The organism is Streptomyces sp. NPDC101234, from assembly GCF_044767525.1.
Taxonomy (GTDB): domain Bacteria; phylum Actinomycetota; class Actinomycetes; order Streptomycetales; family Streptomycetaceae; genus Streptomyces; species Streptomyces sasae.
Genome location: NZ_JBIWOA010000031.1, coordinates 55,628 through 110,698 on the forward strand (window position 1 = coordinate 55,628; position 55,071 = coordinate 110,698).

A 55,071-nucleotide genomic window follows, 5' to 3' on the forward strand; every position below is an offset into this window, starting at 1 on the left:
GGCGCTGGTGGAGGCCGGTGCCGAGCTGGTCCAGGACGCACGGGACGTCGGCAACGGCCGTCTTGTCGCCTCGGTGAAGGACGCCGACGGCAACATGGTGGGCCTGCTCCAGGACCCGGTGGCCTGACCGTCGTACGACTGCTTGCACCCGCACTAGTTGCACACTCAACAGTTGGCTGAAACGGTGCTACGGTGCGGGTATGGCAGTCAAGACGGCCGAAGCCCGGCTCGAGGAACAGTGGCGGGACATCCTGTCGGTGCACGCGCGCACGATGTGCGAGATCGACCGGGCGCTGCATCCGCACGGGCTGGGCGCGAGCGATTTCGAGGTGCTCGATCTGCTGGCCACCGAGTCTCCCGCCGAGGGCGACCACTGCCGGGTGCAGAACCTGGTGGGACGGGTCCATCTGAGCCAGAGCGCGCTGTCGCGGCTGATCGGGCGGCTGGAGAAGGACGGCCTGGTGGAGCGGTCGGTGTGTGTCGAGGACCGGCGGGGCGTGTGGGTGGCGCTCACCGCGAAGGGGCGCGCGCTGCACGCCGAGGTACGGCCGATGCAGCGGGCGGTGCTGGAGCGGATGCTGGCGGGTCCGGTCGGCTGACGTGCGCTGACATGACGTCCGCCGGCGTGGCGGGCAGCTTACGTGGCGGACGGCTAGAGCAGGAACTCGATGCCGTCCGGGAGGACTTCCACCCCCTCCTCGGCCACCTGGGCACGGGCCCGGGAGGCCGGGTCGACCAGGGGGTTCGTGTTGTTGAGGTGGGTGTAGATCCGGCGGGTGCGCGGGTGCCTGGCCAGCGCGGCCAGGCTGCCGTGCGGGCCGGAGACCGGTAGACGGCCCATCGTCGCCTGCCCGGGACCGGAGCGGACCGCGGTGCCCATCTCGTCGGCGGTGAAGAAGGTGCCGTCCAGCAGGACGCAGTCGGCCTCCGCGCACAGGTCGTCGAGCACGTCGCTCCAGGCACCGACGCAGGGTGCGTAGAGCAGGACTCCCCCGGTGGCCAGGTCCTCGACCCGGTACGCCGTGACCCAGCGGCCGTCGGCTCCGGCAAGCGCCGCCGGTACGTACTTCGGGGCCTTGGCGCTCACCGGATGGGCGGTGACGACCAGCCCGCCGGCCAGCACGAACCCGCCGTCGGCCAGGCTGTCGGCCCACTGCCAGGGGGTGTAGCGGTCGAGGGCGCCCCGGGCCGGGGCCAGGATCTCCAGCACCGGCGGGGCCGCGTAGACCTTGAGGTCCGGTGCCCCGTGCAGCACGGTCAGGCCGGTGACGTGGTCGGCCTCGGCGTCGGTGAGCAGCACTCCGCGCAACGGGGTCTCCCTCGGGCCCGGTCCGGGCCACAGCGCGGCGGTGGCGGTGAGCTGGGCTCGGATGTCCGGGGAGGCGTTGAGCAGCCACCAGTCCCGGCCGTTGCCGGTCAGGGCCACACACTCCTGGGTACGGGAGGGCAGCTTGCCGTCCCGGGCGGCGGCGCACAGCGCGCAGGCGCAGTTCCACTGCGGGAACCCGCCACCGGCTGCGGTGCCCAGCAGGACGACCCTCACGACGATCCGCCCCTCTCGGTCTCCCCGACCCCTGATGGGATCTTCCCTCAGGATGCGCCGCGCTACCCGCGAGTGGGGGGAACTTCCGGCCGTCCTGCGGGAGGCTGCCGGTCCGTCGGGCGCAGCGGTGGGATCGGCTCCGACGGGAAGTCGCGGGGGCCGGTCCACAGCGCCGGTACGGCGTCGCAGCGGCGGCACAGCTCGTAGGCGACGGCCTCGTAGTTGACCCGCCAGCCGTGGAAGTGCGGCCAGGCCTCCTCGGTACTGCGTTCGGCCCGGAAGCCCGTCTTCTCCAGCATGGCCACGGCCGCCTCGAACTCCGCGTAGGTCAGGTCGATGGGGGCGTCCGGGGCCGGGTCGGTGTCGACGGTCGCCCGTACGGAGGCGGCGATGTCGCGCAGCGCGGTGAAGCCGGCCCGCAGCATCAGACGGGCCGCCGGCGGCGCGGTGGCCGGGGTGAGGGCGAGCTGCATGGCCGCCGCGTCCATGACGGCGATCAGGCCGACCAGCCAGCTGCGGTAGGGGCGGGGCGAGCGGAACGCCAGCAGGACGGGATAGGTGGCGTGGCTCTCCCCCATGTCCGCGGCCAGCCGCTCCCAGGCCCGGTACAGCTCGGGCAGCGCGGTCTCGGTGTCGACCAGCCACTGCCGGGCGAGGATCTCCGGGCCCCAGGCGGGCTCGCCGGCCCGGGACTGGAGGAGGGTGACCTCCAGTTCGCGGCGGTTGTAGGCGGCGTACAGCGTGGGCAGGTAGGCGATCTGCAGGGCGATGACGACGGGGCCGGTGGCGGCGGCCACGAAGTCGAGCGCGGACAGCCGCAGCCGGGCGCCGCTGGCGAAGCCGAGGGTGAACAGGCTGGAGCCCGCCTCCCGGAACGCGGTGCTCCAGGACAGCGGGGAGAAGGCGTACAGCACCAGCCCGAAGCCGAGGAACGCCCCGCCCAGCCAGGCGGCGAGCATGCCGATCAGCATCAGCGGGGCGAGCCAGGTCTGGGCGCGGTCGATGGACCGGTAGCCGCCCCGGTGCGCGAAGAGGCAGAGCACCCGGCGCAGGCCCCACCAGAGCCGGTACACCAGCAGGGAGTACAGGCCCCGGGGGACCACGAGTGTGCGCAGGATGCTGCGCAGGACCAGGACGAGTACCAGTCCTCCGGCCACCCCGGAGATCCATTCCATGGCGCCATTCTGGCCCGCCCGGCGCTCTCGCGGTGACCGGAACCCTTCGTCAGCCCGCCGGCCGGGCCAGCAGCGTGCGCACGCCCTCCGAGGTGAGGGTGAGCGCGTGCGCCGAACTGCCGTCGATGGCGAGGGAGAGGTTCTCGTCGGGCCACTGCGAGGCGAGTGCGCCGAGCGGCACCATGCGGTAGCGGGAGACCGTCGGCAGCAGGCCGGTCAGCTCTCCCTCCGAGGTGAACACCGGGACGACCGGATCGCCGTCGGGCCGTTCCAGGACGGGCAGGGCGATCATCGAGGGGTCGGCCGTCTCCGCGGCGTCGTCGGGCACCGGCACCAGCACGTCGCTGTGTGCGAGGGTGTCCAGCGCGGTACGGTCCTCGGCGTTCACGGCCAGCGTGTCGAGCGCCCGCTGGGCCGGCGTCGGGAAGTCGTCGTGTGCGGGTGTCTCCATGGCGGGTCCCCAGGTAGCGGTGGCGGTACCGGCCGGAACCGGCAGGGTGCCGGACGGCCACGGCACGCGTACCCGGTCGTGGCCGGGGCATGCGCCCGATCACCGGGGCTTTCAGGGGATCAGCGGGATGTCGTCCGAGGGCAGGCCCAGGCGGTCGCGGCCGACGCGGTGCGCAAGGGGTTCGGCCATGCTCGGGCCGACATGGGTCCAGTACGTCGCCGCGTCCCGGAAGTAGCGCTGCATCCGCTCGCCGTCGCGGGCGTGCCGGGAGCCCGCGGTGCGGAAGAGGATGCGCTGGAGGACGTCCCAGGCCAGGCGGCCGGCGTTCAGGAAGGTGAGGGCGAGCCGGTTGTCCTCGGCGGTGGTGAAGGGGGCGTCGCCGACGGCGTTGCGACGGCAGGTCTCCATCCAGTCCTCGGCGGTGCGCCTGAGGGCGGCCTCCGCGGTGCCGATCACGCCGAGTGCCTCGCCGAGGTGGCGCTGGTAGTCGTCGAGTCCGGCGCGGGTGCGGCCGGGGTCCAGGGTCAGCGGGCGGCTGGGGAGGATCCGGGCGTACTCGTCGGCGGCCGCGTACGCGATGCCGATCATGACGGCGGCCAGTTCGGAGTGGAAGAAGCTCGGCGCGCGCCCGGCGTACATCGGGTTGCCGTGCAGCGCGGAGCCGGTCGAGCCGCCCTCGACGGGCAGGTCCAGCAGGGTCGCCCGGAGCGTGAGGTACTCGGGGATGCGGGCCCGGTCGAGGCGGACGCTGTTGGAGCCGCTGCCGCGCAGGCCGAGTACGCCGTGCCAGTCGTCGAGGACCGTCCAGGCCGGGCGCGGGGCGACGAACAGCACCGGCGGGCCGGGTGGGTCGCCGGGTTTCTCCGGGGCGCTCAGGGTCTGGCCGACGTAGTGCGTGGAGTAGGGGGCGCCCGAGGAGCACGGCCAGGTGCCGTCGAGGACGACATGTCCGGTGCCGTCCGGGCGGGCGATGCCGACCGGGGCGACCGTGGAGGCGGCCCGGAAGTCGCCGTCGGGGCCGAAGATCTCGTCCTGTGCCCGTTCCCCGAAGACACTGGCGACCTGGAGGACATGGGCGGCGGTGAGGGACAGCGCCCAGCCGGTGGAGGGGCAGCCGCGGGCGGTCTCGGTGACCACGCGCAGGAACACCGGCAGGCCGAACTCGTAGCCGCCGTAGCGGCGCGGCTGGAGGATCCGGTAGAAGCCGGCCCGCAGGAAGTCCTCATGGGTGGTCTTCGGGTAGTGCGTCAACTGTTCGGTCTCCGCCTGGCGTTCGCGCAGGACGGGCCGCAGCGCCACGGCCCGTTCGACGATGTCGCGTGCGCTGAGACCGGGTTCGGGAGTTGCGATCACGGTGCCTCTTGACGGCCAGGGCCATGTTTGCCGGGTTTGCCGACGCGATAGGGCGATTGAACACGGCGCGCACGGCGGACGTCCCGACCGGAAACCGCCAACCGGGTGGCGATGGCGGAACCAGGGGTGGTGCGGGGGCAGTTCCCCGTGGCACGTGCCTCGCGCTCCGTCCCGTGGCATCACTCGCCGCGCGAGGACAGGGGTAGGGGTAGCCGCGGAAGGTGACGGTCCGCATTTGCCCCGTCACCCGTGCGACACGAGAGAAGGAAAGCGATGTCGGTCGAGACCGGTACGGCGCCCGCGGCGGGCGCCGAGGAGCGGGAGCAGCAGAGCCTCGGTACCGCCGCGGCACGGAACCTCACGACGACCACCAAGTCCGAACCCCAGATGCAGGAGATCAGCTCACGATGGCTGACCCGCACACTGCCGTGGGTGAACGTGCCGGGCGGCACGTATCGCGTCAACCGTCGGCTGTCGTATCTGGTCGGCGACGGCCGGGTGACCTTCGTGCGGACCGGGGCGCAGGTCAGCGTGGTCCCCGCCGAGCTGGGTGAACTGCCGCTGCTGCGCGGCTTCGAGGACGGCACCGCGCTGCAGGCGCTGGCGGCGCGGTTCGAGCAGCGGGACTACGCGCCGGGGCAGGTGATCGTCTCGGCCGGGCGTCCGGCCGACCATGTGTATCTGATCGCGCACGGCAAGGTGGAGCAGATCGGCGAGGGCCCGTACGGCGACGAGGCGGTCGTCGGGCTGCTCGCGGACGGTGACACGTTCGGCGGTCAGGTGCTCGCCGGTCTCGACGGCGCCTGGGACTTCACGGCGCGTGCGGCGACGGCCACCACCGTGCTGGCGCTGCCGCACACGGCGTACCAGGAGGTCGCGGACCGGCACGCCGACCTGCGGGCGCATGTGGAACTGGCCGGGCTGGACGGGCACCGCGGGACGAACGACTTCGGCGAGGCCGAGATCGAGCTCAGCGCGGGCCATGTCGGCGAGCCGGACATCCCGCACACCTTCGTGGACTACGAAATCGATCCACGCGAGTACGAACTGAGCGTCGCCCAGACCGTGTTGCGGGTCCACTCCCGGGTGGCCGATCTCTACAACAAGCCGATGAACCAGACCGAGCAGCAACTCAGGCTCACCGTGCAGGCGTTGCGGGAACGCCAGGAGCACGAACTGGTCAACAACCGGGACTTCGGGCTCCTCCACAACGCCGACTACGACCAGCGGATCTCCACCCACGCGGGCCCGCCGACCCCGGACGACCTGGACGAACTCCTCAGCATGCGGCGGGACACCACGCATCTGTTCGCCCATCCCCGGGCGATCGCCGCGTTCGGCCGGGAGTGCAACAAACGGGGTCTGTACTTCGGCGGTATCGAGGTCAACGGTCACCACCTCCCGGCCTGGCGCGGGGTCCCGCTGCTTCCCTGCGGCAAGATCCCGGTCAGCGAGGCCCGCACCTCCTCGATCATCGCGATGCGGGCCGGCGAGGAGAACCAGGGCGTGGTCGGCCTCTTCCAGACAGGCCTGCCGGACGAGGTGGAGCCGGGCCTGAACGTCCGCTTCATGGGGATCAACGAGCAGGCGGTCATCTCCTACCTGGTCAGCACCTACTACTCGGCCGCCGTCCTGGTCCCCGACGCCCTCGGCATCCTGGAGAACGTGGAGGTGTCCCGCCGGGACTAGGGGGACCTCAGCCCAGCAGTTCGGTCACGGTCGTCACCCGGATCAGGGGGCGGTACAGGTCCAGCAGGTGCAGTGCCTTCGCGTGGGAGTCGTCGTCGGCGCCCGCGCAGGCGTCGGCGACGACCAGGACCTCGATTCCGGCGTCGGCCGCCGGCAGTGCGGTGGACAGGACACAGCAGTCGGTGCTGACGCCGGCCAGGACCAGGCGGCCGTGCGGGGCGGTGCGGGCGGCGAGTTCGGGGGTCCACTTGCCGAACGTCGGGGCGTCCAGGACGACTTCGGCCCGGTCGGCGAACTCGTCGGTCAGCCGCCAGAGTCCGGCGTCCGGGGGCCGGCGCGCGAAGGGCCAGCGGTCGTAGTAGGCCTGCCAGGCTCCGGTGGGGTGGGCCGGGGCGACGAAGCGGGTGAAGACCGTGCGGTGCGCGAAGGCCGGGAGCAGCCGTCGTACGCCTGCCGCCGCCTCGGGGTAGCGCGGGGCCGCCCAGGGGCCGCCGGGGTCGGCGAAGACGTGCTGCATGTCGATGACGGCCAGGAGGCCGGGCGGGGTGGTCATGCGAGCGTCGCCGGGGCGCCGGAAGTCTCGGTTTCCTGGGCGTGGACCCGGCCGCGGGCCAGGACCAGGGTGCCGAGGAAGCCGAGCGCCAGGGCGGCCAGGACGCCGAGGTTGGCGTACGCCCAGGCGCCGGACTTGCCGCCGAGGCCGAGCGGGCCGAGGAGATAGCCCTGCCAGGTGAGCCAGCTCGCGGCGGTGTTGGTGACCAGGCCCCAGCCGAGGGCGGTGGCGGCGAGGGTGAGGAGCAGGGGCAGCGGCGGTACGTCGCCGTAGCGGCCGACGGGGCGGTAGAGGTCGGCCTCGTCGTAGTCGCGGCGGCGCAGCGCCAGGTCGGCGAGCATGATGCCGCACCAGGCGGCGATGGGGACGCCGAGCGTGGTGAGGAAGCCCATGAACTGGCCGAGGAAGTCGTCGGCGAAGAAGACGATGTAGATCGAGCCCGCGATCATCAGGACGCCGTCCACCAGGGCGGCGAGGTAGCGGGGCACGGGCAGACCCGCGGAGAGCAGGGCGAGGCCCGAGGAGTAGATGTCCAGGACCGCGCCGCCGACCAGGCCGAGGACGGCGACGACGGCGAAGGGGACCAGGAACCAGGTGGGGAGGATCGTGGTCAACGCGCCGATGGGGTCCGCGGCGACGGCCTTGTTCAGGGTTGCGGAGGAGCCCGCCAGCAGGAGGCCGAAGACCAGCAGGAGCAGCGGGGCGACCGAGCCGCCGAAGGTGGTCCAGCCGATCACGCCCCGGCCGGCGGAGGTGCGGGGCAGGTAGCGGGAGTAGTCGGCGGCCGCGTTGACCCAGCCGAGGCCGAAGCCGGTCATCATGAAGACCAGCGCGCCGATGAACTCCTGGGCGGAGCCGGACGGGATCGCGCTCACCGTGGCCCAGTGGATGTGGTCGGCGACCAGCACGACGTAGACGACCGTGAGGACGCCGGTCACCACCGTGATCACGGTCTGCAGCCGCATGATCAGGTCGAAGCCCATCACACCGCCGGCCACGGTCAGGGCGCAGACCACGACCAGGGCGACCACCTTGGTCTCCGTACCGCCGCCCCAGCCGAGCCGGGTGAAGACGGTCGCGGTGGCCATCGTCGCGAGGGCGATGAGGACGGTCTCCCAGCCGACGGTGAGCACCCAGGAGACGACCGACGGCAGCCGGTTGCCCCGCACACCGTACGCGGCGCGGCTGAGCACCATCGTGGGTGCCGAGCCGCGCTTCCCGGCGACCGCGATGAAGCCGCAGAGGAGGAACGAGGCGATGATGCCGATGACTCCGGCGGCCAGGGCCTGCCAGAAGGAGATTCCGAAGCCGAGCGCGAAGGCGCCGTAGCTCAGGCCCAGCACCGAGACGTTCGCGCCGAACCAGGGCCAGAACAGGGTGCGCGGGGTGCCCTTGCGCTCGGCGTCGCCGATCACGTCGAGCCCGTGCGTCTCGACCTGGAGCTGTCTGCCGGGTTCCCGTGTGTCCGCCATCGTCGGCCCATCTGTCCAGGTGTGTTGGCTGGAGGCTAGGTCGGCGCGGGTCGGGGGTCAAGGCGAATTGATCAGGCGGGAGCCGGGCGGCGACCCGGCCGGCCCAACAGGATTTGACACCGCTGCCACCCCCCCTCCAATCTATGATCATGAAATCCATTTTCAAAAGGAGGGACGGCTGACGATGCGTGTGGCTTTCGTCGGCAAGGGCGGCAGCGGCAAGACGACCCTGTCGGCCCTCTTCGCCCGCCGTCTGGCACGCTCCGGCGCGCCGGTCGTCGCGATCGACGGCGACATCAACCAGCACCTGGCCCACGCCCTCGGCCTGGCCGAGGACGAACTGTTCACCGCGCCCGCGCTGAGCTCGCGGACCGGTGAGATCAAGGACTACCTGCGCGGCACGAACCCCCGGATCGCGTCCCGGGCGGCCATGGTCAAGACGACCCCGCCGGGGCGCGGCTCACGGCTGCTGCGCCTGCTCGGGGACGACGAGGTGCACTCCCACCACGTCCAGGAGGTCGGCGGGGTGCCCATGATGGTCACCGGGGCGTTCGCGGAGAGCGACCTCGGGGTGGCCTGCTACCACTCCAAGCTCGGCGCGGTGGAGCTCTACCTCAACCATCTGGTGGACGGCCCCGGCGAGTACGTCGTCGTCGACATGACGGCGGGCGCCGACGCCTTCGCCTCCGGTCTGTTCACCCGCTTCGACATGACGTTCCTGGTGGTCGAGCCGACCCGTAAGAGCCTGTCCGTGTACCGGCAGTACCGGGACCACGCGGCCGAGTTCGGGATCCCGGTCGCCGTGGTCGGCAACAAGGTCAACGGCGAGGACGACCTCGCCTTCCTGCGTGAGCGGGTGGGCGAGGACCTGCTGACGCACTGTGAGCTGTCGTCGTACGTCCGCGCCCAGGAACAGGGCCGGGGCGACGGCGAGCTGGAGGCGCACAACTCCCGGGCCCTGGACAGGCTGCGGACGGCCGTGGACGCGCGGGGCAAGGACTGGGACGCCTTCCAGCGGCATGCCGTGGAGTTCCATCTGCGCAACGCCACCGCCTGGGCCGACGCGGCCACGGGCCAGGACCTGGCCGCCCAGGTCGACCCGGACTTCCGGCACGGACCGGTGGCCCTGCCCGCCTTCGCCTGAGCCCCCGGTCCCCTCGCATGCACATCGCACCACCCCCTTCCGACAGAACAGGACACCCAGACATGTCGCTCGACGTCTCCCCGCAGCTGCTCGCCGAAGCCGAGAACGGCGCGGTGCGGGAGGAGGACTTCGTGGAAACCGTGCGTACGTCACTGCCGTACGCATACGGCCTCATCGCCCGGCTGGCCGCCGAACTGCGCCACGGGACAGCCGAGTTCGCCGACAACCAGACCCCGCCGGCATCGGAGAGGGAGCGCGGGCAGCTGCTGCGGGCGCTGTCCTCCGACGCGATCCGGAGCAGCCTGGAACGGCACTTCGGGGTCGCCCTCGCGTTCCAGAACTGCCACCGGGTCGCGGTGTTCCCGCCCGAGGCCCGGGGCGGGGCGACGCACACCCGCTTCACCTCGGCACGCTCGCAGATCCTCAACCAGTCGCCGGAGTTCCGTGACTGCTGAGTTCGACGGCCGGCAGGAGGGCGCGTCCGGCGGCCTCCTGCCGCCTCGCCTCGGCCCGTCAGCCGGCGACGATCTCGGCGAACCGCTCCGCGCCCACGTTGCCGCCGGACAGGATGACCCCGATCCGGCGCGGCAGCGGCGTCACACGGTGGGCGAGCAGTGCGGCCAGTCCGCTGGCGCCGCTCGGCTCCACGACGGTCTTCATCCGCTCGAAGGCGAACCGCATGGCGTCCCGGATCTGGTCGTCGGTGACCAGCGAGATGTCGTCCACCAGGCGCTGGTTGACGGAGAAGGTGAGCTCGCCGGGGATGTCGGCCGCCTGGCCGTCGGCGATGGTGCGGGGCACCTCGACGGACACCCGGCGGCCCGCCGCCAGGGACCGCCTGGTGTCGTCCCCGGCCTCCGGCTCGACCCCGACGACCCGGATCCCGGGCAGCAGCCCCTTCGCGGCCGTGGCGCTGCCCGCGATCAGACCGCCGCCCCCGACCGGCACCACCAGGGCGTCCAACTCGCCGACTTCCTCGATGAGTTCGAGGGCGGCTGTGCCCTGTCCCGCGATCACGTGCGGATGCTCGTACGGCGGCACGAGGGCGAGTCCGCGGTCCGCCGCGAGGGCCTTGCCGATCGCCTCCCGGTCGCCGGTGTAGCGGTCGTACGTCACGATCTCCGCGCCGTATCCGGCCGTCGCCTCCAGCTTGGAGCGCGGGGTGTCCTCGGGCATCAGGATCACGGCGGTGGTGCCGAGTTCGCGGGCGGCGAGGGCGACGGCCTGGGCGTGGTTGCCGGAGGAGTAGGCCGCGACACCCTTGGCCAGTTGCTCCGCCGACAGCCGGGACACGGCGTTGTAGGCGCCCCGGAACTTGAAGGCGCCGATGCGCTGGAGGTTCTCGCACTTCAAGAAGACCTCGGCGCCCACCAGTTCGTCCAGGGTGCGCGAGCGCAGCACGGGAGTGCGGTGGGCGACCCCCTTGATCCGTGCGGCCGCGTCGTGCACGTCCTGGAGGGTCACGGGCGGGGTGTCGGTCATGTTCGTCCTCCGTTCTGGGCGCCGTCGGCGCCGGATGCGCGTCGGCCACGGCGGCGCGGCTTCGGCCGTGCACCGTCGACCGTCTGGACTTATTGTCTACCACCTGGACTCAATGTCCAGATATGGCCTCGGAGTCGATCGGAGCCGCCGTGGCCGTTCAGCCGAGCTCGACCACCCTCGCGCACGCCGGCGGTGCGTCCGGTACGTAGTCGGGGTCGTTCTCGTGCCACGAGGTGCCCGAGTACCGCCGGGGGAACAGTCCCACCACCGTCCGGCAGGACGGCTGCGTCTCGGGCCAGGGTGTCTGGCCGTCGGTCAGGACCACCACGACGTCCGGTGCCGGGCTCGCCCGCAGCGCCCGGGCGAAGCCCGCCCGCAGATCCGTACCGCCGCCGCCCATCAGCGCGATGCCCTCCGCGCGGCACAGCGGCTGCACGGTCCGGGCGGCCACGTCGCAGGACAGGACGCTGACCAGGTCCCGGCGGCCGCCGACGGCCCGGGCGATGGCGGCCACCTCCAGCAGGGCCGTGCCCAGTTCGGCGTCGCTGACCGAGCCGGAGGTGTCGACGACGACGCAGACCCGGGGCGGGCGGCGGCGCAGGCTCGGCAGGACCACGCCGGGCAGACCGGCCGAGCGGCGCGACGGACGGCCGTAGGTGTAGTCGTCGCCGGCGCCCGCGGCCGAGGTCGCCGAGCGGACCGCCGCGCCCAGCAGCTCCCGCCACGGCTGGGGCGGATGGAAGGCCTCCTCCGCCCAGCGCCGCCAGCCCGCCGGGGAGTCGCCCGGCCGGCCGGTGATGGCCTGCGCCACCCGGAACCGGACGCCGTCCCGCTCCTGATCGCTGAGGCCGTGGGCACCGTCCGGGCCCAGGTTCCACTCCCGGTCGCGGCCGTCGGCACCGCTGCCGCAGTCGAGCCAGGTGAGGCTCTGCGTCAGCGGTCCGAGCCGGAACAGGCGCAGGTAGTCCTCCATCAGCTCGCCTTCGGGCAGTTGCAGCATGATCGGCCGGACGGCGCCTCGGGGCGTGACCAGCCCGTCGCCGTACACGTCGTCGTTGATCTCCAGGTCCGCCGCGATGTTCATGCGCAGCCGCTCGCCGGGGCCGGTCAGCCCGCGTTCCCCGGCGACCCGGTCGCTGCGCGCGTGGTGGTCGCGCAACAGGTGCGACACCTCGTGGACCCACACCCCGGCCAGGTCCTCCTCCGGCATCAGGTCCACGAACGCGGGCGAGACGTAGCACCGCCAGTGCCGGTCGACAGCCATCGTCGGCACCTGCCGGGACTCCACGACGTGCAGGGCGAACAGGGCCGTGGCGAGGTACGGCCGGGCCCGGGCGGCCTGCAGCCGGGCGGCGTAGAGCTTGTCGAGGTCCAGCGCCCCGGTCGGTTCCGCGTTCATGGTCCCGGTCGGTTCCGCGTTCGTCCGCCCAGCCGCTTCCGCCTTCATCGGCCTGCCTTCGCGGCGGCGCGCTCGGCCGCCCGGTCGGCCCTGCGGGACACGGTCACGACTCCGGCGAGGCGTTCCACGGCGGCCGGGACCTCCCAGTCGTCCCGGCGGAGCGAGGCCAGGGTGGTGGCCGGGACCACCACCAGGTCGGGGGCTCCGGTGTCCAGTGCCCGTACCAGCAGCGCCCAGGCCGCTTCCCAGCGGGACCGGTCCGGACGTTCGCGAACCGCGGCGACCACACCGTCGAGCACGGCCTGGCGCAGATCGCCGCGCTCGGGCAGGTCGGCCGTGTCCGGGGCGGCGAGCAGTGTCTCGGGGTCCGGGAGCTCCATCAGGTCCACGCTCGCCAGCAGTTCGAGCCCCGGCCCGTCGCCGACCGTGCCCCGGACCAGCAGGGAGAGCACGTCCCGGGAGGAGCCCGCGGCCTGCGCGAAGGCGACCAGACGCAGCGTCATGTCCCAGCTGCGGGGCGACGGCCAGGCGCCGCCGCGCCGCATCTCGCCGCTGGGCAACCGGTGCACGAGGGTGGGGCGGGTGGCGAGCAGGCCGCACACCGCGCGGCGCGCGAAGTCCACGGCGGCGGGCAGCCGGTCCGGATCGAGCCGGGGCAGGGTGGCCCGGGGCCAGGTGCCGCCGAGGCCGCGTACGACGACCTCGTGGTCATGGGCCCACTGGAGGTGCACGAAGCGGTTGGCCAGCGGTGGGCTCAGCTCCCAGCCGTCGGCCGCCGACGAGCGCGGGTTGGCGGCGGCCACGATCCGTACGCCGGGCGGCAGCCTGAGGGCGCCCACGCGACGCTCCAGGACCAGCCGGAGGAGGGCGGCCTGCACGGCCGGTGGCGCGGTGGACAGTTCGTCGAGGAACAGCAGGCCCCGGCCGGCCTTCACCAGCCGCACGGCCCAGTCCGGCGGGGCCATCGGGACACCCTGGACGGCCGGGTCGTCCCCTACGACGGGCAGCCCGGAGAAGTCGGACGGCTCGTGCACGCTGGCGATCACCGTGGTCAGCGGCAGGTCGAGCGCCTCGGACAGTCGGGTCAGCGCCGCGGTCTTGCCGATCCCGGGCTCGCCCCACAGCAGGACGGGCAGGTCGGCGGCGACGGCGAGGGTGAGCGCCTCCAGCTGGGTGTCGGGGCGGGGTTCGGTGGTGGAGTCGCCGAGCAGGGTCAACAGTTCGTCGGCGACATCGAGTTGGGCAGCGGTACGCAGGGGCATGTCTGATCACCTTGGTGTGGGAGGGCAGGCGGGCGGGCGTCGGCACCGGGTGGCGGCCGCGAGCGAGGTACGGCAGCGGAGGATGCGGGTCGGCAGCGGATGTGAGTCAGGAGCGGATGCGCGTCGGCAGCGGGCGGCTTCAGGAGTGGGCGGGCTTCAGGAGTGGATGTGCGTCAGCCGCAGATGCGTGTCGGCAGCGAGCGGACTTCAGCAGCAGATGTGCGTCAGCAGTGTCGGCAGTGGAGGTACGTCAGCAGCAGATCCGTGTCAGCGCCAGGTGGCGGGGCGTGGGCCCGGGCGTGGGTCGCGGAGGCGGCGGCTGCGCCGCTGTCGCCGGGCCCGGACGGGCCCGTTGCGGGATCCGGCGAGACCCGCCCGGTAGAGGCCGTAGGCGACACGCCGTCGCGCCGCCGCCTCCAGTTCGTCCCGCAACGGGCCGTCGCGCAGCACGGCTTCGGGCCCCAGCAGTTCTTCGACGACGGCGAGCGCGCCGGCCGTGTCCCCGTGGTCGAGGCGTTCCCGGACTCCGGTGAGGCAGTCGGGACGGCGGTGTGCCTCGTCGATGACCCGCAGGCAGGGCAGCGGCGGGCCGCCGAGCGCCACCAGCAGTTCCTCGCGCCGCAGTTGGTCCGCGGAGTGGTCCAGCGGGGACAGCACCCCGTCGACCATCCCGATCCGGTGCCGGGCGCCCCGGCAGTCCACCAGGCGTGCCTGCCCGGCCGGGTCTGGGCGCACCGCCCGATCGGACGGGAGATAGCCGGGGACGAGCGCGGCGGCGACCAGCGGATGCAGCCGGTCCGCGTCGATCAGCCCGGCGCGCAGCAGCTCCAGGTCGGGGAGGGTCCAGGTGGCTGCGTCGGGCAGGACGGGCAGGGCGCCGGTGTCCGTGTCCCGGCCGGTGCTCGTCGTTCCGTCGGCCGCGAGGTGCAGCGCGATCCGCTGCCGGCCGCCCAGCCGCACGGTGACCGTTCCGCTGTCCCGCCCTTCGGCGCGCAGCACGATCCGGGCCTCGTCCGCCCATCGGCCCGTGGCGCACAACGACGGTTCGCCGCCCGGTTGTCGGTCGGCGCCCGAACGGGTCCGCAGTTCACCGGCGGCGCCCGCGTCCCAGAGATGGCGGTGCAGGTCGAACCGGAACCGGCGGCTGGGGTGTGGATGCGGATGCTCCCGGGCGGCGGGCTCGCCCAGTGTGCCGTCCCAGAGCGCGAGGCTGATTCGCTGTCCGGCGTCCGCCCAGGCCGGCGGTGTCCGCACCACGAGGTGCAGGGCGCCTTTCCCTGCGTCGTAACGGGTCCCGGCGTCGTAACGGGCGAGCGGCATGGTCAGTCCGGGGCGCAGCAGCCCGTCGGGGGCGATCCTCGGCAGGTGCCAGCGCAGCAGGTCGGGGGCGAGCCGGCGCAGGTCGGCACGGATCCGGTCCCTCATGTCCCGGCCCCGGGTGCGGGTCAGGGCGCCGAGGTCGAGATCGACGTCGACATGGGCGGCGGCACAGGCCCCGGCCCAGTCCCCGGCGTTCCGGCGGGCGGTCGCGGTCTCGATCATGGCGGGCGGCACGGCGAACTCGCGCACGCGCTGCCAACGGGAGAGGCGGGTGTCCTCGTTCGCGGTATGAGTGCCCATCAGCACTCACCTTGCGCGGACGGGACCCCCGATCTGTCATCGGAGTGAGTGGTCATCGCAGGGAGCGTACGGCGCGCCCGCCGTGGTCCGCCACGCAATTACGGCCCCGGCCCGCACGTGACGCGGATCACCTTGATCAGGTGCAGCGTTCTGCGGGTCCCAGAGTCTTTTCCCAGGTGTAGGCAGCCGGGGAGAGCGGGGACCGTGGGAATGGAGCAGGCTCGGGCCGGTGAGTACGACGAGTTCGTGGCGGCCCGTTGGTCGGGGTTGTGCCATCTTGCCCGTCTGCTCACCGGTGGCGATCGGCATCGGGCCGAGGACTTGTTGCAGGAGTCCCTGGTCAAGTTGTGGTTCGTCTGGCCGAAGATCGCCGACGAGGCGCCGGAGGCGTACGTCCGCAAGGTCCTCGCCCGCGCGGCCGCCCGCTCGGCCCGGCGGCGCTGGTGGGGCGAGCGTCCCGTGGAGGAGCTGCCGGAGGTCGCGGCGGCCGGCGACATGTCGGCGATCGTCGCCGAGCGGTCGCGCCTGGAGGCGGCACTCGCCCTGCTGACCCCGCGCCAGCGGGCCGCGGTCGTCCTGCGCTACTACCAGGACCTGCCCGACCGGCAGGTCGCGGAGGTGCTGGGGTGCCCGGTGGGCACCGCCCGGTCGCACGCGGCGCGCGGTGTGGCCCGGCTGCGTGAGCTGTTGTCCGACGCCATCGAGCCGGTGAGGTGAGGGAGAAGCCATGGATCACTTCGAGCGGCAGTTGACGCAGTTGATGCACGACGACCGGGAGTCGACGGCTTTCGAGCCCCGGCACCGGGACCGGCTGCGGGCCGGTGTGCTGGCGCGGCGGCGCGTCCGGGCGGCACAGCGGGCGGCCGGCGGTGTTCTCGCGGTGGCGGGACTGGGCCTCGGTCTCCTCCTGTGGCCCCATTCCGACACCCGTGACGAACCCAGCGCGCCACACCCGTGGCCCGCGACCAGCCCCGGCCCGAGCACGAGTACGACCCCGGGGCCGGGCCCCTCCCCCACCGTCCCGTCCTCCGGGGCCACGACCTCGGCGCCACCGCCCACCGACACCACCGCGCCGCCCGCCACGCCGACGGCCACGAGCAGCGATTCGGCTTCCTCCTCGGCACCCCCGTCCGCGACGTCGACCCCCGACACCGGTACGACGAAGGGCACGTCGAGAGGCGCGTCCGGGAGCCCCTCCGGGGGTTCGAGCGCCACCACCTCGCCGCCGTCGGCGCCCGTGACCGAGGGGGCCGACCCGTCGGGCGGCGCGTCGGCAGCGGCCGGCTCGGCCGGCTCGGCCGGCTAGCGAGCGGTTCCCCCGCCACCCCCCCCATCGCCGGGTGCGCCTTCGGCGCGCCTCGGGAACGAGTACGAATGCGAAAAAACGCCATGAAACCTCCGCAGGCCACGCTTCCGGCCCCGGCTCCCCAGCCGCCCCCGGCGCGGCACGACGACGAACCGGTCCTGGACCTGGCCGTCCCGGTGTTCAACGAGGAGACGGACCTCGAACCGAGCGTTCGACGGCTCCACGCCCATCTGCGGGAGTCGTTCCCGTACCCCTTCCGGATCACCGTCGCCGACAACGCCAGCACCGACACCACTCCCCTCATCGCCGCCCGGCTGGCCGACGAACTGCCCGAGGTGGAGTGGATACGGCTGGCCGAGAAGGGGCGCGGCCGGGCGCTGCGGGCCGCCTGGTCCAGATCGTCGGCGCCCGTCGTCGCCTATCTCGACGTGGACCTGTCGACCGGGCTCACGGCGCTGCTGCCGCTCGTCGCCCCGCTGCTCTCGGGCCACTCCGACCTCGCCATCGGCACCCGGCTGGCGCCCGGCTCCCGGGTGGTGCGCGGCCCCAGACGGGAGATCGTCTCCCGCTGCTACAACATCCTGCTGCGCTGCACCCTCTCGGTGGGTTTCTCGGACGCGCAGTGCGGGTTCAAGGCCGTACGACGGGAGGCCGCCGGACAACTGCTGCCGCTGGTGCGGGACTCCGAGTGGTTCTTCGACACCGAGTTGCTGGTGGTCGCGGAGCGGGCCGGGCTGCGGATCCACGAAGTGCCGGTCGACTGGGTGGACGACCCGGACAGCCGGGTCGCGCTCGTCTCCACGGCCCTCGCCGACCTGCGCGGCATCGCGCGGCTCGGACGGGCGCTGGCCCGGGGCGTGCTGCCGCGGCGACCGGGTAGGTCGGCGGTTCCGGCGGCCGTCATGGCTCTCACGCATCTCCTGCTGTACGCGGCACTGCGCCCGGCCGCCGCCGCGCAGGTGGCCAACGTGCTTGCCCTGCTCGCCTGTTGGGTGGCCGGGCAGACGGTCTTCGGTCTGCTTCCGCTGCCCGCCCTGGCCACCCGGCTGGCCCTCACCGCCGGTTCGCTCGCCGCCCTGCGGCACACGGTGCCCGGCGCCGGGCTCCGCGCCGAACTCGCCGTACTGGCCGCCGCCCGGCTCTCCCTCGTACTGGCGCGGTCGGCGTCCGGGCGGAACCGGACGGAGTCCGCGGCCTGATGACCACACCCTTGAGGATCACACTCCCGGCCGCGCTGCCGGCCGTCCCCGAGTCCGGGCCTCCGCAGGCGCCCGGCTTCCGGCGGCGCGTCCGCCGCTACGTCCCGGCCCTCGCGATGTACGGCGTCCTGAAGCTGATCGGCTTCGGCTCCTTCATGTATCTGCTGGACTCGGCCGGGGACTTCCGCAAGAAGCATCCGCGCTTCGGGGGCGGCGCGCACACCTGGGACGTGCTGGGCACCTGGGACGGCTGGTGGTACCAGCAGATCGCGCTGCACGGCTACCACCCGCAACTGGTTCCGGTACCCGGCGCCACCGGCATGATCGACCTGCAGGGCAATTCGGCCGCGTTCTTCCCGCTCTACCCGGCGCTGATGCGGCTGGCGATGGAGGTCACGGGGCTCGGTCCGTTCGGTGCCGGGCTGCTGGTGTCGGTCGTGGCCTCGTTCGCGGCGGCGCTGGGCGTCTTCGCCGTCGCCGCCTGGTTCGCGGGCCGGCGGGCGGGGCTGGCGGCGGCCGGGCTGTGGGCCGTGTGGCCGGGCTCCGGCGTGGAGTGGGCGGTGTACTCCGACTCGCTGTACGTGGCCCTCGCCGCCTGGGCCCTGTACGCCGTGCTGACCCGCCGCTGGCTCACCGCCGGTGTACTGACCTTCGCGGCCGGTCTCAACCGCCCCACCGCCGGCGCGTTGATCGCCGCGCTGGCCCTGGCCGCGCTGCTCGCGCTGCGCCGCCGCGAGGACGGTGTCGCGCGTCCGCTGACCGCCATGCTCGTGGCCCCGCTGGGCCTGCTCGGCTATCTGGGCTGGGTGGGCCACCGCATGGGTGACTACGGCGGCTACTTCAAGCTCCAGTCGGGCGCGTGGGGGCACGAGTTCGACTACGGCAGGCAGACCCTGGACGTCCTGACGTCCGTCCCCGTGGGCCACTTCTCGTATCTCTTCGCGCTCCCCTTCGCGGACGTCATCGGGGTCGGTGTCGTCCTGCTGGACCTGGCGCTGCTGCCGCTGCTGTTCCGGCTGCGGCCGCCGGCGGTGCTGGTCGTCCACACGGTGCTCACCCTGGCCCTGGTGCTGGGCAGCCAGCAGTACTTCGCGAACGTCTCCCGCTATCTGCTGCCGGCGTTCCCGCTGTTCGTCCCCCTGGCGGTCGCACTGCGCCGTGTCAGCCTGCCCTACCAGTGCGTCCTGCTGGGCATCGCAGCACTGGCCTCCGGCTCGTACGCGGGCTATGCACTGTTCGAACTCGGGGTGCCCTAGCCGGACTTGGGCACCCCGGCGGTCAGCTCTTCTTGACTGCCACTCCGCAGTAGAAGCCGAGCTCCTCGGATCCGGCCGGCGGGGTGGCGTCCGGGCGCCAGAACGGCACCTGGAGCACGCCCGGTTCGACCAGGTCGAACCCCTCGAAGAACCGCTCGACCCGGTCCCGGGAGCGCAGGTTCATGGTGGCGGTCGCGTTGTTGTAGACGGCCTGGGCCTCGGTGCGGTCGCCGACGAAGTCGCTCGTCGCGTGCGAGAGCACCAGGAAGCTGCCGTCCGGGAGCGCGTCGCGCAGGGTGGCCACGATCCGCTCGGGCTCGTCCGTGTCGGGGATGAAGTGGAGGATGGCGACGAGGAACAGCGCGACCGGCCGGCCGAAGTCGATGACGCGGCGGACCTCGGGATGGTCCAGGATCGACTGCGGATCGCGCAGGTCGGCGAGAATGATGCTGGTCGTGCCCGCCCGGTTGAGCAGCGCGTCCGCGTGCGCCTTCACGATCGGGTCGTTGTCGACGTACGCGACGCGCACGTCCGGCGCCACGGCCTGGGCGACCTCGTGCACGTTCGGCGAGGTGGGCAGCCCGGTGCCGACGTCGAGGATCTGGCGGACGCCGTTCTCGACGACGAATCGGACCGCGCGGTGCAGGAACGCACGGTTGGCCTTCACGGAGGCGTACACCTCGGGCGCGAGGGTGCCGAGCTGGTCGCCGGCCTTGCGGTCCACCTCGTAGTTGTCCTTGCCACCCAGCAGGTAGTCGTAGATCCGCGCGGGATGCGGCTTGCTGGTGTCGATCTCCACGGACCCGGTGCCGTCCTGCGTCACGTGCACTCCCATCTCGACGACCGCTCCGGCACCCCTTGGCACACCGACGGCCGGCGACAACTTTACAGATCAACTTCCGTGCCCGCGCACCGAGTTCCCCGGGCGAGAAGGACGTGCCGGCGGCCGGTGTCGCCCGTCCGGGACCGCCTTGGCTACCATCTGGTCCAGGTGTCCGGGCAGGTGGCCCGGTTTGGTTGGGGGTTTCACATGGTTACCGGTCGTGTGGTGCGGTTCGACAGCTCGCGCGGGTACGGGTTCGTCGCCCCGGACGGTGGCGGAGAGGACGTCTTCCTGCATGTGAACGACATGCAGATGTCGGAGTCGTACGTCCGCCCCGGTGTCGCGGTGGAGTTCGAGATCGAGAGCGGTGAGCGCGGCCCGAAGGCGTCCGGCGTCCGGCTCGCCCGGGGCGCCGACGTACGGACGCTCGGCCCGGACGACGACTCGCTGTGCGACCTGCTCAGCGCGGACGAGTTCACCCGCGAGGTCACCGAGACGCTGCTGGCGTCGGCGCCCACGCTCACCGCCGAGGAGATCGTGCGGGTCCGGGGCGCACTGGCCCAGTTCGCGAAGAACCACGGGTGGATCGAGGGCTGACCCGACCGCCGCGGGCGGCCGTTCCGATCGCGTGATGCGATCGCAACGGCCGCCCGTCTGCCGTCAGGACGGCGTGGCGAGGCAGGGCTGCCCCGCGCCCGAGACGATGAACACGGCCCAGGCACAGGGCCGTTGCGCGACCACCGAAACCCAGATGTGACGAGGGCCACACCTCGATCCTCGAACTTTGGCGCGCTCCGTGCATCTGGTCCGCGTCGGTTCACCGAACGGTCGCGGAGCAACGGAGCAACCCCCTCCGAGGCCGTCCAATCCATTCAGCAAGGAACACTCAATGGGTTTTGTGGCTTATCTGCGCGGCTTCGTCCCCTGGATCGTCGCCGGTGTCGTGTCGGGCTTCGTCGACTGGCGCTGGGGTGCGGTCAGCGGTGTCGTCTCGGGTCTGCTGCTCCTGCTCCAGGACCGCCGTCGGGGCGTCGACCTCGACGCGCTGGTCCTGGAGGCCAGCACCGTCGTGTACTTCGTCGTGATCGGCGCCGTCTCCGTCGCGGACCCGGAGTCGTCCCTCCAGCACCACTCCGACGTCGTCTCGTTCGTCTGGCTGGCCGCCACCGCCTGGGGCTCGCTGGCGATCCGCCGCCCCTTCACGCTGGGCATCGCCGAGCGCCAGACCCCACGAAGGAGCAAGGACATCATGAGCACCGTCCCCGAAGCACAGAACGTCGTCCTCGTCCACGGCGGATTCGTCGACGGATCGGGCTGGAAGGGCGTGTACGACGTGCAGCGCGCCGACGGCTACCGCGTGACCGTCGTGCAGAACCCCACGCTCTCGCTGGCCGGCGACGTCGCCGCGACCAGGATGGCCCTCGACGCGCAGGACGGCCCGACCGTGCTGGTCGGCCACTCCTACGGTGGCGCGGTGATCTCCGAGGCGGGCAACCACGACAACGTGAGCGCGCTCGTGTACATCGCGGCGTTCGCGCCCGACAAGGACGAGTCCGTGAACACCCTGATCGCCGACCCCGCGCCCGGCGCTCCGGTGCCGCCGATCCTGCCCCCGCGGGAGGGGTTCCTCTTCCTGGACCGGGAGAAGTTCGGCGCGTCCTTCGCCGGGGACCTGCCGGACGAGGAGGCCCGGTTCCTGGCCGACTCCCAGGTGCCGTGGGGTCTGGACGCCCTCGGCGGGACGGTCACCCAGCCCGCGTGGCGCACCAGGCCCAGCTTCTACCTGGTCGCCACCGACGACCGTATGATCCCGCCGCCGGTCCAGCGCACCATGGCCGAGCGGGCCGGCGCGACGGTGACCGAGACCGGCGGCAGCCACGCCGTCTACGTCTCCAAGCCGGCCGAGGTGGCCGCCCTCATCCGGCGGGCCGCCGGCGCGGCCACCGCCTGACCGTCCGGGCGCTCCGCAGGCGGTCGCGGAACCGACCACCGCGACCGCCCCGGCGTGATCCGGAACGCGTCCCGAGCCTCCGTGGCGGCCCCGGCAGGGCGGCTTCGCCGTCACCGGGCACCGAATCGTCCGGACGGACCTCGTGGCCGTCTGCGACGCACACCTCGCCCGTCCCGGCGGTGTGCGATACCGCCGGGACGGGACGAGGGTACGGCGCGCGACTCCGCATCCTGTCCCGCACGCCGGGCAGCACCGATGTGCGCCGGTGCGACATCGGTCCCCGCCCCGTCAGCCACACCGGTGGGGGAACCGTCGTACGCCGTTCCGGCCGGTTTCCACGGCAGCCGACGGCCGGGGTTCACCGGCGCGGCCTGGAAGGTAGTTCCTTCGGACATGGTGTTTCTCGAGGACGCGGCGCTCACGCGGGCCGCGCAGGCGGGTGAGGTGACCGCCCTCGGTCTGCTGCTCGAACGCCGCCGCGCGGGCATGCGTGCGGTGGCGCTGAGCATTCTGGGCCCGGGACCGGACGCCGACGACGTGCTGCAGGACGCGGCCCTGACCGCGCTGCGGCGGATCGGCGACGTCCGCGATCCGGGGGCGGTGGGCGCCTGGCCTCCGCCGGGCACGAGCGCGCGGCACTGGGCCGCGAGCAGGCCAGGGAGACGAGCCGCTGGATCGAGGAGCTGCTCGGCCCCGAGCGCCTCGCCACGCTGACCCTGCGGATGAGCACCCTCGCGGAGGAGACCAACTCGTAGCCGTCCCCGGTCTGCTGTCGGACCGCCGGGATCGCCGTCATGTTCAAGTCGTCGTGATGCGCTCAGCGCACCGGCGAGTCGACGCGCTGAAGGATGCGCTCGGCGTCCTGGCCGAGCCGGCGGAGCCGTTCGGGAGACAGGTTGTCCACGACGAGGTGACGGACGTTTGCCACATGCGCGGGCGCGGCCGACTCCAGTTTCCGCATGCCCTCGGGCAGCAGGATGGCGTTGGTGAACCGCCCGTCGGCCGGGTCCGGTTCACGCCGGACGTAACCGCGCTTCTCCAACCGCTTCACCAGGTGCGACAACCGGGACAGCGACGAGTTGGTCTCCTCCGCGAGGGTGCTCATCCGCAGGGTCCACTCGGGCGCCTCGGCCAGCATGGCCATGGCCATGTACTCGACCATGCTGAGGTCCGCGTCCCGCTGCAACTGGGCGTCCAGGGCCCAGGGAAGCCGGGTGATCAGCCGTACCACCGACATCCATGAGGCCAGTTCGGCCGGCATGAGCCACAGGTCGGCATGCTCGTCGGCCGGCCGCGATGTGTCGGGGGTGGTCATTTCGGGAGCGTACCAGCCGGGACACGGTGGGCGGCGGGCCGGAACCGCTGGTCCGGGCACCGGGTCGCGTGCCGCCCGGTCCCCCTCGGATCACTTGTCCCTTCATGTGATCCGCCCCGGGTGGTTCGTCAGTCCGGCCGGTGTCGCGGTCCGGGCCGGCGAGGCGGGCCGTTGGGAACTGTCCGGCTCTGTCCAGCGCGGCGCCCGCTTCGTCGAGGGGCGGTTGGTAGACCTGGAAGACATGCGGCACCCCGGGCGTGATGTCGAGGGTGACCTCGACGTCGTCGGCGGCGGCCCGCTGCGCGAGGCGGACGTCGTCGAGAAGGACCTCGTGCGACCCGGCCTGGATGATCAGCGACGGGCACCCCGCCCAGCTCGGCCGCGGTCACGGTCACCTCGGCGGGGAGCGGTTGCGCCGAGGTCGACTCGCGCAGCAGACGACGTTGTTCACTGACGCCGCTGTCGACGGGGAAGGCCGACTGAGGCGGGATCGCGTCGAGTCTCTCGCGCTGCTCGGCGTTCACGGAGGATCTCCCTTCGGTCGGGCTCGAACGCCGGGAATGCCGTCGGCAGGGTGGGGCCGAGGCGGCCGTCGACCCGGATCCGGTACAGAACCCGGTCATCACCCATGACCTCATCGCGGGAAGCCGTCAGGTTACCCGGCGTCACCGGGATCCGGTGATCGTACGGCGGTCGGACGGGACCGGTGCGTGCGTACGACGGCCGAGCCGGACGTGTAGCGTGCGTACGGCGCTCGGACCCGGCCGGTGGACAGCGGCCGCTGCTCACGGCCGCGCTGCACCGTCGCGGAGCGGTCGCCGGAAGGCCTCGATCGGTCCGGCCGGCGCCTGCCGCCCGGCTCACCGCCGGCCGAGGCCGGACGGCGGCACGATCTCCGTCTTGAGGATCTTGCCGGTGGGCCCCTTGGGCAGGGAGTCCGCGATCCACACCTTCCGCGGGTATTTGTAGGCGGCGACCTGGCCCTTGACGTACTCGCGGAGTTCCTCGGCCGTCGTCCGGGCCCCCGGCCGGAGCACCACCGCCGCGCCGACCTCCTCGCCGAGATCGGGGTCGGGAATGCCGATGACCGCGGCGTCGGCCACCGCCGGGTGCTCGTACAGCACTTCCTCGACCTCGCGGGGGTACACGTTGTACCCGCCCCGGATGATCACGTCCTTCTTCCGTCCGACGATCCAGAGGTAGCCGTCCCGGTCCAGCCGGCCGAGGTCGCCGGTGTGGAACCAGCCGTCCCGGATGGCGGCGGCGGTCTCCTCGGGGCGCTTCCAGTAGCGCTTCATCACGTTGTGCCCGCGGACCGTGATCTCGCCGGTCTCCCCCTGCGGCACCTCCGCGCCGTTGTCGACCAGCCGCACCTGGACACCGGGGATCGGGGTGCCGACCGAACCGGGCCTGGGCCCGGCCTGCAGGGTGTTGACCGAGACGACGGGCGAGGTCTCCGAGAGTCCGTAGCCTTCGAGTACGGCGCAGCCGAACGCGGTCCGGAAGTCCTGCTGCACCTGGACCGGCATCGCCGCGCCGCCGGCGAGGCACGCGCGCAGCCGGGAGACGTCGTAGGCCTCCTTGCCGGGCTGGCGCACGAGCCTGCTGTACACCGTCGGCACTCCGGCGAAGACGGTCACCCCGTGTTTCTCGACGACGGCGAGCGCCTTGGCCGCGTCGAAGCGCGGCAGCAGTGTGAGGCACGCGCCGGAGGTCACGGCGGCGTTGAGGGTGCAGGTCTGCCCGAAGGCGTGGAACAGGGGCAGTCCGCCGAAGATCACGTCGTCGGGGGTGAGCCGGAACACTTCGGTGGCCGCGATGTGGCAGTTCTGGGCGAGGTTGGCGTGGGTCAGTTCGGCGCCCTTGGGCCGACCGGTGGTACCCGAGGTGTAGAGCACGACCGCGGTGTCGTCCGGCCGGCGCACCGTCGGTTCGTCCAACGGCGTTGCGGGCTTCAGCAGTTCGTCGAAGGCGCCGGGACCGACGACGACCGCCTCCGCGTCCGCCCGCCGTGCGCCTTCGTGTGCCTCGTCGGCGAAGTCGTGCCAGGCGAACAGCAGCCGGGCCCCCGAGTCGTCGAGGTAGTAGTCGATCTCGCGGGCCTTCAGCAGGGGGTTCATCGGGACGACGACGCCACCGGCCCGGAGGGCGCCGTAGTACACGAGGGCGAACTCCGGCACGTTGGGCAGCATGAGCGCGACCCGGTCGCCGGGCCGCACACCGCGCTCCCGGAGCAGTCCCGCCGTGCGGGCGCTGAGCTCGTCGAGCTGCCGGTAGGAGACGGCGGCGTCCCCCAGGCGGAGCGCGAGGCGGTCCGGATACGTCCGGGCGCTGCTCCCCAGGTGGGATGCGAGGTTCATGTCGGCTCCTTTCCGTCGTGCCCGGGTAAGAGGCTAGGCCTGGACCGCGGAACGGCCACTGGACGCTCAATACGACCTTCCCCCGGGAATTGGTGCCACCGGACCAAAGCACAGGGATTGCGGGGCACACTGTAGGATTCCCCCTATGGCTGCGGAGCGTCCCGATGCCGTGAAGCAACTTTCCGTGGTCGCGGAGAACGTAGGGTCACGCCTCCCGGACGTCAGCCGTGACATCGGTGAGTATGTTCTTGCCGAGATCCCAGAGCTGCGGGGCGACTCGACCGTCGTGAAAATCCTGCAGGCCAGCATCGCGGAAAACGTCGCCACATTGCTGCACGTATTCGAGAACGACATTCCGCTGGAGAAGATCGAGGGGCCGGCGGCGGCTCTGGAATACGCCAGGAGGCTGGCTCAGCGGGGTATCCCCCTCAGCGCGATGGTCAGGGCCTACCGGCTGGGGCACTGGCGTTTTCTGCAGTGGTGTCTGGACGAGCTCAACCGCGAGAACGCCGACGACGACCTGCACACCGCGACCAGTCGGCGCATGCTGAGGGTGAGCTTCGGTTACATCGACCGGGTCACCGAGCACGCCATCCTGGTCTACCAGCACGAACGCGACAACTGGCTGCTCAGCCAGACCGCGGCGCGTGCCGCGCGGGTGCGGGACGTGCTCGCCGAGGACGATGTCGACCTCAACCGGGTCGAGCCGTCGCTCGGTTACCGTCTGCGTCAGCACCACCTGGGGCTGGTGGCCTGGTTGCCCACGCTGACGGACGGAGGCGAGGGAATCGCCCGGCTGCACCGGATCGCGGACGAGCTGGCCCATCGCATCTCCTGCTCCGCGAGGCCTCTTTTCGTTCCCCGGGACGCGATTCTGTCCTGGATCTGGCTGCCGCTCGGCTCACACACCGACGCGCCCCTGGAACAACTGTCGAACGCCCTTGAGAACAGCGATTCCTCGGTACATGTGTGCGCCGGGGACGTGGGGTACGGAATCGAGGGATTCCGCTCCAGTCACCGGCAGGCACTGCGCACACAGGAACTCGCCGCGGCGGCGGATCCCGTTCCCCGATTCACCGACTTCTCCACTGTCGCCCCCATAGCCCTGATGGCCACGAACATCGACGACATGCGGTCGTGGGTCTGGAGCGCCCTGGGTCCGCTGGCGGTCGACGACGAGAACAGCGCGCGGCTGCGGGAGACGGCCCTGACATTCCTCGACCACGGCTGCAGTTACACCGCGACCGCCAGCGCCCAGATCCTGCACAAGAACACCGTCCAATACCGCATCCGGAAAGCCGAGGAGATCATGGGCCGCCCGGTCCAGGCAGGCCACACCGATCTCGAGATAGCGCTGCGGGCCGTCCGGTACCTCGGCTCGACCCTCCTGCGCACCGAGCCGGCCTGACGCCGTCAGTTGCCCTGCCAGTGTGGCTGGCGGTGCTCCGCGAAGGCGTGGGCGCCCTCCTGGGCGTCGTGGGACGCCAGTACCGGTTCGGCGATCCGGTCCTGGTCGGTGAAGGCGTCCTGGTCGCTGAAGGCCCGCCGCTCGTTGAGGACACGCTTCACGGCCTCGACGGCCAGGGGTGCGTTGAGCGCGATGCTGCTGGCCAGTTCCAGGGCCCTCGTCAGCGCCTGACCCGGTTCCGTCAGCTCGTTGACCAGGCCGAACCGTTCGGCGCGCTCGGCGGGCAGCTTCCCGCCGGTGAGGAGGAGTTCGAGCGCGATGTTGTGCGGGATGCGTTCCGGCAGCCGTACCATGCCGCCTTCGGGCGGCACGATGCCGTAGCGGACCTCGGTCTGCCCGAAGGTGGCGTCGCGTGCAGCCACGATCATGTCGCAGGCGAGCGCCATCTCGGTGCCGCCGCCCAGCGCGTAGCCCTCGACGGCCGCGATGAGCGGGGTCGTGATCCGGGCGCGGGTGATACCGGCGAAGCCCCGTGCGCCGACGATCGGCTTGTCCCCGGCCGCGAAGGCCTTCAGGTCCATGCCGGCGCTGAAGACGCCGCCGGCACCGGTGAGGATGCCGACCCTGAGGTCGTCACGGGCCTCCAGTGTGTCGATGGCGGCCGCGAGGGCCCGTGCGGTGGCCCCGTCTATGGCGTTGCGGGCGGCAGGCCGGTCGATGGTGATGACGAAGATGCCGTCGATCTCCTCGGTCCGTACCGTCGGTGTGTTCATGCCCGTGGTCATGACGTGTTTCCCTTCACTGTGGCTTCGGACGACTTCAGGCGACGGCGCCGGCGCTGCGCAGTTCCTCGACCCCGGCGGCGTCGAACCCGAGGTCACGGAGCACGGCCTCGGTGTGTTCGCCCAGGTCGGGGGCGGGGCGCGGGGGAACCTTCGACTCCTGGTCGAGCCGCACGGGGCTGTCGATCGTCAGGTGCGGCTCCGCGCTGCCGTCGTCGATCGGCACGAGGATCTTGTTGGCCACGAGCTGGGGGTCGTGGGCGAACTCCTCGATCGTCTGAGCGACTCCGTAGGTGAGGCCCGCGGCGTCGAGCACCTGACGCCACTCGGCCAGCGGACGGGCCGCGAAGGTCTTGTCCAGCAGACCGGCGATCTCCGCGGCATGGGCACGGCGGCTCTGCGAGTCGGCGTAGCGCGGGTTCTGGGCGGCCTCGGGGTGGCCGATGGCCTCAAGGAACAGCGGGACCTGCTTGTCCTCGTTGGCGAAGGCCAGCAGCAGCCAGCGGTCGTCCGCGGTGCGGTAGGTGTTGGCCAGTGCGTTCGGCGGATCGGTCCGGTCGGCCGGGCGGGGCGCCTTGCCCCCGACCAGCACGGCCTGCAGCCACATGCCCGCCGCCCAGGCGCCCTCCGCCACCAGTGACGCGGTCACGCATGAGCCTTCGCCGGTCTTCTCCCGCCGGTACAGCGCGGTCATGATCCCGGCGAACAGGGTGATCGCCGTCGGGTGGTCGCCCGAACCGAACGCGTTGATCGCCGGCGGCGCGTCGTGCTGGCGTGTCACGTCCATCAGGCCGCTGCGGGCCCAGAAGGCGGTCACGTCGAACCCGGGCAGGTTCGCGTCCGGTCCCTCCTCGCCGAAGCCGGTGACATCGGCGTAGACCAGCCGGGGGTTGAGGGCGGCCAGGTCGTCGTAGTCCAGGCCCAGCTTGGCGCGGGTGCGCGGCGGGAAGTTGGTCACCAGCACGTCCGCCCAGGTCACCAGTCGTTCGACCACGGTGCGGGCGCCGGGCGACTTCAGGTTGAGTGCGATGCTGCGCTTGTTGCGGTTGTCCAGCTGCCAGGGGTAGTTGACCCCCTCGACCCGGGGGTTCGGTGGCATGCGGCTGAGCGAACGGTAGGCGTCGCCCACGCCCGGTGGTTCCACCTTGACGACGTCGGCGCCGAAGTCACCGAGGACGGTGGCCGCGGCGGGGCCCGCGATGAAGCTCGCGAGATCGACGACGTGCAGTCCCTGCAGGAGGGGCGTGTTGCTCATGACGGCTCCTCGTCCTGCGGTCAGTGCTGGCTGGGCGCCATGGGCACGAAGGCGTTGAAGCCGGTGATGTCACGGCCGACGATCAGTGCCTGCACGGTGTCGGTGCCCTCGTAGGTGTCGATGGCCTCGATGTCGCAGAGGTGCCGGGCCACGTGGTAGTCGAGAACGATCCCGTTGCCGCCGAGCATGTCTCGGGCGTCGGCGAGGATGGCCCGGGCCCGTTCGGTGTAGTGCATCTTGGCGAGTGCGACCCGGGGCATCGAGTAGTCGCCCTCGTCCAGGAGCTGGCTGAGCCGGTACTGCATGCACAGCATGTCGGTGATGTCCGCGAGCATCCGGGAGAGCCGGTACTGGATGAGCTGGAAGGCGGCCAGCGGCATCCCGAACTGCCTGCGCTGCTTGGCGTGGGCCAGGGCGGTCTCGTAACCGGCGATGGCGGCGCCGAGCGACTCCCAGGCGACGCAGAACCGCGAGGCCAGCAGGACCTTCTCGGTGTCGCGGAAGGTCTGGGCGTTCGCCAGCCGGTTCTCGGCGGGCACCCGGACGTCGGTGAGGGAGATCTGAGCGTTCTGCACACAGCGCAGCGCCGTCTTGCCCTTGATGACCGTGCATTCGAACCCGGGCATGCCCTTCTCGACGACATAGCCGCCCACGTGCCCGTCGTCGCCGCGGGCCCAGATGATCGTGTAGTCGGCGAAGGAGGCGTTGCCGATCCACCTCTTGTAACCGTTGATGACGTAGGAGTCGCCGTCCTTGCGCGCGGTCGTCTCCAGCTTGACCACGTCCGAGCCGTGCGTGGGCTCGGTCAGGCCGAAGGCGCCGATCTTCTCCAGCCGTGCCATCGGCGGGAGGAAGCGCTGCTTCTGCTCCTCCGAGCCATTCACGGCGATCGACATCATGGCCAGCGCCGACTGCACGCCGGTGAACGTCGAGACGCTCAGATCGCCCCGGGCCAGTTCGAGGATCACCAGGCCGGCCGTCACATTGCTCATCCCCGGGCAGCCGTACCCCTCGATCTGGAGGCCCGCGATGTTCAGCTGCGCCAGTTTGGGCACCAGCTCGAAGGGGAACTCCGCCCGCTCCCAGTACGGGTTGATGATCGGGATGACCTCCTGGTCCATGAACTCGCGGACCTTCTTCTTGAGCGCGCGCTGTTCGTCGGTGAGCAGGTTGTCCAGAAGGAAGTAGTCCGAGAACTCCGGTCCGCCCAGAACAGGCGGCTCCACCCCGGACGAGTTCCCGTCGGGGCTCGCGACAGCGTGGTCCCGGCCGACCGCTGCGCCGTGTGTCGCCTTCATGTGCCGTTCCTTCCGATCGGGGATCCGATGGGGTCGGTACGAACGACGCTAGGAGGGTGCAGGGGCGGAGCCACTGGGCGCGGAACACCACATCGGCCGCCGATTTGGTGCCCTTGTACCAATTGGCCGGTGAGACGCTCTCCGAGCCGGCCGACACGGGGCTGCGCCGAGCGGGGTGCCCCGCAGTGCCGGGCCGGGGGCCCTGTACCGCGGCACCAAGGACACGCTCGAATCCTGGGCGCGCAGCCCGATGCGCCGGTTTCCCCGTCGGCCGAGGCTTGGCCTGTGGCCGTCGTCCCCTCCCCCGCCACCCGTGTCCGACTTCAGGAGCAGTGATCAGCCATGACATCGCACAGGCCCGTCCACCGCGTGGCGATCGTCGGGACCGGCACCATCGGTGCCAGCTGGGCGACGCACTATCTCGTCCGTGGCTTCGACGTCACGGCGACCGATCCCTCGCCCACCGCGGAAGCGGCCCTGCGGTCGTACGTGGCGGCGGCATGGGACGCGGCCGCCTCCATCGGGCTGGCTCCCGGCGCTTCGCAGGAGCGCCTGGGCTTCACCGCCGACCTGCTTCAGGCCGTCGCGAACGCCGACTTCGTGCAGGAGAACGCGCCCGAACGCCCCGAGCTGAAGGTCAGGTTGTTCGCCGACCTCGACGACGCGACACCGCCGGACTCGATCATCGCGTCGAGTTCGTCGGGCATCACGATGAGCGAGATCCAGGCCGGGTGCCGGCGCCCGGAGCGGACCGTCATCGGCCACCCCTTCAACCCGCCGCACATCGTCCCCCTGGTCGAGGTCGTCGGCGGCACGAAGACGGCCCCGGAGACGGTCCGGGACGCCATGGCGTTCTACGCGTCGATCGGGAAGAAGCCGATCCATCTGAAGAAGGAGCTGCCCGGACACGTCGCCAACCGGATCCAGGCCGCGCTGTACCGCGAGGTCGTGTACCTGGTCAAGGAGGGCGTGCTGGACGTGGCGGACTCCGATGACGCGGTGTCCTGGGGGCCCGGGCTGCGCTGGGGTGTCATGGGCCCCCATCTGCTGTGGCATCTGGGCGGCGGCGAGGGCGGCATCCAGCACTTCATGGACACCCTGATGCCGCGGATGGTCGACTTCTGGAAGGACCTGGGGACCCCCGAGTTCACGCCCGAACTCGCGGAGACGATCGTCAGCGGTGTCCTCCAGGAGGCGAACGGCCGCTCGGTCGACGAGCTGGCCGCCGGGCGCGACGCGATGCTCTCGGCCCTGCTGGACGTCCGCGCCCGGCACGACACGGCCGGCTCCGCGAGCGCCGTGACCGTGCCCCACGACCAGGAAAGGCTGTTCGTGCTGGAGGCCAGCGGCGGTGGCCGGCTCTTCTCCGTGAACTCCGACGGCTCCGACAAGAACGTCCTCGTCACCGACTGCCGGATCCCCGACGGGGTCGCCGTCGACGTCGCCGCCGGGCACGTCTACTGGACGAACATGGGGATTCCCCCGGAGAACGACGGCTCGATCGAGCGCGTGGACCTGGACGGCGGCAACCGGACGACCATCGTCCCGGACGGCGTCACGCACACCCCGAAGCAGCTCCATTTCGAGGCCACCGACCGGAAGCTGTACTGGTGCGACCGCGAGGGCATGCGTGTGATGCGCTGCGACCTCGACGGCTCCGGCGTCGAGACCCTCGTACAGACCGGGGAGGGGGACGACGACCGCCGCGACGAGACGAAGTGGTGCGTGGGCGTCGCCGTCGATCCCGTCGGCGGCCACCTCTACTGGACCCAGAAGGGCCCCAGCGACGCGGGCCTCGGCAGGATCCTGCGGGCCGGGATCGATCTGCCCGCCGGGCAGACAGCGGCCGGGCGCGACGACATCGAGGTGCTCTTCGACGGGCTGCCGGAACCGATCGACCTGGAGCTCGACCTCGACGGGCACATGCTGTACTGGACGGACCGCGGGGACCCGCCGCGGGGCAACACCGTGAACCGCTCGCCGATGGACCCACCGGGCGGACAGTGGACGTCCGAGATCCTCCTGACCCACCTGATGGAGGGCATCGGCATCGCCCTCGACCCGGACGGCCGCCACATGTACGCGACCGACCTGGGCGGCAGCGTCTACGCGGCCGGTCTCGACGGTTCGGGCCGCAAGGAGATCCTCGCCGCACAGGGCAACCTCACCGGCATCGCACGCGCGGTGCTGCCCTGAGGGTCATGAGTCGCGCGGCGCCTGCAGACGGCTCCGCAGGGCCGTGGCGATCTGTTCCGCCGCGGCGAGCTGGTCGGGCGTGAGCGCGGACACGAACAGTTCCCGTACGGCGCGCAGGTGAGGAAGGGACGCGTTCCGGAAGGCCTCGGCGCCCTCGGGTGTGAGCACCACCTCGGCGCCCCGGCTGTCGGTGACGCACTCCTCGCGCCGGAGCAGCCCGCGCCGCTCCATGCGCCCGATCTGGTGCGAGAGACGGCTGCGCTCCCAACCGACCTGGACGGCGAGTTCGGAAGAACGCAGCCGCCGCCCTTCGGCCTCGCGCAACGCGAGGAGCACGGCGTAGTCGCCCGACGACAGGGCACTCTCGCGCTGCAGACGTGAGGAGAGTTCGGAGCGGAGCGTTTCCGTGGTCTCGATGAAGTCCCGCCAGATCCGCAGTTCATCAGCGGTGGGGTAGTCCTTCCGTCGCGCTGCCATCGTGCCGCCCCCTCGTCGTAGTTGACACGTCAATCATATCGAGGCAATGATTGATGCGTCAACCAACCGTCGGCCGTGTCGTCCACGGCCGGAGGGCGCGGCAGGAGGGGCTCATGACCGCCCAGGGATTCGCACTGGGGCTCAACTCGTTCGGAGAGGTCGCGACCGGTGCCGACGGCCCACTGAGCGACGCCGAGACCGTGCGCCTGCTCGTCGAGGAGGCGAGGCTCGCGGAATCCGTGGGGCTCGACGTGTTCAGCATCGGCGAGCACTACCGCCGGGGCCACAACGACAGCGCCACCCCGGTCCTGCTCGCCGCGATCGCCACCGCGACGCGGCGCATCCGGCTCGGCACCGCGGTGACCGTGCTGAGCACGAACGACCCGGTGCGGTTGTACACCGAGTTCGCCACCCTGGACGCCGTCTCGAACGGCCGTGCCGAGCTCGTCCTCGGGCGGGCGTCGGCCACCGACTCGTTCCCGCTGTTCGGCTACGACCTCGCCGACTACGAGGAGCTCTTCGAGGAGAAGCTCGACCTGTTCATGCGTCTGCAGCGCGAGGAGACGGTGACCTGGTCGGGGCGGTTCCGGCCGCCGCTCGTGGCGCAGCAACTGCATCCCCGGATGCCGGCCGGTGGCATCCCCACCTGGATCGGCGTGGGCGGCAGCCCCAACTCCGTACTCCGCGCGGCCCGTTACGATCTGCCGCTGATGCTCGCCGTCATCGGCGGACGCCCGCAGCGCTTCGCCGGCCATGTCGAGCTCTACCACCGCGCGCTCGAACAGTTCGGGCACGCCCGGCGGCCGGTCGCCCAGCACTCCCTCGGGATCGTCGCGGACACCGACGAGGAGGCGGTCGAGACCTGGTGGACGTACTGGCAGCCGGTCGTGGCCCGGCTCGCGGCGGAACGCGGCTTCTACCAGCCGACCTGGGAGCGCTATCTGCGGGAGGTCGAGACGGGCGCGCTCTTCGTCGGATCGCCCGAGACCGTCGCCCGCAAAATCGCCGCGACCGCCCGTGATCTGCACCTCAGCCGTTTCGACCTCAAGTACGACGTCATGAACCTGCCCCGCGAGGCCCGGGCCCGCAGCATCGAGCTGCTGGGCCGCGAGGTCGCCCCGCTGGTGCGGCAACTGCTTGCGAAGGAGCCCATCCATGTCTGATCTCGTCTTCGGTCTGGACACGTTCGGCGATGTGCCGCAGGACGACTCGGGAAACCCGGTGTCCGACGCGCGGGCCATCCGGCAGGTCGTCGACGAGGCCGTGCTCGCCGAGGAGACCGGCGTCGACGCCATCGCCCTCGGGGAACACCACCGCCCGGAATTCGCGATCTCGACCCCGGAGACCGTCCTCGCCGGCATCGCCACGCGGACCGAGCGCATCCGGCTGGCCTCCGGTGTGACCGTGCTGAGCTCCGACGACCCGGTCCGGGTCTTCCAGCGCTTCGCCACGGTGGACGCGCTCTCGAACGGCCGCGCCGAGGTCATCCTCGGGCGCGGCTCCTTCACCGAGTCGTTCCCGCTCTTCGGCTACGACCTGAGCGATTACGACGTGCTGTTCGAAGAAAAGATCGAGCTGTTCGCCAAGCTGCTGGAGGAGAAGCCGGTCACCTGGAGCGGCACCAAGCGGGCGCCGCTCGACGGCGCGGACGTCTTCCCCAAGACCGAGTCGGGGCACCTGACCACCTGGGTCGGGGTCGGTGGCACACCCCAGTCCGTCATCCGCACCGCGCGCTACGGCTTCCCGCTCATGATCGCCATCATCGGCGGCTCCCCGGAGCGCTTCGCGCCGTACGTCGACCTCTACCGGCGCGCCGCCGACCAGTTCGGCACGACCGCTCATCCGGTCGGGATGCACTCGCCGGGCTTCATCGCCGACACCGACGAGGAGGCCCGCGAGCTGCACTGGCCGTACTACCGGGTCATCCGGGACCGCATCGGCGCGCAGCGGGGCTGGCCGCCGATCCGCAAGGCGGAGTACGAGGCCGAGATCGAGCACGGCTCCCTCTACATCGGCTCCCCGGAGACGGTCGCCCGCAAGATGGCCCGCGCGATCAAGGCGCTCGGCGTCGGCCGGTTCGACCTCATCTACACCAGCGGGTCACAGCCGATCAGCGGCCGGCTGCGCGCCGTCGAGCTGTACGGCACCAAGGTGATCCCGATGGTCCGCGAACTCCTCGCGGACTGACGCCATGAACGGAGAAGACATGGAGACCAGCGCCGTGCGCACCGTCGGCATCCTGGGCGCGGGGAAGGTCGGCACCGTGCTGGCACGGCTCGCGGTGGCCGCCGGCTACCGCGTCCTGATCGCCGGATCCGGCGCCCCCGACCGGATCGCCCTCACCGTCGAGGTCCTCACCCCCGGCGCCGTCCCGGTCACCGCCGAGCAGGCCGCGAGGGAGGCGGACGTCGTCGTCCTGGCGCTGCCGCTCGGCAAGTACCGCACCGTCCCCGCCGAAGCACTGCGCGGCAGGCTCGTCATCGACGCGATGAACTACTGGTGGGAGGTCGACGGCATCCGCGACGACCTCACCGACCCGCTCACCTCGTCCAGCGAGACCGTGCAGGCGTATCTGCCGGGAGCGCGTGTGATCAAGGCGTTCAACCACATGGGCTACCACGACCTGGAGGACGGGGCCCGGCCCGCGGGGACGCCGGGACGCAAGGCGATCGCGATCGCCGGCGACGATCCGGACGGCCTCGCCACCGTCGCCCGCCTCGTCGACGCTCTCGGCTTCGACCCCGTCCCGGCAGGTCCCCTCGCCGAGGGGGTGCGGCTGGAACCGGGCACCGAGCCCTTCGGCGCCAACACCGACGCCGGAGAACTGCGCGCGATGCTGGACCGCTTCCCCGAGTCCGACCGCGGCCGCACCGTGATCGGCGCGCGGGCGGCCGCCGGGGAGCGGGCCGAGGAGGCCGCCTGATCAGGATGCGAACGGCACCTGTGCCGACGGGACACCGGCCTTGGCGAAGGGGTGCCGCCACACCCCCTCCGCGGCCAGCCGGGGCAGCACCCCTTCCCCGAACCAGTACGCCTCCTCCAGGTGCGGATACCCGGAGAGCACGAACTCCTCGATCCCGAGCGCCGCGTATTCCCTGATCCGCGCGGCGACCTCGTCGTGCGAGCCGACCAGGGCGGTACCCGCCCCGCCCCGCCCCAGCCCGATACCGGCCCAGAGGTTGGGATGGATCTCCAGCGCGTCCCGCCGGCCGCCGTGCAGCGCGAGCATCCGCTGCTGCCCCTCGGACTCGCTCCGCCCCAGCCCCGCCTGAACGGACTCGACGGTCTCCGGATCGAACCCGTCAAGGAGCCGGTTCGCCTCGGCCCAGGCCTGCTCGGAGGTGTCGCGGGTGATGACATGCAGCCGGATCCCGAACCGCAGGGTCCGGCCCTCCTTCGCCGCCAGCCCCCGGATCCAGGCGATCTTCTCCGCGACCTGGGCCGGCGGCTCGCCCCAGGTCAGATACACGTCGACATACCGGGCCGCGACCTCCCCGGCGATCGGCGACGATCCCCCGAAGTACACCTCGGGCACCGGATCCGGCAGCCGGGCCAGCCTGGCGTCCTCGACGTGCAGGTGCTCCCCCTCCAGGTCGACGGTCCTGCCCTCCCACAACCCCCGTACGACTTCGAGGAATTCACCGGTACGGCGGTACCGCGCGTCCTTGTCGAGGAAGTCCCCGTAGGCCCGCTGCTCATGACTCTCGCCCCCGGTGACGACATTGAGCAGCAGCCGTCCCCCGCTCTGCCGCTGGAACGTGGACGCCATCTGCGCGGCGAGCGTGGGCGAGACGAAGCCCGGCCGGAAGGCGACCAGGAACTTCAGCCGCTCGGTGTGCTGACTCACCATGGCCGTGGTCAGCCAGGCGTCCTCGCACCAGGCGCCGGTGGGCGTGAGCGCCCCCACGAAACCGAGGTCCTCCGCCGCCTTGGCGATCTGGCTCAGATAGGCGACCGTCGGCGGCCGGTCCCGGCCGGAGACGGTGGCAGGGGTGCCGTGGCCGCCGCCGACGACATGGCGGCTGTCCCCGTTGGTGGGCAGGAACCAGTGGAAGGTGAGGGACACGAGGCGTTCTCCGTTCGTGAGTGTCCGTCAGAGCAGGCCGTGGCGGGGCGGCAGGGTGCCGCTGAGCACGTACCGGCCGATGTGCTGGATCTTCCAGCGGGCCGGGTCGTGCAGGGTGTGGGTGCGGGCGTCCCGCCAATGCCGGTGCAGGTTCAGGGAGTCGATGGCCGAGCGGGTGCCGGACACCTCGAACAGCGCCCCGGCGACCTCGACGGCCGCGTCGGCCGCCGTCGCCTTCGCGGCGGCCACCGCGATGGACGCCTCGGCGGCCGTCTCGGCGGTGAGATCGGCGCCGGCCGCGTCGACCTGGCGGGCGGCCTCCCGCAACAGCGCCTCGGCCGCCCGTACCCGCAGGGCGAGTTCACCGAACCGCTGGACGAGCAGCGGGTCCTCTGCGGCGGTCTCCGCCCCGCTCTCGAACCAGGGCCGGCTCCTGGTCCGTACGAACTCCGCCGCCTCCGCCAGCGCTCCCCCGGCGATCCCCACGTCGATGGCCGCGTGCAGCAACTGAGCCACCGCGCCATGGAGTTGGGGCCCCTGGAAGGTCAGGTGGTGCGGCAGCACCCGGTCTACGGGGACGCGGACACCGTCCAGCCGGACCGTCCCGCTGGCGGTGGTGCGCTGCCCCATGCCGTCCCAGTCGTCGACGACCGTGAGGCCGGGCGCGCCCCGGGGGACGTACGCCACCTGCAGGGTGTCGTCCTCGGCACGCGCCAGGATGGGGATCCAGTCGGCGAAGAGGGCGCCGGTGGAGTAGTGCTTGACCCCGTTCAGCAGGTAGGAGCCGTCGCCGAGGCGCTCCAGGCGGGTCCGGATGTCCTGGACGTGTTGCGTGCCCGCCTCGGACTGTGCGTTGCCGAACCGGCCGCCCGCGAGCAGCTCGGCGAAGAAGAACTTCCGCTGTTCCTCGGTTCCCTGACGGCGGATCACGTTCACGTACACGAAGTGGCTCTGCGGTATCTGGGCGAGGCTGCCGTCGGCCGAGCCCAGCAGCCGGAAGATCTCCGCGAGGGCCTGGGCACCGATGTCGGCGCCGCCGTGCTCGGCGGGCACGGTCACGGCGAGCAGCCCCGAGGCCGACAATCGGTCCAACTCGGCCCGGGGCAGCCTGCGTTCCGCGTCGCGTTCGGCGGCCCCGGCGCGGAACTCGTCGGCCAGGGCGGTGGCGAGGACGATGGCCTCCGTGGCGTCGGCGATGACATGTGCGGTCATCGGTTCAGCCCGCCGCGGCCAGGACGGGTGCCCGTCCGGCGAGCGCGGCCGAGAACTGGTCGACGACCGGGACGAGGGCCTCGGCGGCGGCCGGCGCGAGGGCCAGCGTGCCGTCCTCGCGCACGGTGATGTCCTTGTCGAGGGTGAACCAGCCTTGGACTATGTGCGCGGCGCCCATGGAGTTCAGGACCGGGCGCAGCGCGTAGTCGATGGCCAGGACGTGAGCGACGGAGCCGCCGGTGGCCAGCGGGAGCACGGTCTTGCCGGTGAGGGCGTACTGCGGGAGCAGGTCCAGCAGCGCCTTGAGGACACCGGAGTACGACGCCTTGTAGACCGGGGTGCCTACCACGACCCCGTCGGCGCGGGCGAACAGCTCGGTCGCCTCGACGATCGCCGGGTGCCGGAAGTCCGCGCCCAGCAACGCCTCGGCGGGGATCGTCCGGACGTCGATCGGGATCACCTCATGGCCCTGGGCGGCGAGCCGCCGGTCCAGGTGGCGCAGCAGACGGCCGGTGCGGGAGGAGGCGGAGGGGCTGCCGGAGACGGACAGGACGGTGGCCATGGAACTGCCTCTTTCTGGTGGGCCGGGCGCCCTTGCAACACGGGCGCCGGCGGGAAGGGGACGGTCAGGCGGACTCGGACTCGCTGTCGGCCGACCGGGCCTCCAGCTCCCGGACCAGGGGCAGCACCCGCCTGCCGAAGTACTCGACCTCCTCGTGGTAGTGCAGGAAACCGAGCAGGAAGAGGTCGACGCCGAGCTACTTGTAGGCGACGATGCGCTCCGCGATCTGCTCCGGGGTGCCGAACAGGCCGGTGCGGACGCCGTCGTTGTAGCCGAAATTCACCCGGCATGCGGCGCGGCGCATGCCCGGCTCGGTGAATTCAGGCGGGAAAAGGAAGGAGGAGAGAGGAGGAGAGCGCGGCGGATCGTGGAGTGGTGATCAGGCCGCGGCGCAACAGGAGGCGCTGGAGACGCGCGCGAGGTCGACGTGGCGTCGCCGCGTGAGGTCCAGTCGCATCTTCATGCCGTCGATGGTCGCAGTCGGTGTCGAGGGCCGTCAAGGAAAACCCGACCGTTCTCGTATCGCGGACCATGGGAATTCACGAACGTGTGACAGGGAAACCCTTGAACGGACCCGAATGGCCGCGCATTCTGCGGGGGTGCGGACCGAACAGCTGGAATACATAGCGGCCGTGACCCGGCTCGGCTCGCTGCGCCGGGCGGCCGACGAACTGCGCCTGTCACAGCCCGCGTTGAGCGAGACCGTACGGAACCTGGAGCGGGAGCTGGGCGTCGATCTGCTGGAGCGCAAGCGCACCGGGGCGACGATGAGCGCGGCCGGGCAGGAGCTGCTGCCGCGGATCGTCGATGTGCTGGAGGCGGTGGACCGGCTGCGGGCGGCCGCCGGTGAGCAGCACCGCATCAGCCGTATGGTGCGCGTCGGCACGGTCAACGCGGCGACCGTGCCGCTGCTCATCCCGGTGCTGCGGGACTTCCGGGCAACCCACCCGGTCACCCAGGTCGAGGTGGTCGGCGCGCAGCAGACGGAGATCCAGCGGGGGCTGGCCGAGGGCGGTTTCGACCTGGGCCTGGTGAACCGTCTCGACGGCGACGACGTGCCCGTCGGCTTCGAGGCCGCCGAACTGCTGCGCGGGCGGCCGGTGGTGTGTCTGCGACCGGACAGCCCGCTCGCCGGCCGGGCCGAGGTGTCGGCCGACGACCTGCTCACCGTGCCGCTGGTCGCCATGCGCACGGGCTATGTGATGCACCGCTATGTGCACCGGCTGCTGGCGGGCCGGGCTCCCGCCTTCTCCTACTCGACCGACGGTGCGGAGATGGGCAAGCTGATGGTCGCGGAGGGGCTCGGGGCGACGGTCCTGCCGGACTTCAGTGTGGTCGGGGACCCGCTGGAGCGCGACGGGAGGATCGTCTGCCGGCCGCTGGCCGGGGACGGCACCGAGGTGGTGCTGATGCTCCAGCGCCGGCGGTCCGAGTCGGTGCCGCAGGCCGCGCGGGACCTGCACGAGACGTTCGTACGTCGGGCACGCGACCTGGGCGGGACGGTCCCGCAGCGGCTCTGACCCTGACGTCTCACGTCCGTTGGCCGTACAGATCGTCCCGATCGTGTGGCACGGTCACGGTTCGTCCACTTCGTCCATGGCGTTTCGATACGGTTGGATCCGGATTCCGGCCTGGGCAAGGAGACTTCATGCTCTCGGACTCGATCGTCTTCGGTGCCGGTGGTTTCATCGGCCGCTCCCTGGTGGCGGAGCTGTTGCGGCGAGGCCACCGGGTGGCGGCCGCGGTACGCGGTTCCGGTGACGGGCTGACCGCGTGGCTCGACGAGCAGGGCGTGGACCGTGCCGCTCTGACGGTGCTCCGGGCCGACATCACCACCCCCGGTCTCGGCCTCCCCCAGGAGGGGCTGTCCGGCGTTCGCGACGTCTACAACACCGCCGCGCGCTTCGCCTTCGGCATCGAGGCGGCGGAGGCCCGGGCGGTCAACGTGACGGGCGCCGCGCAGGTGGTCGAGTGGGCGGCGGGGCTTCCCAAGCTGCGCCGGGTGGTCCACATCAGCGGCTATCGCATGGCCGCCGCGGACCGGCGGCCACCGGACTACCGCACACAGGGCGCGTACGAGGCGTCGAAACAGGAGGGTGACGCCGCGGTGCGGACCCGTGCCCGCGAGCTGGGGGTCCCGCTGAGCATCGCCAATCCCAGCACGGTGATCGGGCCGGGCCAGTACATCGGCCTGGCCGGCCTGGTCTCCGATCTGTGGCAGGGCCGGCTGCGGGCGCTGCCCGGCGGTCCCGGCATCTTCCTTCCGGTGGTGACCCTCGACTACTTCGTCCGGTTCCTGGCCGCCCTTCCGGGGCACCCCGAGAGCGAGGGCGGCACCTACTTCGTCCTGGACGACTCGACCCCCGAACTGCCGGCGATGGTGAGCCTGCTGGCGGAGCACATGGGGGTGCGCCCTCCTCGTCGTTCGGTTCCCGTGGGTCTGCTGCGCAGGCTGCCGCGCGCGCTCACCCGGGCGGACCCGGAGACCATGTCGTTCCTGTCGGCCGACCGCTACGACACGACGTCCACCCGCGCCCTGTCCGAGGCGCACGGACTGTCCATGGCACCCGTGGAGGCGGCTCTGCGCCAGTGGGCCGACGACCTGGTCGCCACCCGCTTCGGCCGCTCCGGCCCGTGCCGTCGCCCCTACGGCTTCCACGGCGTGGGGGGCAACCGGACCTGGGTGACGGGAGAACGCCGGCGCCCGGGTTACGTACTGCTGCACGGGCTGCTGCTGAGCGCGGACGCATGGGCCGAGGCGGCGGACCACTTGGACGCCCCCTCGCTCGCGGCCGACCTGCCCGGCCTGGGCAGGTCGGGAGCGAGGGAGCGGGCGCTCGACGACTGGCTCGCCGAGCTGCTGCGCCCCGTGGACACCCGGCCGGTGCTGGTGGCGCATTCGCTCGCCTGCGGCCCGGCCCTGCGCTACGCCGCGGCACGGCCTGACCGTCTCGCGGGCCTCGTGCTCGTCGCGCCGGCCTTCCTCCAGCGGCCGTCCGCCGCGCTGCTGCGGTCGCCGCTGGCCGTACCGCTGCTGCGCGCGACCCCCGTGCACCGCATTGCCCGTTCGCTCGGTCTGCCCGAGGGCTCCGGTCTCGACGGTCTCGCGCTGGACCTGCGACGTGCGGGGACATCGCGCCGGGTGATCGCCGCGCTGCGCGAGGCCCACGGACAGCGCACGGAACTGCGCCGTCTGCTGCGGGAGTTGCGGCTGCCCGTGGAACTCGTCGTCGGGTCGGCGGATCCCCCGGCCGAACCCGTGGACACTCCGGTCACGGTGATCGAAGGTGCGGGGCACTGCCCGCAGCTGACCCATCCGGCGTCCGTCGCCCGGCTGCTGACGTCCTGCCGGGACCGGGCCGGCGCCCGCTAGCGGCGGCCCGCCCGGCCGGCGGACCCCGGCCCTTCGACAGCCGTACCCTCGCCGGGCTCTACCGCGTGAAGGCGAGGACCACGTTGTGTCCGCCGAATCCGAAGGACGTGGACAGGGCCGCGCGGACCGGAGTCCGCCGGGGGCCGCCGGCCACCAGGTCCAGTTCGATCCCGTCCGACGCCTTGTCCAGATTGCGGACCGCCGGGATCAGGCCGTGCACCAGGGTGAGGACGGTGAAGACGGCCTCGACCGCGCCGGAGGCACCGAGGAGGTGCCCGGTGGCGGACTTGCAGGCGGTGACCGCCGGATGCGGGCCCACGGCCTCCCGTACGGCCCTGGCCTCGGTGGCATCGCCCACCGGTGTGCCGGTGGCATGGGCGTTCACATGGTCGACTTCGGCGGCGGTGAGGCCGGCGTCCCGCAACGCCGCCCCGATGGCCCGCATCTGGCCCTCCGCGGCGGGAAGCGTCACGTCGTACGCGTCGGAGGTGACACCGGCTCCCGCCATGGTCGCGTGCACCTGCGCTCCGCGCGCCCTGGCGAAGCCGGCGCGTTCCAGTACGACCATGCCGGCACCCTCGGACATCACGAACCCGTCGCGCTCCCGGTCGAAGGGCCGGGACGCCAGGTCGGGAGCCTCGTTGCGCAGGGACAGAGCACGGATCCGGGCGAACGCGCCGAGCGCCAGGGGGTGCAGACAGGCGTCCGTCCCCCCTGCTACGACCACGTCGGCGCGGCCGGACCTGATCAGCAGCGAGCCGACCGCCAGCGCCTCCGCACCGGACGCGCAGGCGCTGGCCGGGGCATGCGTGCCCGCCCGGGCTCCCAGCAGCAGGGCGACCGCCGCGGCGCTGCCGTTGGGCATCAGCATGGGCACCGTGTGCGGCGAGATGGCACGAGGGCCGCGCTGCTCGAGCCGGTCGTCCTGTTCGAGGATGGTGAGCCCGCCCCCGATACCGGTCCCCACGACCACCGCGAGCCGTTCGGGCTCGACCTCGGGCGCGCCGGCGTCCGTCCACGCTTCCCGGGCCGCCACCACCGCGGCCGCCTGACTGCGGTCGAGCCGCCGTTGCCGGATCCGGTCCAGTCGTGAGGAGGGGTCCTCGCACATGCCTCCGGCGATCCGGACGGGCAGCTGCTCGGCCCAGGGGGCGTCCAGCCGGGACACGCCGGACCGGCCGGAGAGCAGCGCCGCCCAGCTGGACGGGACATCACCGCCGAGCGGGGTGGTCGCCCCGAGGCCGGTCACCAGGACGTCGGCGCCTGCGGGTGTGCGTCGGCCGGCGTCCGGCGGGTTCGCTTCAGTGGTCGCGGGCAGCATGACGGATTCCTTCCGCGCGGTGTTCCTGTCTCTTGCCCTGCCGCGCCGGCGGGGGTTTTCCCGGTGTGTCCGACGAGGCTCGGGGGAGCCCGGCCGACACCAGCGCCATGATGGCGATCAGTAATTCCCCGGTGGTGAGAATGTCTTCAGCCCTTTTCATGCCCATTCCCGGCCCCTTCGGATGCCGACCGATTCCTTTGAGGAATCTACTCGCCGCAAACGATCCGGCGCCTCATTCTTTTTCATGAGATCCGGGCCGGTCCGGCAGACCACACAAAGGACCATTAGAACTATTAACAGCCCACCGCCGGTCCTATTTTATGCAGATAAACCAGCGACGACCTCGTAATGCGCTTGTTGCAGCGACGCTTGGACACACTGCATAGTGAGGTAGTAATGCCGCAGGGGGACGAAACGCACAGGACCTTGCATTCTTTCACCACGCTTGAAAGGGGAAGGTAATTCGTGCCGCAATACAGTGAGAGCCAGTTATTCTCGGCCACCCAGGACGTGCGTGTCCTGCGCTGGCCGGTGGAGGTGCAGGAACTGGAACAGTTACGGCTCCGGGGAACCCTCCGCCTCCTCGTGGTCGAGAACGGAGCGACTCCGCCGGTACCGAGCGACTCACGGGAGGACTGGATCCGGGCGCCCGTCAGCAGAGCCGACTTCGCCGCCCGGGTCGCGGCGCTGCGGGCCAGAGCCGGCACACACCGGATCCCCGTCCTGGACCAGGACGGACTGCTCCGCTACGGCAGCCGGATGGTCCCCGTGTCACCGACCCAGACGAACCTGCTGAAGCCGCTGGTGGAGCGGTACGGCACCCTGGTGGCCCGGCATGAGCTGATCACGCTGCTCCGCGCGCGGCGCGGCACGGCGAGCCAGAACGCCCTGGACCTGCACATCATGAGGATCCGGCGCAAGCTGGTCGCCCTCGGGCTGTGCATCCGGACCGCCAACGGACGTGGATATCTCCTCGAATCGAGCGAGTGACCGCCGCAACGGCCGGTGAAGTGAGACCTGTTGAGCGCCGTCGCGCCCAACAGGTCTCGCGCGGAGCACCGCAGGCTCACTGGAGCACCACCGGAGCGCTCGACCCGGCCCGGCCCGCTGTTCACGCCGACGCGCCGACCCATGGGCCGTACGGAGCGTGGTCACCGACCGGCCGCGGTCCGGGCTCCGGGTCGGGCGACGCCATCAGGCCCGTGCGATAGGCGTGGATGACCGCGTGCACCCGGTTGCGCAGGTTCAGCTTTTCCAGCAGCCGCTGCACATGGGACTTCACGGTGTTCTCGCTCAGCACCAGCACCGCGGAGATCTCCGTGTTGCTCAGCCCCTGGGCCAGCAGCCGAAAGACCTCCCGCTCCCGTCGGGTCAGCAGATCGAATCCCGCCGCGGCCGCCGCCGGGAGGTCATGGAATTCCGCCGACGCGGAGAACCCGCCGTCGCCTTGCACCGGAGGAATCCGCTCGTCGAAGAAGATCCGGTAACCGGCCGCCACCACATGGATCGCGGACAGCAACTGCTCCGGGGTGACACGGTGGAGCACGACTCCTTTGACCCCGGCCCGGAAGGCGCGCCGCACACACAGCCCTCCCTCATGGGCCATGAGCAGGACGCCGGGTCCTCTCGCTCCGCAGCAGGCGGACAGTTCATCGACCAGTTCCGCCGCGTCCGCGGGGCGCGGCAGGGCTCCGGCGAGCAGCAGATGCGGCCGCAGTTCACGGGCCCTTCGCACCGCACTCGCACGGTCGGACACCTCTGCGACCACCTCGATACCGCCGTCCTCGTCGAGGACGGACCGGATTCCGGTGCGGGCGATGGACCGGTCGTCCATCAGCAGGACTCGGATCGGTGAGCTCATCGCCGTCACACCAGGTCGCCCACGCACCCGGGCACGGCGGGTCCGGGGTCTGCGGACCGGCCGTCCCGGGGGCGCCGGGGTACCAGCAGGACCGCCAGTGCCCCGCAGGCGATCAGGACGACACCGGTCCACACCGCCGGAATCATGCCGTCCGTGAAGCGGTCCGCCGAGGTGAGGTCCCCATGTGCGGAGAACACCGAGGCGAGCACCGCGATACCGAGCACCCCGCCGAGTTCGCGCAGCGCGTTGACCGCCCCGGACGCCATGCCGCGGTCTTCGGCGGCGACCGCGCTCATCACCATGTTCGCGGTGGGAGAGAAGTAGAAGGTCATGCCCAGACCGCACAGGACCAGTGCGGGGACGAGCGAGGGATAGGAGACCCCGGGCGAGACACGGGCGGCGATCCACCCCAGTCCGACGGCCTGGAAGGCCAGGCCGAGCGCCACGATGGTCCGGCTGCCGGCACGGTCGGAGACCAGCCCCACCAGGGGCGCCACGAAGATGGGCACCGCGGTCCACGGCAGGATCCGCAGGCCCGCCTCCAGGGGCGTGTAGCCGAGCGGCCCCTGCAGGAACTGGGTCAGCAGGAAGACCGAGCCGAACATGCCGGCGAACATCAGCAGCCCGGCGGAGTTCATCGCGCTGAAGGTGCGGTGGCGGAACAACTTCATCGGGAACATGGGGTGTCGGGCACGCAGCTCCCACAGGACGAAGGCGACCAGCACGACCGCGCCGCCGGTCAGCGACAGCAGGACACGAGGACTGCTCCAGTGGTCCGCGTGGCCGTTGATGATGCCGAGGACGATCCCGAAGAGCCCGGCACTGGCCAGGACCGTGCCCACCAGGTCCAGCCGTGGGCTGGGGCCGTGGCTCTCGGCGAGCTTCCACCGGGAGACCGGCAGCACCACGGCGCCGATCGGCACGTTGATCCAGAAGATCCACTGCCAGCTCAGGTGCTCCACCACCGCTCCGCCCAGCAGCGGGCCCATGGCGATGGCGACGCCCTCCACGGCGCTCATCGCGCCCAGCAGCGCACCGCGCCGCCGCTCGGGTGCCGCGTCCGTGAGGATCGTCAGGTTCAGCGGCATCAGCAGCGCGGCACCCAGACCCTGCACGGCGCGTGCGGCGATCAGGGCGCCGATGCCGGGGGCCGACGCGGCCGCGGCCGAGGCGAGGACGAAGACGCCCAGCCCGACACCGAACATCCGCCGTCGGCCGAACCTGTCCCCGAGGGCCGCGCCGGTCAGCATGAGCACCGAGTAGGTGAGGGTGTAGGCGTTGACGGTCCACTCCAGTTGCTGGATGCTCCCGCCGAGATCCCCGCGGATCGACGGCAGGGCCGTGATGACCACGAGGTTGTCGAGCGACACCATGGCCACGCCCAGGCCACAGCAGAAGAAGGTCCACAGCACGTTCCGTTGCCGAACACTCATGTCCACCTCCGGTATCGGATGGCCTGCGGTGATGTGGCCGCGCGTGCCCGACCGGTCGGTCGCCGGCGGGCGCGCGGCCGGGGGCCGGAGCTTCAGCGCCCGGGGGCTCGGGACGGGCCGCCGTCCGCCGCGGCCGCCGGTGCGGGGCCCGAGCCGGAACCACGGACCAGCCGCAGGAGTTCCGGCAGCAGCGCCCCCAGTTCCACCGGCCGTCGGGCCCGGGTGCGCCACTGCTCCCCGAGCGGCCTGGCCTTCTGGTGCACGTCGAGGCGGACCGCGCGCCGCACCCGCTGTCCGGCCAGCAGCCGTACCACCATGTGGGAGCTGATCACCCCGAACGCCATGGCCGTGTAGGCGACTTGGGGAAAGCTGTAGTCGGTCCGGGCGTGATTGGCCCGGATCTCGGCCAGCATGTCGGTCGGCACGTGCCGCAACGGCACTGCCCGGCGCAGCAGTTCCCACATCTCGAGGCGGTCCGCGTCGTAGGGGCCGATGGCGCCCGCGAACGGTGCGCGGACGCGGCGGTAGTCGTAGCAGCGGACGTACTGGGTGCCCGCCATGTCCCAGCCGGTGATCAGGGGCAGCCGGCGCCGGACGGCGTGGCGGTGCAGCAGGAGTTTGGCCTGCCATCCCTCGGGCGTCGTGACGTCCACCCCGTCGATGATCACCTGGCAGGAGGCCGTCAGCTTCTCGACGGTCTGCCGGGTGACCCCCTCGGTGAAGACCTCGACCGAGGCGTGCGGGTTGATGGCCCGCACCCGGTCCCCGGCCAGCGCGGCCTTGTTCCTGTCGAGGTCGGCCATGGTCGCCGACTGCCGGTTGAGATTGTTCAGTTCGTACGTTCCGGGGTCGGCGAGGACGAATTTCTGCAGGCCGAGTCGGGTCAGCGGTTCGACGGCGGCGCCCCCGATCGACCCGCAGCCGGCCACCAGGACGGTGGCCGCGCTCAGGGCCCGCTGCTCTGCTTCGGCCACCACGCCGACGTTGCGTGCGGTCAGTTCGGCGTAGAACCCGGCTTTTGCCGTGCGCCCTTCCCTCGTCCCGGACATCGGCTCCGTGTCGCCGTTCGTCACCTGTGAGCCCCTCCCTGTGCGGGACCGGGACGGTGGCCCGATCGCCTGCTGCGTGCGGCCAGAGTGGTGATCAGGGCCTGCCAGGAGGCCAGGTCGCTCGTCCCGTCGAGGTAGGAGCGGACCACGTCGCGGAACCAGGGGATGTCGGCGGGTACCGGGGCGGCGAACGGCTTGGCCACGACCGTCTGCCGGTAGATCGGCGCCATGGGATCCGAATCGGACAGGCGGGGCGAGGTGCCCTCGACCACGTGCAGATCGAAGCCGACGAGTCGCAGATGGCGCAGTGCGACGTGCTCCTTGGCGTCGCCCAGCACGATGCTCACACCGTCGCCCAGTCCGAGCACCGCCTCCCCGATGCCGAGCATGAGGTGCCAGGGGACGCGGGCGTACTGGTCGTCCCGGGGCATGGTCTGGTCACGCAGGAAGCGCTTGAACTCGAAGGCCTGGTGGGTCCCCAGGCCGGGGCGTGCGTACCTCCCGAGCAGGTCGATGCCGTGCGCCGCTTCCGTGGGGAACGGGATACGGCACGCGGAGTCCAGGGGCAGGCTCTCCCCGTCGGCCGAGCAGGCCAGCCCCACGTATCCACGGATCTTCCCGGAACGTGTGCACAGCGTCACGGTGTGGATGTTCTCCACGGCGCCCGGGTGCGGCAGCGGTTCGTGGAAGGCGGCGGTCCGGTGGACCGCGTCGGCGGAGATCCAGTTCAGCAGGAGGTACTGGGCGAGCCGGAACCCGAGCATCCCCTTGAGGTAGCGGGAGGGGAACTGGCTGTCGCGGCCCGTGACGGTGACCAGTGCGCCGTGCGGGTCCTCGACGACGGAGAGCGGGTCGCCCCTGAGCTCCATCGGCAACCGCCGGTAGCTGAGCCGCTCGTGGAGCCGGATGAGGTCCCGTGCATAGCGCCGGGCCCGGGGGTCCCGGGTACCGGCGTGCTCCCGGGCCGGGGAGCGGCGGCGGGCGGCGCCGGCGGACTGGCCGGCCGTGCTCACCACTCGTCCATCTCGGCGTAGAGGCTCTCGGTGATGGCGAGGGCCAGGACTTCGGGGGTGCCCTCGTAGATCCGGGTGCCGAGCGCGTCCCGCATCATCTTCTCCACGCCGTACGAGCGCAGATAGCCGCGCGCGCCGAGCAGGGAGAGGGTCGTCTCGGCCACGTCGATCGCGGTGCGGTCCGCGAACAGCTTGGCCGCGGCCGGTTCGTAGACCGGCGGCGGCAACTCGTTGTCGACCTTGTCCGCCGCACGCAGGTACAGCATGCGGGCGGCGTCGACCCTGGCCGCCATCCCGGCGAGCTTGGCGGCCGTGAACTGCTGGTCCTTGAGGTACCGCCCGCCCTGCACCCGCTCGCCGCACCAGATGATCGCCTGTTCCAGGGCGCTGCGCGCCACGCCCGTGGAGATGCCGGCCACCGCGGCGCGCGCCATGTTGCTCTGCGCCATGTTGATGGCCATGCCCTCGCCCTCTCCCCCGATCATGTACTCGGCGGGCACCCGGACGTCGTGGAATTCCAGTTCGCTGCCCAGACAGGCGCGGTATCCCATCTTGTCCGCCACGGGTCCGCGGACCACGCCGGGCAGGTCGAGGGGGACGATGAAGGAGGTGAGCCCGGTCGCCCCGGGGCTGCCCTCCATGTTGGCGAACACGGAGGCGAACGCGGCGACCTTCGCGTTGGTGATGAACCGCTTGCGGCCCGTGAGCAGGTAGTGGTCGCCCTCCCGGCGTGCGGTCGTGACGTTGCGGGCGTGCCCGGCCTGGGAGGGGATGATCAGGTCGCAGCCCGCGTCCTCCTCGGTGACCGCGTTGCAGGCGAGGACCGGTTCGTCGCCCGAGAACATGGGCAGGAAGCGGGCCTGCAGACGCGGGTCGCCGGACAGCAGGATCGGCGCCTGGCCCAGCAGGGTGGCCCCGAAGACCAGTGCCGTGCCCGGGCAGACCGCGGCCACCTCCTCCAGCGCGGTGGCCACCCCCAGCATGCCTACGCCCATGCCGCCGTATTCCTTCGGGACGGCCGCGCGGGTGAGACCGATCCGGTGGCCGTGGCCGACGAGTTCCCAGTCGAAGTGCGCTGCCGGTTCCTGATCGAGGTCCTGGACGCGGGGCTTGACGACGTTCCGGGCGAACTTCTTCGCGGCGTCCCTGAACTCCTCGACCCGGTGCGGCAGTTCGTCGAAGTTCAGCGCCGTCTCGGACGCGGGTTCGGACAGAGCGGTGTTCACGTGGGATGTCACTCCTTACGCGTGGGATTCGGTGCCGGGACGGATGTCCTGCGGCGGTTCAGCCGTGGATGCCGGAGGCGGCCGCGATGTCCGGGTACCGGTCGAAAGCGGGCCGCAGCATCGGCACCAGTTCCAGCACCTTGGCGACCTTGCCGCGGATCCTGAGCCGGCCCGTGGCGATGGCGACGGGCACCATGAGCCGCCCCATCCACAGCGCGTGGGCCGTGTCGCAGGACATCCTGAGAGTGATCGCCGCGATGCCCGGCGCCTGCTCGCCGATGAGGACACCCTGCGGTGCCACGAAGATCTCGCAGTCGGGCTTCGTGTGGACGAGCCGGACGGACAGTCCGTCCTCCCTGGCCCGCACCACGAAATCCTCGTCCTCGAGCAATACGGTAAACAAACTGCCGAAGACTTTTGCAGCCATTTCACCGGATGGAAAAACAGGCATCTTTCCCCCCTTCGGTCGGTTTTCCCGCACGAGAGTTCCTACGACTGAACGATAAGGACCGCCATCCCCGAATTCCAGCGCGTCAACATAAGACCGAAGGGAAGCGGAAAGGACAGGGAAAGGAGGCGCAAGAATCGGCCGACGGGAAACAGCGGCCGGAAAGGGAATTCCCGGCTGTCGCGGTCAGGACGGCCGGGGCGGTCTGATCCAGCCCAGGGACCGTTCGACGGCCCGTAGCCAGTTGTCGTACTCCGAGTCCCGGTGGGCGGGGTCCATCGCGGGCAGCCAGCGGGCGGCCGGGTGCCAGTTGCGGCGCAGGACCTCCAGGTCCGGCCAGTAACCGGCGGCGAGCCCGGCGGCGTAGCCGGCGCCCAGGGAGACCGTCTCGGAGACCATCGGCCGTACCACGGGCACGTCGAGCACATCGGCGACGAACTGCATCAGAAGATTGTCCGCCGTCATGCCGCCGTCCACCTTCAGCTCCATCAGCGCCACCGAGGAGTCGGCGTTCATGGCGTCGACGACCTCACGTGTCTGCCAGCCCGTGGCCTCCAGGACCGCCCGGGCCAGGTGTCCGCTGGTGATGTACGAGGTCAGGCCGACGATGACGCCGCGTGCGTCGCTGCGCCAGCGGGGTGCGAACAGGCCGGAGAAGGCGGGCACGATGTAGCAGCCGCCGTTGTCCTCGACGGTCCGTGCGAGCGTCTCGATCTCCGGCGCGCTGTTGATCAGCCCCAGCCGGTCGCGGAACCACTGGACCAGTGCGCCGGTGACGGCGATCGACCCCTCCAGGGCGTAGACCGGGTCCCGGTCGCCGATCTTGTAGGCGACCGTGGTGAGCAGTCCGTGCCGGGACCGTACGACGTCGGTGCCGGTGTTGAGCAGCAGAAAGCTGCCCGTTCCGTAGGTGCACTTGGCCTCGCCCGGGGAGAAGCAGGTCTGGCCGAACAGGGCTGCCTGCTGGTCGCCGAGGGCGGCGGTGATGGGTACGCCGGGGAGCACCGCGCGGGCCTCGCCGTAGGTCTCCGCATTGGACCTGATCTCGGGGAGCATCGGACGGGGGACGCCGAAGAACGCCAGGAGTTCCTCGTCCCAGGCGAGCGTGTGGATGTTCATCAGCATGGTGCGGCTGGCGTTGGTGGCGTCGGTCATGTGCAGACCGCCGTCCGCGCCGCCGGTGAGGTTCCAGATCAGCCAGCTCTCCATCGTGCCGAACAGCACCTCGCCGTCCCGCGCGCGCTGTTCCAGGCCTTTGACGTGGTCGAAGAGCCACCGGATCCGCAGGGCCGAGAAGTAGGTGGAGGGCGGCAGACCGCAACGGTCGAGGAAGAACTCCTCTCCGGGTTGCCGTCTGAGCTCCTCGACCAGGGGCGCCGTGCGGATGTCCTGCCAGACGAGCGCCCGGCCCAGCGGGGTGCCGGTACGCGGGTCCCAGAGCACCGTCGTCTCCCGCTGGTTGGCCAGGCCGATGGCGGCGACCTGTCCCGCGTCGACGGCCGCACCGGCTCCGGACAGGGCCTCGGTCACGACGCGCCGCAGGTTCTGCCAGATCTCGACGGCGTCGTGTTCGACCCAGCCGGGCCTGGGGAAGTGCTGCTGGTGCTCCCGCTGTGCGACGGACACCAGCCGCCCGCCCCGGTCGAACAGGATGCATCGCGTGGAATTGGTGCCCTGATCGATGGACATCACATACCGTTCCACCATGATCGGGTCCGCCTTCCGATGGGTCGCGAAGTGAGCGCGGGGGCCGGGGGCCGGGGGTCGGGGCATTTACCAACGGGCGGCGCCCAGGTCTCGGGAGATCGCCCGTGCGGCCTCGCGGATCAGGGTGATCAGGGTGGGCCGGGGCCGGCCCTGGCTGTCGCAGACCCGCTCGACCGGCCCGGACAGCCCGATGGCACCGACGACGAGGCCGCCATGTCCTCGGATCGGCACCGCGAGGCCGGCCTCGCCCATGCTCATCTCCTGCACCTCGGTGGCCCAGCCCTGTTCCCGCACCTCGGCGAGCGCCCGGGTGAGCTGCTCGCGGGTGACCAGGGTGTGCCGGGTGTACTCGTCGAGGCCCGCTTCCAGCGCGGGCTCCAGCGGCGCGGTCCCGTAGGCGAGCAGCACCTTGCCCAGAGAGGAGGCGTGCAGGGGCAGCAGCGAACCCACGTCCAGGGTCTGGAGGGAGTCGTCCGGCCGGAACACGTGGTGGACGACCAGCACCATGCCTTCCAGGGGGGTGCCCAGGCGCACCGCCTCCCCGCTGCGGGCGGCCAGGGCGTCGGCCCAGTTGATGGACCGGGACCGCAGTTCGTTGACGTCGAGATAGCTCGTGCCGAGATGCAGCAAGGCGGCTCCGAGCTGGTACTTCCCGGTGGTCGCGTCCTGCTCCACGAAATCCACGTGCTGGAGCGTGCGCAGAATGCCGTGGGCCGTTCCCTTGGCCAGCCCGAGGGAGGCCGCCACCTCTCCGAGCCCGAGTCGGCGAGGCCCACCGGCGAGCAGGCGCAGAATCGCGGCCGCCCGTTCGATCGACTGGACCGGACCGGCCATGAAGCGAGCTTATTACCGCCAGGGACGGTTCGCCGTGCGAGGTGAACGGTGGGGCACATGGAGCGGGACAGCGGCGTTCGGTAATGCCGACCTACGTTCATTGACCGACCCGATACGGCTCCTTAGCGTGCTATGTGGTCCGGCAATGCGCCGCGGCACATGATGCGGGGCCGATAACGCTCACCCCTGGAGACACGAGATGACGGTAGAGCTCAACACCCTGGTGCGGGAGGCATACGAACACGTCTTCCCGATGCCACCCGTTGCCGGTGCCGTCTCGGACGTGCGTCGACGGGCGGGCGCGGCCCTGGCCGCCTGGAAGGTGTCCCCGGAGATCGTCGAGGACGCTCTGCTGGTGATATCGGAACTGCTCACGAACGCGATCGTGCATGCCCTGCCCCCGGCGGTGCTGCGGCTTTCGTGGATCCGGGACGCCGGTTTCGGCACCCTGCACATCGAGGTCACCGACGCGGGTCCCGCACGTACCGCGGGACAGCCGCCCGAGGGTATCGACCCCGACGAGCACGGCCGGGGCGAGGAGATCGTCCACGCGCTGGCGACTCGGCACGGCATACGCGTCCGCCCCGGCGGCTTCACCCGGTGGGCCGACCTCGTCGCGGTGTGAGTCGCGATGCGAAACGGCGGGCCGCTGGACGGCCGGCCGATGCGCGCCGTGAAGCGGGCAAGCTACTGGACTGCGGGCTGATGAGGCGACGGGAACGCGACGCCGTTCCGCTCGGCTGACCGCCTGCCACCGTCCGGGCCGCCCGCGGCCGACCGGGAGCGCGACACCACGGGGACGGAATCCCGGTCGGCACGGCTCCCCGATTCCCGCGGCGCCGATTCGATCCCGACCGACTCGGACCCGAACGACTCGATCCCAACCGACTCGGACCCGAACGACTCGGACCTGACCGGCTCAGACTCGAACGACTCGGACCCGACCGGCTCAGACGCGACCGACTCGGACCCGACCGACCCGGACCCGACCGACCCGGACCCGACCGGCTCAGACGCGACCGACTCGGACCTGACCGGCTCGGACTCGACGGATTCCGACTCGACCGGCTGGGTCCCGACCGTTTCGTCCGTGGCCTGCATACGGAGCAGCAGCAGCGCCGCGTCGTCGTGCAGCCGGCCTCCGACATGCGCCAGCAGTTCGTCGTGGACGGCGGCGAGGATGTGTTCCGGCTCGTCGGACACATGGCGTGCCACGCCCTCGGCCAGCGGGTAGAACTCGCGGGCACGGTCGCGGGCCTCGGTGACGCCGTCGGTGTAGAGCAGCAGCTGATCGCCGTCGGAGAACGGCAGGATCTCCAGGCAGGGGGGCTCGCCGACAAGGGCGCGCAAGCCCAGGGGCGGAGCCGGACGGGTGGGTTCGACCGCGGCGACGTCTCCCGAGACGGATATCAGCAGAGGAGCCGCGTGTCCGCAGTTGACCACTTCCAGCTCCCCCGCACGCGAGTGTCCGACGACCACCGCGGTGACGAAGTCGTCGGGCCCTAGGTTGCGGGCCAGGCTCCGCTCGATCCTGCCGACGACGGCGAGGAGGTCGGGCTCGTCGTAGGCGGCCTCACGGAAGACACCGAGGACGAGTGCGGTGGTCCCCACCGCCGTCAGTCCCTTGCCGCGCACATCGCCGACGATCAGCCGCACCCCGTGCGGGGTGGGCACCAGGGCGTAGAAGTCACCGCCGATCCGGGCCTCCGCCGCCGCCGCGCTGTAGCGGACCGCCACCCGGAACGGGCCCACGGTCTGCGGGATGGGCTTGAGAACCGCGTGCTGGGCGGCTTCGGCGACCGAGCGGACGGCGGCGAGCACGCGTTCCCGGCGGCAGCGCAGTGCGCTGGCCAGGGCACTCGCCAGCGTGACGGCCAGCAGGGCCGAGAGGACGACCGCCAGCTGGCGCCCCGGCACCCCGTGCCTGGTACCCAGCGTCGCGCCCAGCACCGCGGCCAGGAAGCCGACGGACAGGACACCCCGGGCGCCGTTGGTGCTGGCGGCGAGGGCCGGCCCGGCCGCCAGCAAGGGCAGCCAGAACATCCCCGAGCCGCCCAGGGCGTCCACGATCACGACGCCGGAGACGATCAGAACGGGCACCACGGGAACTCCGGCGGCCAGCTGGGCGGCCGCGCGCCGGGGAGCCGACGCTCCCGGGCCTGCCGCTCGCTTCGTGAACGGCCACAACGGCCAGTGG

50 protein-coding genes and 3 pseudogenes (2 of these 53 only partly in view) are annotated in these 55,071 nt (G+C 71.6%); 21 read left to right on the forward strand and 32 right to left on the reverse strand.

The features are described 5' to 3' along the window. Window positions 1-127: the final stretch of a VOC family protein gene (locus ACIRR9_RS41090; RefSeq protein WP_384557752.1), read on the forward strand. The gene continues 224 nt to the left of window position 1, outside the view; only the last 127 of its 351 coding nucleotides appear in the window; its start codon lies beyond the left edge, outside the window; its stop codon occupies window positions 125-127. 73 nt (window positions 128-200) lie between these two features. Continuing rightward, window positions 201-599 carry a MarR family winged helix-turn-helix transcriptional regulator gene (locus tag ACIRR9_RS41095; protein WP_403763273.1) on the forward strand — a complete coding sequence of 133 codons (399 nt, stop codon included), beginning with the start codon at window positions 201-203 and terminating at the stop codon, window positions 597-599. Between the two features lie 53 nt (window positions 600-652). On the opposite strand, the gene pqqB is transcribed toward ACIRR9_RS41095, so the two are convergent. The 4 genes from pqqB to ACIRR9_RS41115 form a co-directional block, all read right to left on the reverse strand. Then, a complete protein-coding gene (pqqB, locus tag ACIRR9_RS41100) occupies window positions 653-1,543 on the reverse strand; it encodes a pyrroloquinoline quinone biosynthesis protein PqqB (protein ID WP_403763276.1) in 891 nt (296 codons plus the stop codon). A 62-nt stretch (window positions 1,544-1,605) separates the two neighbouring features. Next, on the reverse strand, window positions 1,606-2,718 hold the full coding sequence (locus tag ACIRR9_RS41105; RefSeq protein ID WP_403763279.1) for a hypothetical protein: 1,113 nt from the start codon (window positions 2,716-2,718) through the stop codon (window positions 1,606-1,608). A 49-nt stretch (window positions 2,719-2,767) separates the two neighbouring features. After that, window positions 2,768-3,169, reverse strand: a complete 402-nt coding sequence (locus ACIRR9_RS41110; protein ID WP_123971717.1) for an SseB family protein — start codon at window positions 3,167-3,169, stop codon at window positions 2,768-2,770. A 111-nt stretch (window positions 3,170-3,280) separates the two neighbouring features. Next, window positions 3,281-4,522, reverse strand: a complete 1,242-nt coding sequence (locus ACIRR9_RS41115) for an acyl-CoA dehydrogenase family protein (RefSeq protein WP_403763282.1) — start codon at window positions 4,520-4,522, stop codon at window positions 3,281-3,283. A gap of 273 nt (window positions 4,523-4,795) precedes the next feature. On the opposite strand from ACIRR9_RS41115, the gene ACIRR9_RS41120 reads away from it, so the two are divergent. Further along, window positions 4,796-6,211, forward strand: coding sequence for a family 2B encapsulin nanocompartment shell protein (locus ACIRR9_RS41120; protein ID WP_403763285.1), 1,416 nt, complete (start codon window positions 4,796-4,798; stop codon window positions 6,209-6,211). 7 nt (window positions 6,212-6,218) lie between these two features. Here ACIRR9_RS41120 and ACIRR9_RS41125 read toward each other — a convergent pair whose 3' ends face one another. After that, window positions 6,219-6,764, reverse strand: coding sequence for a cysteine hydrolase family protein (locus ACIRR9_RS41125; protein ID WP_403763288.1), 546 nt, complete (start codon window positions 6,762-6,764; stop codon window positions 6,219-6,221). Continuing rightward, entirely contained in the window at window positions 6,761-8,236 is a 1,476-nt protein-coding gene (locus tag ACIRR9_RS41130; protein WP_403763291.1) for a purine-cytosine permease family protein, read from the reverse strand. The genes ACIRR9_RS41125 and ACIRR9_RS41130 overlap by 4 nt, the downstream gene beginning before the upstream one ends. Window positions 8,237-8,420: 184 nt before the next feature. On the opposite strand from ACIRR9_RS41130, the gene ACIRR9_RS41135 reads away from it, so the two are divergent. Then, window positions 8,421-9,380 carry an ATP-binding protein gene (locus tag ACIRR9_RS41135; RefSeq protein WP_403763294.1) on the forward strand — a complete coding sequence of 320 codons (960 nt, stop codon included), beginning with the start codon at window positions 8,421-8,423 and terminating at the stop codon, window positions 9,378-9,380. 62 nt (window positions 9,381-9,442) lie between these two features. Continuing rightward, window positions 9,443-9,835, forward strand: a complete 393-nt coding sequence (locus ACIRR9_RS41140; protein WP_403763297.1) for an SCO5389 family protein — start codon at window positions 9,443-9,445, stop codon at window positions 9,833-9,835. Between the two features lie 58 nt (window positions 9,836-9,893). On the opposite strand, the gene ACIRR9_RS41145 is transcribed toward ACIRR9_RS41140, so the two are convergent. From ACIRR9_RS41145 to ACIRR9_RS41160, 4 genes are all read right to left on the reverse strand, one after another. After that, window positions 9,894-10,862, reverse strand: coding sequence for a threo-3-hydroxy-L-aspartate ammonia-lyase (locus ACIRR9_RS41145; protein ID WP_403763300.1), 969 nt, complete (start codon window positions 10,860-10,862; stop codon window positions 9,894-9,896). A gap of 157 nt (window positions 10,863-11,019) precedes the next feature. Further along, window positions 11,020-12,261: a VWA-like domain-containing protein gene (locus ACIRR9_RS41150; RefSeq protein WP_403763303.1), complete on the reverse strand. Its 1,242-nt coding sequence runs from the start codon at window positions 12,259-12,261 to the stop codon at window positions 11,020-11,022. 44 nt (window positions 12,262-12,305) lie between these two features. Further along, complete coding sequence (locus ACIRR9_RS41155; protein ID WP_403763306.1) at window positions 12,306-13,523, reverse strand: AAA family ATPase; 1,218 nt, start codon at window positions 13,521-13,523, stop codon at window positions 12,306-12,308. A gap of 267 nt (window positions 13,524-13,790) precedes the next feature. Further along, window positions 13,791-15,143: a hypothetical protein gene (locus tag ACIRR9_RS41160; protein ID WP_403763308.1), complete on the reverse strand. Its 1,353-nt coding sequence runs from the start codon at window positions 15,141-15,143 to the stop codon at window positions 13,791-13,793. 210 nt (window positions 15,144-15,353) lie between these two features. On the opposite strand from ACIRR9_RS41160, the gene ACIRR9_RS41165 reads away from it, so the two are divergent. The 4 genes from ACIRR9_RS41165 to ACIRR9_RS41180 all read left to right on the forward strand — a co-directional run bounded on the left by ACIRR9_RS41165 (window position 15,354) and on the right by ACIRR9_RS41180 (window position 18,904). Further along, window positions 15,354-15,860, forward strand: a complete 507-nt coding sequence (locus ACIRR9_RS41165; RefSeq protein ID WP_365345799.1) for a SigE family RNA polymerase sigma factor — start codon at window positions 15,354-15,356, stop codon at window positions 15,858-15,860. Between the two features lie 10 nt (window positions 15,861-15,870). Next, complete coding sequence (locus tag ACIRR9_RS41170) at window positions 15,871-16,449, forward strand: hypothetical protein (RefSeq protein ID WP_403763311.1); 579 nt, start codon at window positions 15,871-15,873, stop codon at window positions 16,447-16,449. A gap of 83 nt (window positions 16,450-16,532) precedes the next feature. After that, window positions 16,533-17,648 (forward strand): dolichyl-phosphate beta-glucosyltransferase, encoded by a 1,116-nt coding sequence (locus ACIRR9_RS41175; protein WP_403763314.1) that lies wholly within the window; start codon window positions 16,533-16,535, stop codon window positions 17,646-17,648. Further along, window positions 17,648-18,904: a hypothetical protein gene (locus ACIRR9_RS41180; RefSeq protein WP_403763317.1), complete on the forward strand. Its 1,257-nt coding sequence runs from the start codon at window positions 17,648-17,650 to the stop codon at window positions 18,902-18,904. Before ACIRR9_RS41175 ends, ACIRR9_RS41180 begins: the two co-directional genes overlap by 1 nt. Before the next feature lie 22 nt (window positions 18,905-18,926). Here ACIRR9_RS41180 and ACIRR9_RS41185 read toward each other — a convergent pair whose 3' ends face one another. Next, a complete protein-coding gene (locus ACIRR9_RS41185) occupies window positions 18,927-19,727 on the reverse strand; it encodes an SAM-dependent methyltransferase (RefSeq protein WP_403763320.1) in 801 nt (266 codons plus the stop codon). A 207-nt stretch (window positions 19,728-19,934) separates the two neighbouring features. Here ACIRR9_RS41185 and ACIRR9_RS41190 point away from each other — a divergent pair, with 207 nt between their 5' ends. From ACIRR9_RS41190 to ACIRR9_RS41200, 3 genes and pseudogenes are all read left to right on the forward strand, one after another. Continuing rightward, window positions 19,935-20,324 carry a cold-shock protein gene (locus ACIRR9_RS41190; protein WP_403763323.1) on the forward strand — a complete coding sequence of 130 codons (390 nt, stop codon included), beginning with the start codon at window positions 19,935-19,937 and terminating at the stop codon, window positions 20,322-20,324. Window positions 20,325-20,976: 652 nt separating this feature from the next. Beyond that, a complete protein-coding gene (locus ACIRR9_RS41195) occupies window positions 20,977-21,678 on the forward strand; it encodes an alpha/beta hydrolase (protein ID WP_403763454.1) in 702 nt (233 codons plus the stop codon). Window positions 21,679-22,071: 393 nt separating this feature from the next. Next, a pseudogene (locus ACIRR9_RS41200) lies at window positions 22,072-22,290 on the forward strand (RNA polymerase sigma factor); the annotation flags it as partial. 205 nt (window positions 22,291-22,495) lie between these two features. On the opposite strand, the gene ACIRR9_RS41205 reads toward ACIRR9_RS41200, so the two are convergent. Together ACIRR9_RS41205 and ACIRR9_RS41210 are read right to left on the reverse strand one after the other, a co-directional pair. Then, window positions 22,496-22,993, reverse strand: a complete 498-nt coding sequence (locus ACIRR9_RS41205; protein WP_403763326.1) for a MarR family winged helix-turn-helix transcriptional regulator — start codon at window positions 22,991-22,993, stop codon at window positions 22,496-22,498. A gap of 860 nt (window positions 22,994-23,853) precedes the next feature. Then, entirely contained in the window at window positions 23,854-25,353 is a 1,500-nt protein-coding gene (locus tag ACIRR9_RS41210; RefSeq protein ID WP_403763329.1) for a long-chain fatty acid--CoA ligase, read from the reverse strand. Between the two features lie 145 nt (window positions 25,354-25,498). Here ACIRR9_RS41210 and ACIRR9_RS41215 point away from each other — a divergent pair, with 145 nt between their 5' ends. Beyond that, window positions 25,499-26,761, forward strand: a complete 1,263-nt coding sequence (locus ACIRR9_RS41215; RefSeq protein ID WP_403763332.1) for a PucR family transcriptional regulator — start codon at window positions 25,499-25,501, stop codon at window positions 26,759-26,761. Between the two features lie 5 nt (window positions 26,762-26,766). On the opposite strand, the gene ACIRR9_RS41220 is transcribed toward ACIRR9_RS41215, so the two are convergent. Genes ACIRR9_RS41220 through ACIRR9_RS41230 form a run of 3 tightly spaced genes read right to left on the reverse strand, consistent with a single transcriptional unit; the run spans window position 26,767 to window position 30,096 of the window. Beyond that, window positions 26,767-27,546 carry a crotonase/enoyl-CoA hydratase family protein gene (locus tag ACIRR9_RS41220; protein ID WP_403763335.1) on the reverse strand — a complete coding sequence of 260 codons (780 nt, stop codon included), beginning with the start codon at window positions 27,544-27,546 and terminating at the stop codon, window positions 26,767-26,769. 34 nt (window positions 27,547-27,580) lie between these two features. Next, window positions 27,581-28,798 (reverse strand): CaiB/BaiF CoA transferase family protein, encoded by a 1,218-nt coding sequence (locus tag ACIRR9_RS41225; protein ID WP_403763338.1) that lies wholly within the window; start codon window positions 28,796-28,798, stop codon window positions 27,581-27,583. 20 nt (window positions 28,799-28,818) lie between these two features. Next, entirely contained in the window at window positions 28,819-30,096 is a 1,278-nt protein-coding gene (locus ACIRR9_RS41230) for an acyl-CoA dehydrogenase family protein (RefSeq protein ID WP_403763341.1), read from the reverse strand. 342 nt (window positions 30,097-30,438) lie between these two features. Between ACIRR9_RS41230 and ACIRR9_RS41235 the strand changes: the two genes are divergently transcribed. Beyond that, the gene (locus ACIRR9_RS41235; protein WP_403763344.1) at window positions 30,439-32,292 is read left to right on the forward strand and encodes a 3-hydroxyacyl-CoA dehydrogenase NAD-binding domain-containing protein; all 1,854 of its coding nucleotides are present in this window, start codon (window positions 30,439-30,441) and stop codon (window positions 32,290-32,292) included. Window positions 32,293-32,295: 3 nt separating this feature from the next. Here ACIRR9_RS41235 and ACIRR9_RS41240 read toward each other — a convergent pair whose 3' ends face one another. Continuing rightward, window positions 32,296-32,769 carry a MarR family winged helix-turn-helix transcriptional regulator gene (locus tag ACIRR9_RS41240; protein WP_403763347.1) on the reverse strand — a complete coding sequence of 158 codons (474 nt, stop codon included), beginning with the start codon at window positions 32,767-32,769 and terminating at the stop codon, window positions 32,296-32,298. 113 nt (window positions 32,770-32,882) lie between these two features. Between ACIRR9_RS41240 and ACIRR9_RS41245 the strand changes: the two genes are divergently transcribed. The 3 genes from ACIRR9_RS41245 to ACIRR9_RS41255 are packed head-to-tail and all read left to right on the forward strand — an operon-like array spanning window position 32,883 to window position 35,692. After that, window positions 32,883-33,932 carry an LLM class flavin-dependent oxidoreductase gene (locus ACIRR9_RS41245; protein WP_403763350.1) on the forward strand — a complete coding sequence of 350 codons (1,050 nt, stop codon included), beginning with the start codon at window positions 32,883-32,885 and terminating at the stop codon, window positions 33,930-33,932. Beyond that, entirely contained in the window at window positions 33,925-34,956 is a 1,032-nt protein-coding gene (locus ACIRR9_RS41250; protein ID WP_403763353.1) for an LLM class flavin-dependent oxidoreductase, read from the forward strand. The genes ACIRR9_RS41245 and ACIRR9_RS41250 overlap by 8 nt, the downstream gene beginning before the upstream one ends. A gap of 19 nt (window positions 34,957-34,975) precedes the next feature. After that, the gene (locus ACIRR9_RS41255) at window positions 34,976-35,692 is read left to right on the forward strand and encodes an NADPH-dependent F420 reductase (RefSeq protein WP_403763355.1); all 717 of its coding nucleotides are present in this window, start codon (window positions 34,976-34,978) and stop codon (window positions 35,690-35,692) included. On the opposite strand, the gene ACIRR9_RS41260 is transcribed toward ACIRR9_RS41255, so the two are convergent. The 5 genes and pseudogenes from ACIRR9_RS41260 to ACIRR9_RS41280 all read right to left on the reverse strand — a co-directional run bounded on the left by ACIRR9_RS41260 (window position 35,693) and on the right by ACIRR9_RS41280 (window position 39,072). Further along, window positions 35,693-36,835: an LLM class flavin-dependent oxidoreductase gene (locus ACIRR9_RS41260; protein WP_403763358.1), complete on the reverse strand. Its 1,143-nt coding sequence runs from the start codon at window positions 36,833-36,835 to the stop codon at window positions 35,693-35,695. A gap of 27 nt (window positions 36,836-36,862) precedes the next feature. After that, complete coding sequence (locus ACIRR9_RS41265) at window positions 36,863-38,047, reverse strand: SfnB family sulfur acquisition oxidoreductase (protein ID WP_403763361.1); 1,185 nt, start codon at window positions 38,045-38,047, stop codon at window positions 36,863-36,865. 4 nt (window positions 38,048-38,051) lie between these two features. Further along, window positions 38,052-38,609 (reverse strand): NADPH-dependent FMN reductase, encoded by a 558-nt coding sequence (gene ssuE / locus ACIRR9_RS41270; RefSeq protein WP_403763365.1) that lies wholly within the window; start codon window positions 38,607-38,609, stop codon window positions 38,052-38,054. Between the two features lie 64 nt (window positions 38,610-38,673). Beyond that, window positions 38,674-38,880 (reverse strand): annotated as a pseudogene (locus tag ACIRR9_RS41275) (dimethyl sulfone monooxygenase SfnG); the annotation flags it as partial. 108 nt (window positions 38,881-38,988) lie between these two features. Continuing rightward, window positions 38,989-39,072: a putative leader peptide gene (locus ACIRR9_RS41280; RefSeq protein ID WP_350760414.1), complete on the reverse strand. Its 84-nt coding sequence runs from the start codon at window positions 39,070-39,072 to the stop codon at window positions 38,989-38,991. Between the two features lie 136 nt (window positions 39,073-39,208). Here ACIRR9_RS41280 and ACIRR9_RS41285 point away from each other — a divergent pair, with 136 nt between their 5' ends. Together ACIRR9_RS41285 and ACIRR9_RS41290 are read left to right on the forward strand one after the other, a co-directional pair. After that, window positions 39,209-40,129 carry a LysR family transcriptional regulator gene (locus ACIRR9_RS41285; protein WP_403763368.1) on the forward strand — a complete coding sequence of 307 codons (921 nt, stop codon included), beginning with the start codon at window positions 39,209-39,211 and terminating at the stop codon, window positions 40,127-40,129. Between the two features lie 128 nt (window positions 40,130-40,257). Next, the gene (locus tag ACIRR9_RS41290) at window positions 40,258-41,982 is read left to right on the forward strand and encodes an alpha/beta fold hydrolase (protein WP_403763371.1); all 1,725 of its coding nucleotides are present in this window, start codon (window positions 40,258-40,260) and stop codon (window positions 41,980-41,982) included. A gap of 58 nt (window positions 41,983-42,040) precedes the next feature. Here the strand turns inward: ACIRR9_RS41290 and ACIRR9_RS41295 are convergent, their stop codons facing one another. Further along, window positions 42,041-43,303: a beta-ketoacyl-[acyl-carrier-protein] synthase family protein gene (locus ACIRR9_RS41295; RefSeq protein WP_403763374.1), complete on the reverse strand. Its 1,263-nt coding sequence runs from the start codon at window positions 43,301-43,303 to the stop codon at window positions 42,041-42,043. 465 nt (window positions 43,304-43,768) lie between these two features. Between ACIRR9_RS41295 and ACIRR9_RS41300 the strand changes: the two genes are divergently transcribed. Beyond that, window positions 43,769-44,293 carry a winged helix-turn-helix domain-containing protein gene (locus ACIRR9_RS41300; RefSeq protein ID WP_365347521.1) on the forward strand — a complete coding sequence of 175 codons (525 nt, stop codon included), beginning with the start codon at window positions 43,769-43,771 and terminating at the stop codon, window positions 44,291-44,293. Between the two features lie 121 nt (window positions 44,294-44,414). On the opposite strand, the gene ACIRR9_RS41305 is transcribed toward ACIRR9_RS41300, so the two are convergent. The 8 genes from ACIRR9_RS41305 to ACIRR9_RS41340 all read right to left on the reverse strand — a co-directional run bounded on the left by ACIRR9_RS41305 (window position 44,415) and on the right by ACIRR9_RS41340 (window position 52,874). Next, window positions 44,415-45,164, reverse strand: a complete 750-nt coding sequence (locus ACIRR9_RS41305) for a LuxR C-terminal-related transcriptional regulator (RefSeq protein ID WP_403763377.1) — start codon at window positions 45,162-45,164, stop codon at window positions 44,415-44,417. Window positions 45,165-45,169: 5 nt separating this feature from the next. Beyond that, window positions 45,170-46,597 (reverse strand): MFS transporter, encoded by a 1,428-nt coding sequence (locus ACIRR9_RS41310; protein ID WP_403763380.1) that lies wholly within the window; start codon window positions 46,595-46,597, stop codon window positions 45,170-45,172. Between the two features lie 92 nt (window positions 46,598-46,689). Further along, complete coding sequence (locus tag ACIRR9_RS41315; protein ID WP_403763382.1) at window positions 46,690-47,670, reverse strand: HesA/MoeB/ThiF family protein; 981 nt, start codon at window positions 47,668-47,670, stop codon at window positions 46,690-46,692. After that, window positions 47,667-48,659, reverse strand: coding sequence for a hypothetical protein (locus tag ACIRR9_RS41320; protein ID WP_403763385.1), 993 nt, complete (start codon window positions 48,657-48,659; stop codon window positions 47,667-47,669). The genes ACIRR9_RS41315 and ACIRR9_RS41320 overlap by 4 nt, the downstream gene beginning before the upstream one ends. After that, a complete protein-coding gene (locus tag ACIRR9_RS41325) occupies window positions 48,656-49,885 on the reverse strand; it encodes an acyl-CoA dehydrogenase family protein (protein WP_403763387.1) in 1,230 nt (409 codons plus the stop codon). Before ACIRR9_RS41325 ends, ACIRR9_RS41320 begins: the two co-directional genes overlap by 4 nt. A gap of 58 nt (window positions 49,886-49,943) precedes the next feature. Continuing rightward, window positions 49,944-50,276, reverse strand: a complete 333-nt coding sequence (locus ACIRR9_RS41330; protein WP_403763390.1) for a hypothetical protein — start codon at window positions 50,274-50,276, stop codon at window positions 49,944-49,946. A 243-nt stretch (window positions 50,277-50,519) separates the two neighbouring features. Next, a complete protein-coding gene (gene glpK / locus ACIRR9_RS41335) occupies window positions 50,520-52,040 on the reverse strand; it encodes a glycerol kinase GlpK (protein ID WP_403763393.1) in 1,521 nt (506 codons plus the stop codon). Window positions 52,041-52,106: 66 nt separating this feature from the next. Further along, the gene (locus ACIRR9_RS41340; RefSeq protein WP_365347536.1) at window positions 52,107-52,874 is read right to left on the reverse strand and encodes an IclR family transcriptional regulator; all 768 of its coding nucleotides are present in this window, start codon (window positions 52,872-52,874) and stop codon (window positions 52,107-52,109) included. A 199-nt stretch (window positions 52,875-53,073) separates the two neighbouring features. Here ACIRR9_RS41340 and ACIRR9_RS41345 point away from each other — a divergent pair, with 199 nt between their 5' ends. After that, on the forward strand, window positions 53,074-53,499 hold the full coding sequence (locus ACIRR9_RS41345) for an ATP-binding protein (RefSeq protein ID WP_365347538.1): 426 nt from the start codon (window positions 53,074-53,076) through the stop codon (window positions 53,497-53,499). A gap of 452 nt (window positions 53,500-53,951) precedes the next feature. Here the strand turns inward: ACIRR9_RS41345 and ACIRR9_RS41350 are convergent. Continuing rightward, window positions 53,952-55,071: pseudogene (locus ACIRR9_RS41350) on the reverse strand (PP2C family protein-serine/threonine phosphatase) (its annotated part continues 29 nt past the right edge of the window); the annotation flags it as partial.

Excerpts from the sequence above, each read along its gene's own strand:
- ACIRR9_RS41120 (WP_403763285.1), top strand. The coding sequence starts at position 4,796 with ATGTCGGTCGAGACCGGTACGGCGCCCGCGGCGGGCGCCGAGGAGCGG.
- ACIRR9_RS41225 (WP_403763338.1), bottom strand. The coding sequence starts at position 28,798 with ATGAGCAACACGCCCCTCCTGCAGGGACTGCACGTCGTCGATCTCGCG.
- ACIRR9_RS41130 (WP_403763291.1), bottom strand. The coding sequence starts at position 8,236 with ATGGCGGACACACGGGAACCCGGCAGACAGCTCCAGGTCGAGACGCAC.
- ACIRR9_RS41265 (WP_403763361.1), bottom strand. The coding sequence starts at position 38,047 with ATGACCGCACATGTCATCGCCGACGCCACGGAGGCCATCGTCCTCGCC.
- ACIRR9_RS41180 (WP_403763317.1), top strand. The coding sequence starts at position 17,648 with ATGACCACACCCTTGAGGATCACACTCCCGGCCGCGCTGCCGGCCGTC.
- ACIRR9_RS41245 (WP_403763350.1), top strand. The coding sequence starts at position 32,883 with ATGACCGCCCAGGGATTCGCACTGGGGCTCAACTCGTTCGGAGAGGTC.
- ACIRR9_RS41160 (WP_403763308.1), bottom strand. The coding sequence starts at position 15,143 with ATGGGCACTCATACCGCGAACGAGGACACCCGCCTCTCCCGTTGGCAG.
- ACIRR9_RS41305 (WP_403763377.1), bottom strand. The coding sequence starts at position 45,164 with ATGAGCTCACCGATCCGAGTCCTGCTGATGGACGACCGGTCCATCGCC.
- ACIRR9_RS41280 (WP_350760414.1), bottom strand. The coding sequence starts at position 39,072 with ATGAAGATGCGACTGGACCTCACGCGGCGACGCCACGTCGACCTCGCG.
- ACIRR9_RS41250 (WP_403763353.1), top strand. The coding sequence starts at position 33,925 with ATGTCTGATCTCGTCTTCGGTCTGGACACGTTCGGCGATGTGCCGCAG.
- ACIRR9_RS41170 (WP_403763311.1), top strand. The coding sequence starts at position 15,871 with ATGGATCACTTCGAGCGGCAGTTGACGCAGTTGATGCACGACGACCGG.
- ACIRR9_RS41310 (WP_403763380.1), bottom strand. The coding sequence starts at position 46,597 with ATGAGTGTTCGGCAACGGAACGTGCTGTGGACCTTCTTCTGCTGTGGC.
- ACIRR9_RS41155 (WP_403763306.1), bottom strand. The coding sequence starts at position 13,523 with ATGCCCCTGCGTACCGCTGCCCAACTCGATGTCGCCGACGAACTGTTG.
- ACIRR9_RS41220 (WP_403763335.1), bottom strand. The coding sequence starts at position 27,546 with ATGACCACGGGCATGAACACACCGACGGTACGGACCGAGGAGATCGAC.
- ACIRR9_RS41165 (WP_365345799.1), top strand. The coding sequence starts at position 15,354 with ATGGAGCAGGCTCGGGCCGGTGAGTACGACGAGTTCGTGGCGGCCCGT.
- ACIRR9_RS41095 (WP_403763273.1), top strand. The coding sequence starts at position 201 with ATGGCAGTCAAGACGGCCGAAGCCCGGCTCGAGGAACAGTGGCGGGAC.
- ACIRR9_RS41150 (WP_403763303.1), bottom strand. The coding sequence starts at position 12,261 with ATGAACGCGGAACCGACCGGGGCGCTGGACCTCGACAAGCTCTACGCC.
- ACIRR9_RS41205 (WP_403763326.1), bottom strand. The coding sequence starts at position 22,993 with ATGACCACCCCCGACACATCGCGGCCGGCCGACGAGCATGCCGACCTG.
- glpK (WP_403763393.1), bottom strand. The coding sequence starts at position 52,040 with ATGGTGGAACGGTATGTGATGTCCATCGATCAGGGCACCAATTCCACG.
- ACIRR9_RS41105 (WP_403763279.1), bottom strand. The coding sequence starts at position 2,718 with ATGGAATGGATCTCCGGGGTGGCCGGAGGACTGGTACTCGTCCTGGTC.
- ACIRR9_RS41145 (WP_403763300.1), bottom strand. The coding sequence starts at position 10,862 with ATGACCGACACCCCGCCCGTGACCCTCCAGGACGTGCACGACGCGGCC.
- ACIRR9_RS41210 (WP_403763329.1), bottom strand. The coding sequence starts at position 25,353 with ATGAACCTCGCATCCCACCTGGGGAGCAGCGCCCGGACGTATCCGGAC.
- ACIRR9_RS41240 (WP_403763347.1), bottom strand. The coding sequence starts at position 32,769 with ATGGCAGCGCGACGGAAGGACTACCCCACCGCTGATGAACTGCGGATC.
- ACIRR9_RS41215 (WP_403763332.1), top strand. The coding sequence starts at position 25,499 with ATGGCTGCGGAGCGTCCCGATGCCGTGAAGCAACTTTCCGTGGTCGCG.
- ssuE (WP_403763365.1), bottom strand. The coding sequence starts at position 38,609 with ATGGCCACCGTCCTGTCCGTCTCCGGCAGCCCCTCCGCCTCCTCCCGC.
- ACIRR9_RS41230 (WP_403763341.1), bottom strand. The coding sequence starts at position 30,096 with ATGAAGGCGACACACGGCGCAGCGGTCGGCCGGGACCACGCTGTCGCG.
- ACIRR9_RS41290 (WP_403763371.1), top strand. The coding sequence starts at position 40,258 with ATGCTCTCGGACTCGATCGTCTTCGGTGCCGGTGGTTTCATCGGCCGC.
- ACIRR9_RS41110 (WP_123971717.1), bottom strand. The coding sequence starts at position 3,169 with ATGGAGACACCCGCACACGACGACTTCCCGACGCCGGCCCAGCGGGCG.
- ACIRR9_RS41140 (WP_403763297.1), top strand. The coding sequence starts at position 9,443 with ATGTCGCTCGACGTCTCCCCGCAGCTGCTCGCCGAAGCCGAGAACGGC.
- ACIRR9_RS41135 (WP_403763294.1), top strand. The coding sequence starts at position 8,421 with ATGCGTGTGGCTTTCGTCGGCAAGGGCGGCAGCGGCAAGACGACCCTG.
- ACIRR9_RS41125 (WP_403763288.1), bottom strand. The coding sequence starts at position 6,764 with ATGACCACCCCGCCCGGCCTCCTGGCCGTCATCGACATGCAGCACGTC.
- ACIRR9_RS41340 (WP_365347536.1), bottom strand. The coding sequence starts at position 52,874 with ATGGCCGGTCCGGTCCAGTCGATCGAACGGGCGGCCGCGATTCTGCGC.
- ACIRR9_RS41195 (WP_403763454.1), top strand. The coding sequence starts at position 20,977 with ATGAGCACCGTCCCCGAAGCACAGAACGTCGTCCTCGTCCACGGCGGA.
- ACIRR9_RS41345 (WP_365347538.1), top strand. The coding sequence starts at position 53,074 with ATGACGGTAGAGCTCAACACCCTGGTGCGGGAGGCATACGAACACGTC.
- ACIRR9_RS41295 (WP_403763374.1), bottom strand. The coding sequence starts at position 43,303 with ATGCTGCCCGCGACCACTGAAGCGAACCCGCCGGACGCCGGCCGACGC.
- ACIRR9_RS41235 (WP_403763344.1), top strand. The coding sequence starts at position 30,439 with ATGACATCGCACAGGCCCGTCCACCGCGTGGCGATCGTCGGGACCGGC.
- ACIRR9_RS41255 (WP_403763355.1), top strand. The coding sequence starts at position 34,976 with ATGGAGACCAGCGCCGTGCGCACCGTCGGCATCCTGGGCGCGGGGAAG.
- ACIRR9_RS41175 (WP_403763314.1), top strand. The coding sequence starts at position 16,533 with ATGAAACCTCCGCAGGCCACGCTTCCGGCCCCGGCTCCCCAGCCGCCC.
- ACIRR9_RS41190 (WP_403763323.1), top strand. The coding sequence starts at position 19,935 with ATGGTTACCGGTCGTGTGGTGCGGTTCGACAGCTCGCGCGGGTACGGG.